We start from the raw sequence: 57,671 nt of genomic DNA on the forward strand, positions 1-57,671 counted from the left end.
TGCATATTCAAAAAAACAAAATGTCTATAATTTAAATGGAACGTCATGGGAATTGGCACAAGTTAGCCGAAAAGGGAAAAATGTTGTAATTCCGAAAGAAGCTAAGATTACAATTAATTTTTTAGAAAATGAAATTAATGGATTTTCAGGGATAAATAATTATTCTGGAGATTATACGGTAAAAAATAATTTCACTTTATCAGCTGATGTAGCTACAACTTTAATGGCAGGGCCAGAAAATTTGATGAATATCGAACAAAATTTTCTTGATATTTTACAATCTTTTCCAAAAATAAGTTATAATACTAGTACTTTGACTCTGAGTAATAAGAAGGAAGTTTGGACTTTTAAAGTTTTGACATTAAATAAAAAGTTGAAAAATACAAGTTGGAAACTTTTGAATATGGATGGAAAAGATATTAGCAAATTGATTTCAAAAAATGACAATAATATTACACTTTCTTTTAATGAAAATGGAATAAATGGTAATTCAGGAATAAATAACTATTTTGGAAAATATGAAATAGTTAATAACAATATTAAGGTTAGTCCTCTTGGTTCAACAGAAATGGCAGGACCAGAAAATTTAATGAAAATTGAAAGAGAATTTTTAAAACTTTTAGAAAATTCTAAAAAAATTAAATTATCTAATCAAAAAACTTTAGTCTTAACAACAGATAAAGGTAAAACTTTGATATTTGAAAAAATTTACCAATAGAAATATAGATGGAGCAATCATATTTTTAAATAGATTTATTAAATATAAATTTTGAATTATAATCAGATAATTATTCTTCAACAAGGGGGTCTTGCCCCCTTTTTATAAATTATGAATTAATTAATGTAATTTTTAAATTCATTTAGTATACTTTTTTAAAATAAAATGATACAATAATACAATAAAAACATTATAAAAATTAATTTTGAAAGGAATAAAAAAAATATATGAAAAAAAATAAATTTTTGACTGCAATATGTATGTTATCAACTTTTGTAGGGACAAATCTTCATGCAAAAACATCAAAAGGGAAAAAAACAGTAAAAGCTAAAACATCTCATAAACCTTTAAATGTAAAAAAAACACATAGTAGTGGTAATAGTGGGATTTATGGAGTTTCTGCAAAAAATAAAAGTGATCTTGTTGAAACAAAAATGTCAGAATTAAGGCAAAGACATAGAAAGGCAATGACTTCAGGAACGGCTCAAGAACGAAAAAGAGCGACTGTAGAAAAAAAACTTTTAACTTCTTACAGCAAATGGCGTGGAACAAGATATGCATTAGGAGGAGATTCTAGAAGGGGTATAGATTGTTCAGCATTAACACGTAGAGTTTATCGTGAAGTTTTCAATAAGGAGCTTCCGAGGGTTTCAACACAGCAAGTAAAACAAGGGACAAGAGTTTCAGCTAAAAATTTACGATCGGGAGATATTGTTTATTTTAAACCAGAAAATAGAACGAGTCATACAGCAGTTTATGTCGGTAACACATTATTTATCAATGCTTCCTCTTCAAAAGGGGTTGTAATGTCATCTTTAAAGAGTCCATACTGGAGAAAATATTTCAGATATGGAGTAAGAGTTCACAATGTTTAATATTTTTGAGCTTTATTGGAAATAAAAAAGGGAGAGCAGGAATTTTTATGAAAATATCAAAAAAATTAATAATAATGTTATTTGGGATATTATTAATAGGGTATGTTTTAAATGGAGCTGTTAAAAGAAAAAATCCTGTTATAAATGATAAACGCAGGGAACTTGTATTTAAAAAATTTAATTGCAATAAAAAAATATATACAGTAAATTATATTACAGATGAAACAGTTCAGCTTTTGGATATGAAAACATATAAAAAATGGCAGCTGGATAGGGTTGTATCTTCAAATGGAGAAAAATATAGCGATGAAAATGTCAAAATTCATATAAAGGGAAATCGTATGATGCTTACACAAAATGGAAGAAATACTTCTTGTCTTTTAGTCAAGTAATGCAGTTTTTTATTCAAAAAATAGCAATAAATCAATTCAGCAGTTTAAATTTATAAATTTAAAATTAATTTTATTATTAACAAGGGGATTCTAATCCCCTTGCCAAAAAATTCAAGACAAATCAATCATTTCAATTTATGTTACTTCAAAAATCAACTAAAATTTAAATAATTAAAAAATGGATAAGCATATTTAAGGCAAGGAATACAAGGATTGATGAATAAATCATAAGAATATGACATTTAAACTAAAATTGTTATAATTGTATTTTTTTTAAAAAATTATATGGTATAATATTAATAAAATAAACAGGGAGGAAGATTTGTATGAAAAAAATGCTATTAATAGCAATACTGCTAATAGGAGCAATAAGTTATGGAGCGGCAGGACTTGATTTAAAATTTAATACAGATGGAAAATTACATGAGGAAAAACTGTTAAATAGAAGCATAGTTTCGGAAGATACAGAGTTAGAAATAAGAAAAACAGGAAATGGAGAGTATGAAATCGTACGTTCTTCTGAGGAGCCTGACAGTGAAGCATCTGTTGAAAAAGCAACAGTGAAAAAAAATTCTATTTGTGATGAAACTATCTGCATTGGATATGATGTGGAATTGAAAAAGGCAGTATTCATAGATCCTGAAGATATGAGAGTTATTTATCCTGAATGGTAAAATTCGTGCATTTAACAAGAAGAGAGAAATAGGCAAAAAAAGAACAAAAAATAATTGTATAGCAATAGATGTTGTTGTTTGTGACTCTCATTTTTCTTTAATAAATTTACGATATAATAATTAATGAAAAATTGAATAATAAAAAAATGGAGAAAAACTTATGAAAAAACTATTTTTTACATTAACAGTACTATTAATGGGAGTTGTCGCATGTTCAAAATCTGGAAAAGATGAAAAAAAGGAAACGAAAGAAACGGAAATAAAGCAAGAAGTTAATAAAACAACGGCAGTTTCTTCAAGCAGCATAAAATCAGAAAGCAGTTATGAAACTCAAATATTGGAAAGAATGGAAGCAGTAAAAAAGGAAATTCAGCCAGCTTTGGATTCTGGAGTGACAGCAGACATGAATAATGCAATTCAAAAATTAGGAGATTCATGGGAAGCAGAAATGAAAAAGGTTTATGAATTGTTATTATCAAAATTATCAGAAAATGAAAAGGCAAAATTGCAAAAAGAGCAGGAAGAATGGATAAAAAAAGTTAAGGAAGATGTTGAAAAAAGCACTGAAGAGTCAGAAGGTGGAACAATATCAGGAACTCTAGGAGGAAATGCCTGGGCAAGTGGAATAGAGAAAAGAACTTTAGAATTGGCAAAAAGATATGATTTATTAAATAATAGATATGTTCGATAACCTAAGTTTTTTTATCTATACAAGGGGTTAAGACCCCTTGCTTCAAGATATTTATTTTATTAAATTCTAAGTTTGTATAATTATCGAACAGGTCTAATAAATAATATTTACAGATTAAAAAAATAATGAAGGAGAAACATTAGTTATGAAAAATAAAGTTTTTAAAATATTTGTAATTATGATTTTATCAGTAAATATAAGTTATGCAGGAAGTAATCCGAAAATAGATAAAGCAACATTTCAGGAAATAGATGCTGTATATGCAAAAGATAAAAATGGAGTTTATGTCTGGGAAAATAGAGGGTGGAAAAAATTAGAAGGAATAGATCCGATTACTTTTCAAATTATAAATATTAGCGGGAGTGCGCGTCGATATCTAAAAGATAAAAATGGAATTTACAATATTGATGGAGATAGTGATAATTTGGTACTGGAAAAATTACCGTATGATCCTCAGACGTATGAAGTGATAAATCAATTGTATTCAAAAGATAAAAACAATATTTATTATTCAAATAGAAAAATAATAGGAGCAGATTTACCTACATTCCAAATAGGAAGTGATGGTTTTTCAAAAGATAAAAATAATATTTATTTTGGGGGTAAGAAAATATTGGGTGTTGATAGAGACACCATTAAGATAATAGAACTTCCTTATATAAAGGATAAAAATAATGTTTACTATGGAAATAAAAAAATAGAAGGAGCAGATAAAAACACATTTGAATTAACATATGATTTTGGATCTGTAGTAAATGGATATTATTCAAAAGATAAAAACAATGTCTATTATGAAAATAAGAAATTAAAAGGTATAGATGTAAAAACATTTAAGAAAATAAGCAGATTAGTTGACAATTTTCTTATAGAAGATAAAAATGGATTTTACATTGTTGAGAAAGACGGAAGTATAGCTCCGATAGATGGTAAGGAAGTGGATATTGAAAATCTTTCACAGTTAGCAATCAAAACTAACTTGTATCACGATAAGGACAGTATGTATTTTGTAAAAAATCATAAACTTGTAAAAATAAAAGCTGCTCCTAAGGTTGATCCATATAATTTGTCGACATATAATGACAAATATATAAATAAGTATGATGTAGTTTATTACTTAGACACAGATGAAGGTGCATTTAAAAAACTTGAAAAAGCAGAAAGCCATCAGTTTAGTGCATATGGCAATACTGAATATGCAAAAGGAAGAAAAAACGTTTATTTTAAAGGTAAAATTTTAGCTGATGCTGATTATGAAAGTTTTGGTATGAAATATAATCATGAAAAGGATGTATATGAAATAAGAGATAAAAATAAAGTTTATGAAACAGTAAAAGCAGACTAGAAAAATAATAAGTAAAATAAAAACTCTCATTTTTCTTTAATAAAATTATGATATATTATTAGTGAAAAAATAAACAAAGAAGAAAAAATAGAAAGCGGAGGGAACGAAAATGAAAAAAATTATTATGGCATTATTGCTATTGATGGGAGTCATTGGGTTTTCAGAAGAAGAATTTAGTTACAAAGGTTATGATTTGCCTTTCACAAGCGATGGAAAACTGCATGAGGAAATATTGCTGAAAAGAGAGATATCAGCAGATGATACTTCAATAGAAATCAAAAAATTGAAAAATGGGAAGTATCAGTTCTGGGATTACGCTTCTGATACTGGAGATGAAAATGAGCCGCCACGAATTACAAATGCAGTTAAGGAAAAAAATGTGCTTTGTGATGAATATATCTGTATTGGATACGATACAAAATTAAAAGATCCAGTAATTTTGAATAGAAAAACGAAAAGAATAATTAGTATTGTACGAGAAAATCATGATAAAATTGATGATCCTGAACATTTGAAAGAGTTCCCTGAAGATAATCCTGAAATGTATAAATTATACCGTGATTATTATAAACTGTATAAATAAGTTGTGATTAAGAAATGATAAATTTAAACAATTATTAAAAAAGTATTGTTTTTAATTATGGCGTTAGCTGTGATACCAGCATTTGCGATAAAGGTTACGACAGATGGAAAATATAATCAGGATATAATTAATATCTGAATTTTATTGAAAATTAAGTTGACTAAAAAAGGGGTTTGTGGTTTAATACAAAATATAAAAAATAATAAAAATAAGGAGTTGATAAAAAATGAGAAAATTATTATTAATAGCAGGATTATTAGTTATAGGAGCTGTTACATTTGCAGGAAATTATGAAAATGAATTGACAGAAAGAATGAAAGTTTCAGAAGAAAAAGCACAAGCTGGATGGGATAGCGGAGTAAGAGCCGATATGGTTAATGCTTCACTGAATTTGGATACTGAATGGGAAAAAGAATTAAACGATGTGTATAATTTGATTTTGAAAAAATTGCCAGCAAAAGAAAAAATAAAATTTAAAGCTGAACAGAATAAATGGATAAAAGATAGAAAAGTTAAAGTTCAGAAAGCGTATGATAAATATACAAAGGAAGAAGGACCTAGAATGGCTGGAGAGCTAGCTGCTAGTGAAAGACTGAGTATAACAAAGGAAAGGGCTTTGGAACTAGCAAAAAGATACGATAAAATGAATGTGAAAAAATAAAAAATATATTTTAATTAAGGAGATTATTATGAAAAAAATATTATTATTAGGAATGCTGCTTGCAGGAGCGATTGTGTTTGCAGGGAAATATGAAGATGGAATGACAGAAAGAATGAAAGTTGCAGAAGAAAAATTTCAGCCAGCCTTGAATTCTGGAGTTACAGCAGATATGAATGATGCAACTCAAAAATTAGGTAAATTATGGGAAACAGAAATGAGAAAAATTTATGATTTACTTTTATCAGAATTGCCAGAAAAGGAAAAAGTAGAATTGCAAGAAGAACAGGAAAAATGGGCAAAAAAAATTAAAGATGAGATTGCAAAAGATGCTGAAGAATCAAAAGGAGGAACAATAGGAACGTTTAATGTTTTGGGAACTGCATTAGGCAATACAGAAAAAAGAGCTTTGGAATTGGCAAAAAGATACGATAAATTAAACAAATAAGAAATCCTAATAAATTTAGGGCTTGAGTAAAATAGTTATAGTTTTTGAGTTCTGTTTTGAATAAGTTTTACTATAAAAGGAAATAGTGTAAAATTTCAGCTATTTCCTTATTTTTTTTGTCAGCTCTTTTAATTCTGCTTCATGTAGTCTTATTTTTTATTATTTTTCTAAATAAAAAAACGCCATCTGTCAAATATTTATAAAAAATAAATTTTTAAAAATACAGATTTCTTGGCGCAATTTTAAATGAATTTATTAGTCTCTAATAGTTGCTAACAATTCTCCTAATACTTCAACTGCTTGTTCAGCATCAGGTCCTTCAGCATGAATTGTAACTTCTGAACCATTTTTAATTCCAATTGATAATAATTTCAATAAAGATTTTCCGTTTACTTTTTTCCCTTCATTTTCAACTTCTACTTTACTTTCAAATTCTTTTGCTTTAGCAACAAATACTCCACCTGGTCTTGTATGTAATCCTGTAGGATTTGTCATAGTAACTGTTTTACTTGCCATTATTAGTCCTCCTTAAATATCATTACTTTAATTTTACAACAGTTTTTGGCATTTGTCAATAAGTATGAAAAACATTTTTTTGATTAAAAGGAAAGATACATAATAATCTAATTTTATAGAACATTTTTTAAAGAGATTTTTCTGGAACATTAATTAATAACGAATGAAAATTAGTATAAGTAACATTTCCAGGCTTACTATTCTTTATTTTTTTGACAAATTTTCTTTCACAGTAATCGACTGTAACTTTATCGCCTTTTTTTGCTTTAGAATATTCACAAGCGAGATTTGCAGCATAAATTAAAACATCTTCAGGAAGTTCTTGATTATTTCGTAAAATAAGAACATGGCTTCCAGGAATATCCTTTATATGCATCCATATATCGTTTGGCTGCCCTTTAGAAAAGGATATTTCCTCATTTTCCTTGTTATTTCTTCCAACAAAGATTTGAAAACCTTTGTAGTCAAATGATAATAATTCACGTTTTTTTGTTTTATTCAATTTAATTTTATTTTTTATTTTATTTCTATTATCTGATAAATTCAGCTCATTTTCAATTTCTTCGATTCCGATAAAATCGTTTTCCTTTTCAATGAACATCTTTATTTCCTCAAAATATTTTATTTCATTCTGAATATCACCAAATCTTAGATTTAAGGCTGAAATAGTACGTTTCCCTTTATTATATTTATTATAATAAAAATTTAAATTATCATTTGGAGATAAAAGCGGATCAAGATTTATAGTAATTTCCTGATTATTATAAAAATCAAAAACTGTAACTTTTTTCATTCCATATTTTATCTGGTGCATATTTGCCGCCAAAATATCTCCGATATTTTTATAATTTTCAAAATTCTCATTTTTTTTCAAGTCAACTTTTATATTTTTTTCTATTTTTTTGAATTTTTTTATTTGCGAATTAACATATTTTAACAAACTTTTCTTTTTTTCACTAATGACATTGGAAGTAATTGTTGTTTTAAAATAAGCATTTAAGCCTTCATTTAAAGTCTCAAAATATTTTCTGTTATTTTTATTTTCTGGATTATTTTCTAAATTAGCATTTTCCTTTTGACTAAATTCTGAAAACTCATTATAAGTCAGTACTTTCTGAATTTTTCCACGATTTAATATTTCATACATTACAGGTCTGTAACTAGACAAATATCTTTTAAAAATATTATAATCTTGTGAGCATTGTAATGCAAAAGCACGCCCAGCACCTTCAATCTTTTCCAAAAAAGTTTCTGTTTCAAATGGAAAATTTTCCTTTTCCAAATAAATCGGCGAAATCTTTTTTTCCTCAAAGGGCAATGTGTACTTTGCTCCAGTCATAATAACACGGTTTCCAACATCAATCGAAGTAAAATAAAGTGCAGACAGAATTTTATCTTTACAAGTCAAGAAAATATTACTTGCCTTTCCCATAATTTCAATAATTAACATATATTTTTCCACATCTCCAAATTGATTTAACTTTTCAAAGTCAAAATATACAATTCTGTCAAAACCTTCCTGCCTAATATTAACTAAAATCGAATTTTGCAAATGTTTTTTTAATGAAAGCAAAAATTTTGACTGAAAATCAGTATTTGGATCTTTTTCATCTTTTAAATAAAAAATTGTTGAATTATCCTTTACTTGAAAAAGAAGGTTATTTTTTCCAAAAAAGAGTGAAAATGACACTCTGTCATATTGAAAAATTTTCGTCAATTTATATCGTAATATTTTTTCCTTTATTTCCTTTACAAGAAATGAAATTCCAATTCCATCTAAATAGAGCATATTTTCCTCCTCTTTGACAAGGGGTCAAAACCTCCTTGTTATTACAGATGCTATTATTTCTTAATTTTGTGTAATTTAATTTTCCAATCGGCTATCATTATTTTTAAAGAGCATTTTTTCTAACCATAATGTTTTCTGCATCTTCAACATTTAATACTTTTTCATCTCCATCAACAACCATAGTTATTAAATATTTGTCAATATTTACAATTTTTATTAGGGATTTTATCATAACACCTTTTTCATTTAAATATTTCCTAATGGCAGTGCTTCCTTTAATTGATGACACTTGAACTAAATCGCCTTTTTCAAAGCTCAAGATTGATTCAGGCTGGATATCTTTTTTAACTTTATCTAGATTTTCCATAATTGTTTCAAAAACTTCAACAAATGTATCTAATTTTTCCTTTGGAATATCATCTGTTATTCTTTCTAGAATAGTTGAATGGAAATTACCGTGATAATTTAAGGCAACCTTTCCTTTTTGAGTCAATTTCACAAAAACTTTACGTCTATCAGTGTTCGACCGGGAACGTTCTAGAAATTGCTTTTCAGTTAATTTATTTACAGCAACAGAAGCTGTTCCCATTGTAATGCCTATTTTATCTGAAAGTTCATTCATTGTAATTTCATTTTCTCCAATTGCTTCAATAATATGCAGTTCTGATGTTGTTAGGCATTTAATTACCTGATTTAAGTTAATTTCTTCAATTTTGTAATATGTTTTATAAAATTTATCTAATAGAGTTTCAATTTTCTCGTACATTTTGATTTTCTCCTTTCTTAATTTTTTCTTTTTTTGTTTATTTTAAAGTTTCGATTTTTTTCTTGTAATTTCCGCTGAAAATATACGAACCTGCAACTAAGATATTTGCTCCAGCTTCCTTCACAAGTTTTGCAGTTTTGTCATTTATTCCACCATCTACTTCAATATCAATATCTTTGTCAATTTCTCGCAAATCTTTTATTTTTTGAATCATTTCAGGAATAAATTTTTGCCCGCCAAAACCAGGATTTACAGTCATAATTAGTACCATATCAAGATTTTTTAATTCGTATCTTAAAACATCTAACGGAGTAGAAGGATTTAGTGCAACTCCTGCTTTTTTTCCAAAAGATTTTATCAGCTGAATTGTTCTGTTCAAGTGTTTTATAGCTTCAACATGAACTGTGATAATATCAGAAAATTGTGCAAAATCCTTTATCAAATAATCAGGCTCATTTACCATTAAATGAACATCAAATACAAGATTGCTATGCTTTCTCAAAGATGAAATAACAGGAGCACCGAAACTAATATTTGGCACAAAATTGCCATCCATAACATCTAAATGTAGATATTCTGCTCCAAATTTTTCAACTTCTGCGATTTCTTCTCTTAATTTACTAAAATCTGCAGCAAGCAGAGAAGGTGATATTATAATCTTTTTATCCATAAAAATCAACTCTTTTCTTCAGTAATATTTATTCATAAATGAAAATTATTTAAGTATATTTTAAAAATTTTATATTTTCCAGCGAATACAGGTAAAAATCATATCGTTCCCTTGAAATATTTCCATTTTCCACATTTTCCTTTATTGCACAATTTGGCTCATTTACGTGAATACAGTCACGAAATTTACAGTTAGGAATAAATTCCAGAAATTCTGGGAATAATTTTTCTAATTCCTTTTTATTTTTCAGTTTTGGAAAATCCAACGTTGAAAATCCAGGCGTATCTATTAGATAAGAATGTGGGGCTGTCATAAAAAATCGGCTTTCTATCGTTGTGTGCCGTCCTTTTCTAGTTTTTCCACTGATATCATTTGTAGTTAATACTTCTTCTCCAATTAAAGTGTTAATAAGCGTAGATTTTCCAGCTCCAGATGGTCCTGAAATTACGACAGATTTTTTATTTATGTATTGTTTTAATTCTGAAAGTCCAGTTCTTGTTTCGGTAGAAATTGGAAAAATAGAAATTACATCTTTAAAAATTTTTTTGAATTTATTTAAAAACTTTTCCAGCTCTTCTTGTGAAACCAAATCAATTTTAGATAAGATTAGCACAACTGGAATATTTTGAGAATTTGCGTTTAAAAGCATTTTCTGAAAATTTGTAAAATCAAAATCTGGACTTTTTATTGAAAATAAAATGCCAATAAAATCAATATTTGCAATAAGTGGACGATATAAAAAATTTTGCCTTTTTTCAATTTTTTCAATAATTTTTTCTTTTTTGTCAAATTCTACAAAATCACCAATTATACAGTTCATTTTATCATTTTTCACTTTTAACATTCCGCGTAATTTACATTCATAAATATTTTCTTCACTTAAATTTTTGGAATTTTCATCTAAAACATAGTAAAATCCCTTTATCTTTCTAATAACTTTTCCTTTTATAAAAATATTTGAGAGAAATTTTAAAATAAATTTGCTTAGTAATCTAAAATTTATATCATAAAAGAATAAATATACAATAACAAGGGGTCAAGCCCCCTTGCTAAATTCAAAATGACATAGCTATAGCTGTCAAGCAAGTTTAACAAAAACTTAAAATAACTCCCGTCTCCTTTCTGTATTTTTCTATATTTAATTTTATAATTAAATAAATCCAATTTTTATAATTTTTAATCATCATCGTCTCCACCGCCAGTATTTGGTTCGCTGGAAGTTCCTCCACTATTTGAATTATTAGGCGGAGAAGCAGGAGTATTTCCATTATTTTGTTGTTTATCATTTTGTTGAGGAGTTTTTGGAGTATTGTTATCTATCTGATTTATTGTATCATCGATAGTTTTTTCAATTTCTCTCTCATTTATGTTATCTCGAGAACGATTGATAATTTCTTCATTTGATCTTGCTCGTTTTTTCACACTTGCTCCACTATTTACTACAACAGATACTTTTTGTCCACGCTGTATTTTTGTTCCAGCTGCAGGATTTGTAGATATAATTGTATTTACTGGCAATGTTGGGTCATTTGTCTGAGATACAGAGCCAATTTCAAGTCCAATTTGTTTTAATGTTTCTCTTGCATCATTTAAATCAAGTCCTGTTATATTTGGCATAACTGATGGATCTATCATTTGTTGTGATGAAACAAGTATTGATATTTTTTGGTTAATTTCCAATTTTGTCCCTGGTTTTGGATAAACTCCCAAAATAGTGTTGTATTTTTGATTAGATGGATAATAATCAATTGTCTCAATTTGAATATTTAACCCTTTAAGTCGTGATCTTGCCTCAAGCAGTTCCAATCCAATAATATTAGGAACTTTTACGTCTTCACCGTTATTTACCCAGATTCTTACGACTCTGTTTACTTTTACTTCTTTTCCAGATCTTGGATCCTGATTATATACCGTATCTAATGGTACTTTTTCCGTTTTGGAATTAATAACTTTGACTTTTAATCCAGCTTCCTTCAAATATTTTATCGCTTCTTTCTTGTCAAGCCCCGTAACATCAGGAATAACAGTAAGTCTAGTGTTAAAAAAATGACGTTCAAAAACATCTTTTCCAAATATTGCTAGTGTAACTAGACAAATCACTACAATAACAGTTTTAAAAGTTTTAGCATAACTAAATTTATATTGTGTGGCCATTTTTCACCTCGTTATTTTTATTTATAATTCTTTATTTTATATAATACCATAAATATTGAAAAAATGATATATATTATTTTTTATAAAAAATCTTAAAATAAAAATAAAATTTCTCATTTACTTTTAATTTTATCGTGTTATACTTAATTTAGAAAATAAAAATTTGGAAAGTAAATAATCAAGTGAAATTATGGAGGGAAAAATGAAAAAAGTAGCAATTGCGCTATTTTCTCTGTTAAGTGTATTTTCATTTGGAGCGAATGAAAATCTTGTGAGAAAAATTAGTGTTACGGGAAATGCAGAAAGGGAAATTATGCCAGATTTAGCAAAAATTAATTTCAAAGTTGAAGTGAAGGGAAAAAACTTAAATCAGGCAACAGATGAGGTAAATAAAAAAGTTGAGAAATTTAAGAATGAATTGAGAGCTAGAAGAATATCTTTGGAAAATTTGGAAACAACTGCATTTTATAATAGAAAAGGGACAGAATATGACAATGATGATATTTTAGACGTAAAGACGGTTCCAAATAAAAATGTAAAAAAATCTGATAAAAAGCCAACATCTTATGATGTGAAAATGTCAATATTAGTAAAAAATACTGATTTTAACAAAATTTCAGCATTAATTGACTTGGAAGATGGAGATAATTTACAAAGTATTCAGAAAAATTTTGATGAAAATACATTTGCATTTAATATAAATGAAAATGGAACAACAGTTGACCAGGCTTTAAATAAAGTGTTTAACAAACTTAATACTTCCAGAAGAAAGCTTATTTCAGCTGGAATCCCTGAAAATGATATTATTTTGAGTGATTATGAAATAAAGGAAAATTATACAGAAAATAAAGGTACAAAAAAAGATGTTTACTATGTTACAGATGAATTTGTGCTTACAACAAAAAATATAAAGGAACTTAATACAATAATTTCAATTGCCGATGACAACGGAATAAACATAAACGGTTCAATTAATTTTGACTTGTCAGATAAAGACAGAATTGAGTCAGAAATGTATAAAGATGCTTATAATCAAACAAAACAGAAAGCAGAAAGCATCTTACGTTCGAGCAAGATGAAACTGGGAGAACCAATTATTGTGAGTGAAGATGTGGAATTTCAGCAAAAGATGATTGACAGAATTGATCAGGATTGGAGTGTGACTTACAATGCAGCACCAGCGGAATTCGAATATACAAATACTATGACTAAGGAAATGACAGCACCTGCACCTATGGCAATGAGAGCTGGTAAATCTAGGGTTGATTATACTCCAAAACCATTAAAATTGACACAGAATATATCGGTTATGTATGAAATGAAATAAAAAAATTATATTTGATTTAAATAGATTAATTTGATGAAAATATATTTAGAAAATAAAGAAATTAATTTTAAAGAAAGGACTTTAGAAATGAAAAGAATATTAGCATTATTTATGATAATTTTTTCAGTTTTATCGTTTTCAGATAGTGAAATTACTGGGAAGAGAATACAGGTTAGGGGAGTTTCTAAGAAGGAAATTATGCCAAATTCGGCAAAAATTGCTCTTATAATTCAAACTGAGAACGAAAGTCTGGATAAGGCAAGTGCGGAAAATTCAAAAATTTTGGAAAGATATAAAAGATTGCTTGCTCAGACTGGTACAAAATATAATAAAATTAATTCAACAGGATATTCCACTTATGAAACGTATAATTGGGACACAGTAATTGAAAATAAAGGTAAGAAGGAATATAGGACAAAACTTTCAGTGGAAGTTGACAGATTTTCTCTTGATACATTGAAAAACTTTATGAATGTGCTTGCAACTGAAAAAATTTATTCCTTGAATAGAAGTAAAAATGGTACATACATTTTTACTATTGAATCTCAAAATGCAACAAATAAGCAGGCATATCAAAATGCAATGTCAAAATTTAACGAAATTCAGCAAAAATTGAGTAAGGAAGGAATCCCTGCCAGTGCAGTAAAAATTGCAGGATATGACAATAAAGAAATAAGTCTTGAAAAAAGAACAAATAACAAAAAAAATATTCAAGTCGTTTCACATCAGATAGAAGTTGAAACAAGAGATTTGAAAAATCTTGGAAACATCATAAATGTAGCAAGTGCATTGGGAATCGGTACAACTGGGCAAATTGAATACGACATTGACAACAAGCAGCAATTAGAAAATGAACTTTACGAAAATGCCTACAAGGAAGCCTTGAAAAAAGCGCAAGTTATCTTAGGAAAAACAGATTTAAACTTAAAAAATCCAGTTACAATAACAGATAAATCGTATGGAATTATTCAACCTTATTATGATTATAGTTATAATTATTACAATGAAGCAAATTATGCAACTAATGTAGTACAACTGAAAAAAAGCGATAGGGAACTTTTAGATGAATCATCAAGAAGAAACATTGTAATTTCTCCAAAAAAACTAAATATTTCAAAAACTGTTTATATTGAATTTGAAATGAACTAAAAATCTAACTCTCTTAAGAACTGCTTTATTTTACAATATTGCAGTTTTTTATTTATTTGAATATTTAAATTTCACTTGTTTATTAAAAAGGTTTACAATATACTCGAAACAATATAATTTCTTGGTAAAAAAACTATAATAAATTCATAGTTTAAATGGTTGTATTGTAAATATAAAATTAATAAATAACAGTTCTTAGATTAAAAAATATTATAATTAAAATAAAGTTATGATTTTTTTAAAGTAATATTGACTTTGTGCAAAAATAAGTTATAATAAATAATGTTGTAAAAAAAGTATTATATTATAATTTATATTTATTCGAGGAGGAATTTTTTATGAGCAAGTATCATAATGATGCCGTTAAGTTATTGGAACTTATCGGTGGAAAAGAAAATGTTGTAGCAGTTACACACTGTGCAACTAGAATGAGATTTTCTCTTGCAGATGAAGGGAAGGCAAGTCCAAAAGAAATTGGGCAGCTTGATTCTGTTAAGGGAACGTTTACAAATGCAGGACAATTTCAAGTAATTGTTGGAAACGATGTTGGTGATTTTTATAAAGAATTTATAAATGTTTCTGGTATTCAAGCAGCTTCAAAAGAAGATGTAAAAAAAGCTGCTATGCAAAAACAGCCATTATTGCAAAGAATGGTTGCACATTTGGCAGAAATTTTTGTGCCATTAATTCCAGCATTGGTAGCTGGAGGGCTTATGCTTGGGATTGGAAACTTTTTACAAGCTAATTTACCATTTTTAGGTGGAAAATCATTTAAAGATGTTTCAGAATTAGCAAGAGTTATTTTATTCTTTACAGACTGGATTGGTGGAGCTGTATTTGGAATGCTGCCAGTATTAGTTTGCTGGTCTACTGTTAGAAAGTTCAAGGGGAACGAAGCTCTTGGTATTGTGCTAGGATTGATGTTAGTAGCAGGAACTATGTTAAATGCTTACGTTTACGGTGATATTTCTTCAAGTAAGGAATTGGCAGGTGCAGGAGTTCACTTAAAAGATATTTTAATTAATGGTTCAGCTAAATATGCTCATTTATTTGGTGGAAAAGATCCATTTAATATTGAAGCAGGTAAACATGTATTAAATTTAGGATTTACACAATTAATGCTAGTTGGATATCAAGCACAAGTGTTGCCAGCAATGTTTGCAGGAATTGCATTGTGCTACATTGAAGGTTTCTTTAACAAGAGAACACCAGAAGTATTAAAATTAGTGTGGGTTCCATTTATTACATTGATAGTTACAGGATTCTTAACAATTTTATTCATTGGACCATTTGCAAGAACATTGGGAGAATGGTTAGTTGCAATATTTGCATTCTTATTTAAGACACCGGGGTTAAAATATGTTGGAGCACTTTTATTTGGTTCAACTTATGCGCCACTAGTTATAACAGGACTACACCATACATTTATAGCAGTTGATTTACAATTGGCAGCAGCTTCAGGTGGAACATTTATCTGGCCATTGATTGCACTATCAAATATGGCACAATCAGGTGCGGTTTTTGCTACTTACTTTATTTATAAACAAGATAAAAAACAAGAATCGGTTTCGTTATCTTCAACAGTATCAGCATGTTTTGGAATTACAGAACCAGCATTATTTGGAGCAAACTTAAAATATATGTATCCATTCTATGCAGCAATAACAGCTTCAGCATTAGCAGCAGTTATTTCTACAGGATTTAATGTATTGGCAAATGGAATCGGAGTTGGAGGAATTGCATTAGCATTCTTGTCAATTAAATTTGAAGGTGCTCATCAATTAGGATTCTGGTTGGCTTCTATAGTTGCTTTTGGATTGGCATTCGTATTAACATTTGTATTCTCAAAGAATCCAAAATTAAACAAAGGAAGTTTAACAAAATAATTAGAAATTATATTTGAAAAATAAAAATTAAGCTTCACAATAATATTATTGTTGTAGAACTTGATGACAAAAATAATAAATTTTAGAGGGAGCTTATGGCTCCTGCTTTTTTTTGAGAGATAAAAAAATAAGGAGAGTGATTGATAATGAAAAAAAATGTAGTAGTGCTATTATTTGTTGCTTTAATTACTGGAGTAATTGGAAATAGTGCAAATAGGAAAAGGATTAGCAGGAAGAAAATTGGTAATACGAAAGTGAGTGAAAAAACTGTGGATTTATCAAATTATGACGGAATAAAGAAAATTAGTATTTTTGTACAAGGGTTTGAAAGCGGACCTGCTGTAAGCAAAATTATTTTGGAAATGACTGATTTTAGAATTACAAATCTGAATAAAAATGATTGGAAAATAAAAACAAATAGGGCAGAACGAAAAGTTAAAGATATTTATGTTTCGGATAAAAAAGGTGAAAAAGCCTTTGATACTGGAGTTGTTACACTTGAACTTGAGAATGTATTTAATCAAAATACTTTAAAGTATGAAGGAACACCATTTACGTATAACAGGAAGAAATTTTTTAATGAATGGACAAAAGAATATATTGTGGAAATTGAAGGGAAAATTACAGTTAATGGAAAAGATTACTTAGTTAATAAAAAAGAAAATGTGATTAATAATAGAGTTTCGACTGATACAGAATTATTCAATTATAGAAGTTCATTTACTGGAAATTATAAAAACCCGATTACTAAAAAAATAGAAAATTTGAAACTGGAAATGGCGGCTTATGAACCTGAAAACTTTAAATTGGGAGCAAAAAAGCTGTTAATTGTCTGGCTTCACGGACAAGGGGAAGGTGGAACTGATCCTGATATTGATATTTTGGGTACAGAAACTTCGGCACTTGCAAAAGAGGAAATTCAGAAATATTTTACTACAGGAGGAACTGATACAAAAGGTGCATTTGTTTTGGCCGTGCAGTCGCCAACTTACTGGATGGATGAAGGAGATGGAACTAATGGAAATGGAAGTGGAAATTCAAGATACACGCAAATTTTGATGGATACAATCAAGGAATATGTAAAACATAATCCGTATGTCGATACAAGCAGAATTTATCTTGCAGGAGATTCAAACGGCGGATATATGACTGTAAATATGATAATTACTTATCCAGATTACTTTGCGGCAGCAGTACCTATTTGCGAGGCGTATGCTTATCACGAATATGCGAGAAACAGCGATGGAACTTATAAGACAAATAATCTTGAAGTTTCGGCAGGCGGTAAAAATAGTGCAGTTTCAAGATTTGTGGAAACTAAAAAACTGTGGGTAACAAATGAAAAAATTCAGAAGATGAAAAAAACGCCAGTATGGTTTATTGCAGCGGCAGATGATGGGATTGTTACGCCACAAAAATTTTCACTTCCAACTTACAGGGATTTGCTGAAAGCTGGAGCTGACAATGCATGGTATTCATATTATGAAAATGTGACTGGGACAGATGAACCAAACTCTAGATTTCCTGGACATTTTTCATGGATATATTTTTTGAATAATCAAGTGGAAGGTGTGCAAAATCGAGATAAAATAAAAAATTCCAAGGATGAGACAACTTTTGGGTTTGAACCTAGCAATACTGGGAAAGGTGGAAATGAGAAGGCTCAGTTGAAAGGGAAAACATTTGAAAATGTGTTTGAGTGGATGAATTCTCAGAAGAAAGTTAAAAGAAAATAATTTGAATTGTATAAAATAAAAAATTATATGAAATAAAAATAGGGAGTGTTTAAAAGTTTGTATAATTATGTGGTTAAATATGCCAATTCAAAGGACTATTACTATGATTATACAAAAAATTTACACTCTCAAATTTTTATTTCAAAGATAATGAAAGTGTATACAGAATTTTGTGTAAATGGATAGATGAATCTAGTAAATTCAGTACTTTTCTATTTTATTTGCGCAAAAATTTTTACACTTTCGAGAATGATAAAGAAATCCCTCTATATTCTTCTAAAAAATTAATTTTTAAGAATATATTCCTTAACTTTTTCAATCAATTCTTCTTTAAAATTTTCGATATTCCCTTCTAAAAGTTCATTCAATAAATATTTTTTTACTTTCTGAATTTCTTTATTATAAATTCCAAGTTCCATTAAGTCGTAACCGTTGATATTTAAAGAATTTATCGTAGGAACTTTCATGTTTTCCACAATATGATAAAAAGTTTTCCACAAATTATCATTTCTGTCATTTTCGTGATCTTTTCCACCATCATCAGAAATTGCTAAATCAATTAATCGTTTAGTATTTAATTCACCATAGTTGCTAATCAATGTTTTTATCGTTTTTTCGCTTTGGCTATTATGTAATTTCATATGATTTTTTACAATTGTGTAAACATCATCTCTTATGTTGTTTGATTGACCAAGTCTAGACATAATTCGTTTTGCAATGGAAGCTCCAATAATTTCATGCTTGTAAAAATGAAAATATCCAGTTTTTTCATCAACAGTTTTTGCTTCAGGTTTTCCAATGTCGTGAAGAAGTGCACTCCAACGTGTTGTTAATTCAGGACTCACGCCATCAAGTACATTCATGCTATGTTCCCAAAGTGTAAATTTGTGATATGGATTATTCTGATCAAAATCATAAATCACTTTTAACTCAGGTAAAACATAATCAAGAACTTTTAATTCTTTCATTTTTTCAAAACTTTTAACAGCATATTTTCCAACAATTAATTTATTTAATTCATTTGTAATTCGTTCTTGAGAAATTTTTTCTAACACATGAATATTTTCTTTTATCGCAATTTCTGTATTTTTTTCGAAATCAAATCCCAACTGACTCATAAATCTAAAAGCTCTCATTAATCGAAGTCCATCTTCTTGCAACCGCTTTTTCGGTTTTCCAACAAATCGAATAATCTTATTTTTAATATCTTCTTGTCCGTTAAAAATATCAATAAGTCCGTCCTTTTCATTAAATGCCATCGCATTAAATGTAAAATCCCTTCGCAATAAATCATCTTCAATATCGTTCACAAACTCAACAGAATCAGGTCTTCTTCCATCGCTCCCAATATCTGTTCTAAATTTTGCAATCTCAAAATTTTCATCTTCATAATGAATTATCAAAATTCCAAAAGCTTTTCCAACTTCCTTTGTCGGATAATCAGAAAATATTTTTTTTATATCATCATATTCCATATTTGTTGCGATGTCAATATCTTTCGGAGTTTTACCTAAAAGAACATCTCGTAAACAGCCTCCAACAAAATATCCTTTATTTCCATTCAAATTTAATTTTCGTAAAATTTTTGTTGCTTTCTCATCAAAAATATAATTTTCTAATTTCATTTTTCACCTCAATTTTTAAAAACTTTTTTATATTATACTATTTTTTGTGAAAAAAATCATAGAATTTTCCAATGATAAAATTGTTTATTTGCAAATAAAAGATGAAATTGAAGAATTTTTTTATTACAATGACAGAGAAAATTGAAAATTAAATATCAATTTATCGAAAAAATCTAATAAAATACGATAATAGATAATTTGTTTGATAATAAGACTGATAAGAAATTTATTAGTTTTGAGATATTTGAAAATGCATTCGAGTGGATGAACTTTCAGAAAAAAAGCAGAAAAAAATAAATTTTTTTTAGAGGATTTGGATTGATAAGAATATGCGATAAAAATTGAATTTATGGTATTTTTTACATATGAAAAATAAAAAATGCAAGTGAAAAAATACTTGCAAATTTATGTGGAATTGTAGTATTATATACAAGTAGAGAAGATCTTCGGCGGGAAAGTTGAAAATCAAACAGACTAGAAAAAAGAGAGGTAGAAAAGATGGCAAAAGAAACATTGAATCCATTTGAAATTGCACAAAAGCAAATTAAATCAGCTTGTGATAAGTTGAATGCAGATCCAGCTGTTTATGAAATTTTGAAAAATCCTATGAGAGTGTTGGAAGTGTCGTTCCCAGTAAAATTAGACAATGGAACAGTTAAGACATTTATAGGATATAGATCGCAACATAACAATGCGGTAGGACCTTTTAAGGGTGGACTTAGATTCCATCCAGGTGTAACAAGAGATGAAGTAAAAGCGTTATCAACTTGGATGACATTTAAATGTTCAGTAGCAGGAATCCCTTATGGTGGTGGAAAAGGTGGAATGGCAATTGACCCTAAAGAATATTCTAAAGATGAATTAGAAAGAATTTCTAAAGGATTTGCAAAAGCAATTTCTCCAATTATCGGAGAAAAAGTTGACATACCAGCTCCAGATGTTAATACAAATGGACAAATTATGTCTTGGATGGTTGATGCTTATGAAGAAGTTGCAGGAAAATCGACAAAAGGTGTATTTACAGGTAAACCTTTAGAATTTGGAGGATCACTTGCAAGAACAGAAGCAACTGGTTATGGAGTTAATTTGACAGCTAAAAAAGCTCTAGCAAAATTAAACATTGATGTAAAAGGAGCAACTTATGCAGTTCAAGGATTTGGAAATGTTGGATTCTATACAGCTTATTATGCATACAAAGATGGTGCAAAAATTGTAGCTTTTTCAAATTCACATGTTGCAATTTATAATGAAAATGGAATTGATATGGAAGCTGTAATCAAAGATTTTGAAGAAAATGGACGTATTACAGAAAACAAAGGATACGGAAAAGATATTACAAATGCTGAATTATTAGAATTAGAAGTTGATGTTTTAGCACCTTGTGCACTAGAAAATCAAATTACTTCTGAAAATGCTGACAGAGTTAAAGCAAAAGTAGTTGCAGAAGGAGCAAACGGACCAACAACTCCTGAAGCTGATGAAATTTTATTCAAAAAAGGAATCGTAGTTGTTCCAGATATTTTAGCAAATTCAGGTGGAGTTGTAGTTTCATACTTTGAATGGGTACAAAACTTGCAAAGCTACTATTGGCCATTTGATGAAGTTCAACAAAAAGAAGATGCATTGTTATCAGGAGCATTTGAAGATGTATGGGCTTTAGCAGATGAATACAAAGTAGATTTAAGAAATGCCGCTTATATGAAGAGTATTGAAAGAATTTCAAAAGCAATGAAATTAAGAGGATGGTATTAATTTTTTAAGTTTTTGATAGTTTAATAGTAAGTTAAATATGAAAATAAAGAACCTGTTTCTATTTTTGTTAATTATAGAGCAGGTTCTTTTTTATTTATTGAATTAATATACTTAGAATAATTTAAATTCTATTCCTGAACTATCTAAATTAATAATTATTTCACTTAGAATCTGTTTATTTATATTAATTCGCTGGATTAAGTTAGATAATTCTAGATAAATACGTAATTCTAAAAATACTTTTTATTATTTATTTAGAATACTTTTCAAATTCTTTATCAAGTAGTGCAGGTGTAAATTCAGTTACCACAGTTTCAATTAGATTATTTTTATAATAAGGGTCTTCCTTTAATATTTCTTCAAGCTCTTCCCTTGTTACGTTATATGCCAAGATAAGTCCTCCTGTTGACGGATTTTGACGTCCTCCTGCAATAAATTTTCCAGCATCAATATTTTTTTGGATAAATGCAAAGTGATCTTGTCTAAATTTTCCCACTTCTTTCAATGGCTTTGTATAAGTTGTAGCTACGATAAAAATTTGTTTCATAATTCTATTTTCCTTTCTAAATTATCTTTTATATTTTACAATATATTTTAGAATAATCAATAAAAATATTTTATTTGTTAGTAAAACTATAATAAATTTATTTAGTATAATTAATTTTGTAAACAAATATTTTTATATACAAAATAATCTAAAATTGAATTTTATCTGTGATTATGATATACTTAATTGAAATGTAAAAAAGGAGGAAAATTATGTTTTTAGAAAGAACAGAAAGATTGGCGTTAGTTGATTTTGAGAATAAACATATTAATTATATTGACTTGATAAATAATATAAAATATTTTTCTGAATATATAGTTGATTTAGGAAGTGAAAAATTTGGGCTGATTGTTATGGAAAATCGTCCAGAATGGATTTACAGTTTTTTTTCCGTATGGGATAAAAGATCTGCTGGAATTGCTATTGATTCCAACAGTAATCCAAATGAAATTTTATACGTGCTGGAAGATTCACATCCAAATGTAATTTTTTGTTCAGATGAAACAGAAAAAAATGTTTTGGAAGCAGTTGAAAAATATAGCTTAAAAGGTAGCATAAAATTAGTAAATGTGGATAAAATTACTATTGAACAGGAAAAAATGGATGTTATAAAAAATATGCAATTTGAGCTGGATAATCCGACTGGAGATGAAACAGCCGCTATGCTTTATACTTCGGGAACAACAGGGAATCCAAAAGGAGTAATGCTGTCGTTTAATAATTTAAATACTGAAATGGAAGGAATTTATGAAAAGGGAATATTTGATTATAGAGATCAGATTTTAGCAATATTGCCATTTCATCATGTTTTGCCTTTAACTGCGAGCGTGCTTTTGATGATGAAATATCAGACATCAATCGTATTTGTAAAAAAAATTGCAAGTAAGGAAATATTTGAGGCACTTGAAAAAAATAGAGTAACTGCTATAATTGGAGTACCTAGAGTATTTAAGTTATTTTATGATGGGATAAAGCAGCAAATCGATGCAAAATTTATTACAAGATTTATTTATAAAATGATGAGTAGTGTAAAATCATTGAAAATAAAAAGAAAAGTTTTTGCGAAAGTTCATAAAAAGTTTGGAGGTCACCTTGATTTTATCGTCGTTGGTGGAGCAAAGATGGACCCTGAAATTTCAAAATTTTATGAAACATTGGGATTTTATGCTTTGGAAGGTTATGGACTTACTGAAACTTCGCCAGTTATTGCTGTAAATTCAAAAAAAGAGCGAAAAATTGGAACTGTTGGGAAAAAGCTGTATAATGTGGATATAAAAATTGTAGATGAAGAATTGTGGGTTAAGGGACCAATTGTTATGAAGGGATATTACAATAAGCCTGAAAAGACAGCAGAAGTAATTACTGAAGATGGATGGTTCAAAACAGGAGATTTAGTGACAATTGATGAAGAGGGATTTGTTACAATTCGTGGAAGAAAAAATACGATGATTGTCTTGTCAAATGGTAAGAATATTGATCCAGAAACGCTTGAAAATAGAGTAATTGCAAAAAGTAATGGCTTAATTAAGGAAATTGGGATTTTTAATTATCAGAATAAACTGACTGCAATAATTGTTCCAGAATTGCTAGAATTTAGAAAACGTGGAATTACAAATACAAAGGCTTATATTAGAAATATTGTAGAAGATTATAATTTGAAGGCACATAATTATGAAAAGGTTCTCGATTATAAGTTATTTGAAGAAGAATTGCCAAAAACTCGGGTTGGGAAAATACGTAGATTTATGTTGCCTGATTTATATGAAAAAAATGAAATTACAAAAAAAGAAAAAACACCTGAGCCAACAGATGAAGCATACAAAATATTAAAGGAATATGTCAAGAAAAATAAAGGAATTGAGCCACAGCCAGAAGAAAATCTGGAACTTGAAATTGGAATGGATTCACTTGATATTGTAGAATTTTTTGCATTTATTGAAAATAGTTTTGGAATTCAGCTAGATGAAGAAAAATTTGCTGAAATGCCAAATTTAAAATTATTATCTGAATATATTGACCAAAAAGCCACAAAATTTGAAGATAACGATGTAGACTGGAAAAAAATTATTAGTGAGACAAAACCGATACAAGATAATAAAAAACGATGGGTAACAAGATTACTAAAAGTATTTCAGCCAATTGTTGACTTATATTTCAGAGTAAGAAAAATTGATAAGAAAAAATTAACTAATGAGCCACAAATTTTTGTATCAAATCATCAAAGTTTTGTAGACCCTTTAATTTTAGGTTCATTATTTCCTAGAAAAATTGTTTTTAATACATTATTTTTAGCAATTGACTGGTATTTTAAAAAAGGTGTGATGAAATTACTTGTCTCAAACGGAAATGTCGTGTTAATTGATATTAATAAAAATATTAGAAAAAGTGTAGAAGAAATTGTAGGATATTTAAAAAGCGGGAAAAGTATTGTAATTTTTCCAGAAGGTGCAAGAACAAAAGATGGAAAAGTTGCTCATTTTAAGAAAGTATTCGCCATTATAGCAAAGGAATTAAATGTGGATATTCAATGTATTGGTATAAAAGGGGCATTTAAAGCATATTCAAGATATATGAAGTTTCCAAAACCGAAAAAAATAGAAGTAGCAGTATTGGAAAAATTTACACCAGAAGGAGCTTACGATGAAATAACTCAAAAGGCAGAGAAAATTATAAAAGAATATGTTGAAAAATAAAAGATAGAAATAAATTATTTGAATAAATTTTTTTTTAAAATAGAAATTTAATATTATTATCAAAGAGCCGTCTCATAATTATGAGATGGTTTTTTTTAGGACTAAACTTTTTTATAAAATTAAAAAAAGACTGTTTTAAAAAATTACTTTATAAGACAGTCCTTTATTATTAAGCATTAAAATATAATATTATTTAATAAAAATATATTTTTTGAAGAAAATGTAAAAAAATAGAAAAAAGTGTTGACAATATAATTTGAATATGATATACTAATTGAGTAGTTATAAATAAAAATAATAAAGTTGCCAATGCCTTGGTGGCGAAATCGGTAGACGCACAGGACTTAAAATCCTGTGGGAATTTATCCCGTGCCGGTTCAAGTCCGGCCCGAGGCACCACGAAAAAATATATTATGCGGGAGTAGCTCAGTTGGTAGAGCGTCAGCCTTCCAAGCTGAATGTCGCGAGTTCGACCCTCGTCTCCCGCTCCAAAATATGAGCCATTAGCTCAGTCGGTAGAGCACTTGACTTTTAATCAAGGTGTCACTGGTTCGATCCCAGTATGGCTCACCATTTAAATAACCATATGTGCCTGTAGCTCAGTTGGATAGAGCAACGGCCTTCTAAGCCGTGGGCCAGGAGTTCGAATCTCTTCAGGCACGCCATATGGATCCATAGCTCAGCTGGTTAGAGCACTCGGCTCATAACCGAGCGGTCGCTGGTTCAAGTCCAGCTGGATCCACCATTTGAATTTATGCGGCCTTCGTCTAGTGGTTAGGACTCCAGGTTTTCATCCTGGCAACAGGGGTTCGATCCCCCTAGGCCGTACCATTTATTCTTTTAGAACCATAATTTAAAATTGTGGTATTTTTTTTAAAAAGTTTATAATATTAATATTTTAATAGAGTTGTGGGTGGATGTCCGAACGGCTAAGGGACCGGTCTTGAAAACCGGCGAAATCGCAAGATGTCTGGGTTCGAATCCCAGTTCACCCGCCATTATGCCCAGATAGCTCAGTCGGTAGAGCAAGGGACTGAAAATCCCTGTGTCCGTGGTTCGATTCCGCGTCTGGGCACCATTAGAATAGCTAAAAATGTGATATATAGTGCAAATCAGTGTTTATGCTGAATTGCACTTTTTTCTTTTATTTATAGTACTTTGCAGTTTTATCCTGTCTTAATCTGTTTCTATTTATTTCAACACATTAAAAATTTATTGGCAACTTACTGGCAACTTATTGGCAACTATTTTAATAGACTAATTTATTTATAACATCTCTTAATTCTTTGATAGTCCAATGAGTGTATACACCATCTGTAATGTCTTTTTCCTTATGTCCAACAATTTTTTTTATTTTTGAAGCTGATTCATTTTTTAAACGTCGCATTTTAGTTATGAATGTATGCCTAATTGAATGTAAATTACCCGAAGTATTGTATTCTGAAAGAATTTTATCAAATTGATACTTTAAAGAATCATATTGTTCTTTAAACAAATACTTGTCATCATTCATAAATTTTTTTATAATAGGAAAAATTAAATGATGAATAGGAATTTGCCTATTCATTCCGGCTTCGGTTTTTGATCCTGTTACAAAGTATCGCTCTTTTAAGTTAATATTTTTATTTTCTATTCTAAGTAGATCTGCACTTCTCATTCCAGAATAGAATAACATCAAAATCATAGCACTATACCTATCTTTAGTATTTTCATATCTTTTCCATAAAAGTCTTACAAAATTATCTTCAAACACTACTCTTTCAACAGTTTTGGTAATTTGTGATGAAGATTCTAAATATAGTGGGATATTTTCTGATACAATTTTATTCTTTATTGCATCTACATATATTGATTTTAAAACTGTAAGAGCTGCTTTTCCTTTATTTTTAGCATACTTATCAAGTCTTGTCTGATAATCTTTATAATCAAGAAATATAAATTTATATTCTAGTATATCTTCAAATATACTTTTGAAATCAGTAGAATATCTGTAAAATGTTTCTTCTGTTTTTATATTTTTAACGTGATTTGATTCAGTCCAGCGATTAAATAAATCAATTAATTTTAAATCGGCATAATCAACATTTAAATTTCTTGAATTAAATTCAAAAAGTATTTTTTTGGCTTCTTTTAAGGTTTCAGCACTTCCTATAATAGGTCTTTTATATTTCCCTTCTTCTGTTAAATAAGCAGCTGCTCGTACAATATATGGCTTTCTTGATTTCCCTTTCTTCTTAAAAATACTTCCTGTTCCGTTAGGATTTCTCATTGTTAAACACCTGCCTTGCTTGAAAGTGTTTTTAATAATAAAGAAATACTTTCAGATTTAAATTTTTTATTTTCAATGATGTTCCACACTTGAAGATGATAAATTAAATTATTTTTGTTTAATTTAAATTCAAAGAAAGTATTTTTTCCGTAACTTTGATTACCATAAATTAGAATATAAAAATTGAGCCATTTCAATTCTTCAAAATTTAAATTTTGATACAGAATAACATAAATTTTTTGATTGTGAAAAATAATTCTAGCTTCTCTTTTTTCATTTGTATTGAAATCATTTATAATTTCAACTTTATCATGCATAACTTTAAACACCTCTTTTCTGCCAGTGTTTTCAGTTACTTTTTTAAAATTTCTTTCCATAAGAAATCCTCCTTGTATAATATATTTATACAGAGTAGAATTTCTTAAAGTTATTCAATATTTTTTATGATAAATTTATAGTATTTTTTTAAAAATTTTTTTATTTCCTCACTATCTATTGACAGGGACTCTAATAATTGTTTATTTACAAGCATTATTGCATTAATATCTTCAATGTTATGTATATTTTCATTATGAGATTTTATATTTTTATCATTATCTAAAAGAAAATAATTGGGATCTTTTTTATAAATTTTAGATAATAGTAGTATTTTGTCTGAAGGAATATTCTTTATCTTTTCTGTTTCATAGTCGTGTAAAGTAATTCTATGTAAACCAGTTAATTCAGATAGTTCATTCAAGGTATATCCCTGTTTTTCTCTTTCGAATTTTAATTTTTCATGTAGTTTCATTTGTCCTCCCGACTAAAAAAATTATAATAGCTTCTCTAATTTTATACGGGCAAGGCGGGATTAAATGGCTCACAGCTTGGGAATTTTACTGGAAATGTTGTTAGTGCAGGAGGCTCAGCCGTAGGAGGGATTACATCTTTATTGGGAAGTGCGGCAGTTGGCGGACTAGGTGCGGCAGTTGGTGCAGTTGTTGGCGGAGTGTCTACTGGAGGAGCAGGAGCAATAGCAGGTATGAAGACAGGAGCGAAAATAGGCTCTAAAATAGGGAAATATCCTGGAAATCTGACTGCTTCGGCTGCTGAAAATGCAGGAAAGGCAATAAAAGTAATGACAATGAACTTTGATCCGATTGCTTCAGGCGGAAAAGTAAAAAATATGGCCAGTGATGGAATTAAAAAATTTATGGGCAATAAAAAAAATGATACGAAAGATACCGAAGAAAATAAATCAGGAAATGCGGATAGAACAGCTGATACAAAAGAGGCTGAAGAAAAAATAAGAAGTGATAATAGCAAGAATGCCTCAAATAAGGATTTTCAAAAACAGACAAACGAAGGAAATAAAGACACGCAAAAACATTCAGAAAATACAAAAACAAAAGACACTAAGAACAGTAATAACGAGACTTTTGCAGAATCTGAAATGAGGAGAGAAAAGGACAGCAAGAAATAAAATATGTAAGGACAATGACAATAGAATATTAATCTAGTCTTAAAAAATTCAGATTGAAAAAACTATTAGATATGATATAATATTATTGTAAAAATAGAAATTTAAAAGATGTGATAAGAATGGCAACTTCAAGTTTTACAACAGAATTAAAATTTGATACAGAGGAAAAAGTTTCATTATTTTTAGAAGCTATTGAAAATGCAAAAAATAATAAACCGCTAGATATAGATGTAGAATATGAATTTATTAAGGGGAATGATATTAAAAAATTTTTTGAAGAAACTTCTGAAAAGAAAGGAGAATAATGAAATTTACTACGTTTTCTTTAACAGGAAATAAAATTTTAAAAATTGCGTATGAGTTATTGTTAGAAATTAGACAGAAAATTAGAGTAAAATTTATTTGGCTTGAATGTCAAAATAATGAAAAAATTTTGAATTTTTATCAAAATTTTGGATTTTCTAAAATAGATAATTTTATTTCTGAAAGTGGCTATAATGTAATGATAATGGAATTAAAATAGTTATCATAAAGAATAGGAGAATAATGAAATTATATGAAAGAATAATACCAAAAACTTCTTCAACAAGTTATATATCTGGATGGGAAGCATTGAATATTCCTGATGAAAATAGAAATACTGCTGACTGGCATCCAAGGACTTATTTATTTTCTTATGATAAAGACAAGGCAATAAATCTGTATAACACGACAAATGTTTTAGGAAATTCTGGAATAAAGAAAAGAATAATAATTATCTAAACAAAAGGGAAGTGTATATTGCTAATTTTCCAAGAGCAATTGCAGATTTGGTATTAACAATGAAAGATTACCAGTTATCTTCGCTTCATAACTGTTGCAATGATTTTTTAAATGAGGATGAAACAGAACATCTTTATCAATATCTTAGAAGTATAAAGGATAATCCAAGAGTGGATGAGTTTCTTAAATATGAATTTACTGTAAGATATTTTAATGATAAAAAATTATAATTGAATATTGTAAAAATAAAAATTTATAAAGAGATGAAATGTCGCAATTAATATTGCAATTTATGATATTTTAGAATGTAACTTATTTAGATTAAATAATTTTTAAGTGTTGCCCTTTTCTTTTTTTTGTTGTATATTATAGTATGTTTTATTGTTTCTTTTTTTTGGATTTAATCGTTTTTTGTTTACTAAGAAAGGAAAAAATTTATGAATAAAAAGGCAGTTCCAGTAGGGGTGGAAAATTTTGAAAGAATAATAAAAGATGGATATTATTATGTGGATAAATCATTATTAATAGAAAAAATACTTGAAAATAGAACTCCTGTAACACTTTTTACAAGACCAAGAAGATTTGGAAAAACGCTTAATATGTCAATGATTAAATATTTTTTTGATGTCAAAAATAAAGATGAGAATAAAACACTTTTTGAAAATTTAAAAATATCTGATAGTAAATATATGAGTGAACAAGGAAAATATCCTGTAATATTTATTTCGTTAAAGGATTTGAAAGCGGATACTTGGGAAATGTGTCGTTTAGAAATAAAAAAAGTAATTTCAAAACTTTATCGTGAATTTCAATATATTACAGAGAAGATGGATGAAGATGATAAAGAGATATATAATTCCATTAAAAATAGAAAAAATGATATTGATCTCAATACTTCACTGGAACTTTTGTCTGATTTTCTTTGTGAATATTATGGGAAAAAAGTAATAGTTTTGATAGATGAATATGATTCTCCAATAATAAATGCTTTTGATAAAGGTTATTACAATGAAACGATAGAATTTTTTCAAGTATTTTATAGTTCTGCATTAAAGACAAATGATTCATTGAAATATGGCATTCTTACGGGAATAACAAGGATTATAAAGGAAGGAATTTTTTCAGGATTAAACAACCTTTATGTGAATACTGTACTTAGCAAAAATTATGCAGAATACTTTGGGCTTTTGGAAAGCGAAGTAATTGAAATGCTTGATTACTTTAATATGAAATATAAAATTGAAGAAGTGAGAAGCTGGTACAACGGCTATCTTTTTGGAAATGAGCAAATATACAATCCATGGTCTATTGTCAATTATTTAAGAGAAAAAGAAATAAAATCATACTGGGCAAATGTTTCTGGAAATACACTTTTAGAAAATATGCTTGAGAATGCTGGAGAAAGTGTTTATGCTGATTTAAAGAAATTTACTGACGGAGAAAGCATTGAAAAATATATTTCGGATGGGACTACAATAAAAAGTCTTTTGAGTAATGATGATGAGATTTGGCAGTTGTTTTTATACAGCGGGTATTTGACAAAAGCTGAAAAACAGGCAGAAAGAACAGAATCCAAAAATACTTATAATTTAAAAATACCGAACAGAGAAATAAGAAGTTATTTTGGAGATTTATTTTTGAATAGATTTTTTGGAACAGAAGTAAAGACAAAGACTTTAATAAAAGCTCTTGAAAATGGAGATATTAGAAAATTTGAGAAAACATTGAGTGAAATAATGATAAACATGTTAAGCCATTTTGATTTAGACAGTGAAATGGAAAAAATTTATCAGGTATTTATGATAGGGCTTGTAGGATTTCTTATGGGAAGATATGAAATTATCTCAAATAATGAGAGCGGATATGGAAGATATGATTTGGCGATGATACCAATAAAAAGCAATGAGAAGGCATATCTTATGGAATTTAAAATTTCAAAGACTGAAAAAGGAATGAGAGCAAAGGCAGAAGAGGCTTTGAAGCAGATAGATAAGAAAAAGTATGATACAAGGTTGAAGGCTAGAGGAATAATGAATATTTTGAAGATTGGGATAGCGTTTTATGGTAAAAGTGTGAAGGTTGTTAGTAAATAAAAGTTAGAAATTAAAATCAAATTTCAAAAATTTGCAATTTAGAACGTAAAAGGACAAGGAGAAGAAATTTTATTAGAAAAGGAAAGCATCTTGGATGTTAAATTTCTTTCAGAATCACCTGATGATTCAAATGCAAGAGCAGCTGATTTAGGAATTATTCTTGAAATCAAAGGAAAAATTTTGGCAGTTGCAAATGGAGATGCTGAAGATGATACAAGAAAGGTTGCTCAATGGTCATTAGTACCTGCTGAATCAAGCGACGCATACAGAACTGTGGCATTAGAAGTAATATCTGCAGGGCAAATGGTAAGAAAAATTGATATGACAAATGCGTTTGTTGTTGATTACGAAGAATCTTATGGAGATCAAGCAGGAACTGGAACATTCTCGTTGAAAATCAAACAGAAAAAAGAGAAAGTTAAGGAAGTTGCAATTGAAGGTGGATATGCTGCTCAGGAAGCATAATGTGACACAAGGAGGTAGACAATCCCGTCTATCTCCTTTTATTTTTATAGGAGGAAAAACATTGATATACATAAAAATTATTAACCTATTAATATTTTTTTCTATATTTGTTAATATAAAACCAAATATTTTTATTATTATAATATTAACAATATTTTTTTCAATAATAAATTCTATGAAAAAATCAGATTTAAAACTTTATATTGATAAAGAATTATTAATATTTCAGATAATAACCTCATTTTTTTTGTATAGGAAAACTAATTTTTTTGAAATAGATATGAAATCTTACATGTTTTATTTTTATAATTATGCAAAACTATTATTTTTAGGTATAAATATAGCAATGATAATTTATTTTTTTAAAAGAAAAACAAAAGATTTTTATTATTACTATTTTTATATAATATTTTTATTTCTTTTAATATTTGAAAATAGATTTGATATATCTTTTCTTTCATTATTGGAATTTTTTATTCATATAATAGATTTGCTATATTCACAGTACTTGTTAGATTTAATAATGTTATTTATAATAATAAAATTTTGTGTAGTAAAAAAAAGTAAGAATAGTTTATATTTATTTCTTTTATTAAATATATATATAAAATTAAAAATATTTATTGTTTAAGGAGGATAATTTTTTGAGTAATAAGAAAGAAGAAACAAATAATTTTGTAAAGAGAAAAGGTACAAAAGATGAAAATAATGATATAAAAATGAGTAAACTAAATATTTCATTGAAAGAAAAGGATGCAAATTTTTTAATTAAAATAATTGTTAATGAAGTGTTAAAAGTAGCATCGCCTGTATCTGTTGCGGCTAAATGTTTAAGATATTATTTGGCATATCCTTTGCGTATATCCAACCAGAAATATAAAGCTGGACAATTATTAGGATTACCAAAAGGGAAATTATACGATATATGTAAAAAAATATATCCTGAACCAAGAGATTATTTGTCCTTAGGTTATAGTTTTTGGAAAAGAGGAGATTTAAATATACATATAGATATTGTAAAAAACTATTTAATTAATAATGTAAGATGGGCTCATAATAATAATAATATTCCAAAAGAGAAAATACTTTCATTTTATAGTTATAGAGAAGTTAAAAGTTTTTTTAGAGATAAGGATAGAACAAATAAAGCTGCAGCAACAGATTTGTATTATGCAATTGGGGATGGAAATCATTTATTTGGAAAAGTTCATACTATTGATATGAAGAGAAGAAGGTTTCAAATACTATTAGTTTTATTTGACGAATATAATTGGGATAACAGTGCTACTTATTTTATGAAGATAAAAAAAATACGAATGATCCATATTTGCTATCAGTAGAAACAAAATGGTTTAAAGAATTAGAAAGGAAACAATTAGCAAAACCTTTTATAACATTTTTCATTGATCCAATAACGGTAAGTTATTAAAAAATATTTAAAACGAAAGGAATTATTTTAAAGGAATGTTTATAAATAAATATCCAGTTTTTAAAAAAGGAAATGTGCTGGAAAAGGAAGATTTAGATTTATTAAGGGATAACCCGCTTGAAGTATTGAGCTTGATGTATTCTGACAAAAGTAATGGAATAATAAAAGGGTTCGACTTGATACCCAATTACAGCGAGAGAATAGTGACAATTACAAAAGGAATGGCAAAATGCAACGGGGAACTTTTTTGGATGAAGGAAGATTATATATTTGATATGCCAAAACAAGAGGAACGATATATATTAAAACTTAAATTAGTGTCAAATATAGAAGAAAGAAAATATTATGTAAGGGAAGGACGTTTTGTGCTGGAGCTTGGTGAAAATGTTAATGAAGATGAAATTGAGATAACAAGGTTTATCACAAGAGAAGGGGCTGAATTGAGGAATGATTATCAAAATTTCAGAGATTTGAGAAGAGATTTTAACTTGATGGAGATTATAAATACAAAATATTCTTCAGCACATAAATGGGGAACTTTTCATCCACATGTATTAAAACTATGGGGAAAGGAAGTTTCGAAAATCTTGATATTTTTGATATAAATTTCTATGTAACCTGTCTACAGCAGGATGTTATAGAACGAGATGTTATAACTTCATATATAAATGCAAAACTTAATTTGACAGATGAAAATTATACAAATGAACAAATGTTCAGACATTTATTGACAATATTAGATAATTTAGGAACAGAAAGAAAAAAAGTTGAGAAAAAACGAATAATACCTAGAAAAATAATAGTAGAATAAAAATTTAAATAAAAGAAATAAACAGGAGGAAAAATTATGAAATTTAGAGTAAGTATAGCTGGAGGAAGTAACAATACATCAAATAATCCATTTGGAGGACTTGGTAATGTTTCGGTTCCAAGTGTGGCAATGAACTTTGTATCAAATGGAGAAAATAAAAATCCAATTTCAAATGCAATGGGAGGACTGACACAGCAAGGCGGAGTAATTCTTTCAAGTGATGAAATACTGGAAGTATCTTACAGCACAAACCCAATATATGGTGAAACGATGAGTGCTTCTCAAAGCCAAGTGACATTAAGAATTGTAGGAAGACTACTTCCCACAGCTTCGGAAAACAATAGTCCTGAAGATGAAGGCGAAGGGATAGTTAGCGGAATAATGGGAACACTTGGTATGGGAACATTATTTAACCAATATAAAAGTGTAAAACACTTATTTGACAAAGATAACGAAGCAGGAGAAGAACTTCCAGAAGCCTCGTTAAGCAGCAACCTTTTATCATCAAGCGGAATTACTGAACCAGTCGCTAAAAAAGCAAAAGAAAGCAGTAAAAGCAAACTTGTTTCTCAAGTTTTAGGAGTAAGCTCAACACTGCCAATGACAAATTCATTTACAAATGGCATAGGAAACAGTCTGAAAGGAATGTTCGGAGGACTTGGAAATTTTGGAGAAAGTAATTTATATGATCAAAATAAGCAGAATGTGAAAGAATTATCATTGTGGGCGATGACTTACGGAGATGAAAAATCAACTAGGGATGTAATGGTGCAGACAGATTTAGGGGGAGGGAAGACGTTTGAACTTTATTTTCCTAAAATGTATGTTTCTGGTTTTGATCAAAGATTTAATACTAGAGCTGGAGAAGGATATTTTGAATTAGAATTAAAACAGACAGCTTTCAATGAAAGTGATATAAATTTAAATTAAAAGGAAGTTATAGCATATGAATAGAAAAGGTAAAATAACAGCAATAGAAATTAATGAAATAAAAAATGCTTTAAAGTATGGTTATATACATTATAGAGAATTAGATAGTTTTTTTAGAAATAATCTTTTAGGCTCAGATCCATTAATGATAAGGACTTATGTTGAAGAAATTACATTTAAAGTAGTAAAAACTATAGAAGATAATATAAACCCAACTAAACTTCCTGATAATGCTACGAGAAATTATTATTATAAACTATACCAATATATTAAAAGATCAGGTACAATTTTTAGAATCATAGATGATGATGATAAATTAAGAGAAGTAAGAAACGGTCGAGAAGTTTATGAACATTTATCTTATTTATTGGCAGAAGGGAAATATAATAAAGAAGTTAGAAAGAGTAATAAAATAACCAAAATTATTCAAAGCATTATAGAAAAAGGTTTACAAGAAATGCAAAAAAAAGTTTCTTCATTTGTTTTTGGGCTTTTAGAAATAAAAGAAGTAGAAAACCAAAGAGATTTATTAATAATTTATGTATTATCTACTTTATCAGTTGATCAAAAAGAGATAGAAAGAATAATAAAAGAACTAGATTCAGAATTAAGAAAAGGAAAAGATGCTAATAACAATAATAAATATTTATTTCAAAGACGGATTCTTATAAAAATATTAGATATATATAAAAATTTTTTGAATTAAGAGGAAATATAATATGAAAAAATGTATAACTATAGTATTAATTTTTTTCTCATTAATTATTGTATTTATAATTAGAGAAAAACAAAATAATATAAAATGTAAAATAAATTCATTAGAAGAAGAAAAAGAATATTACTTTAATTCGTATCAAGAACTTAAAAAGAAAAATATAAAGTTATACAAGTTAGACGATAACCAAAATTTGGTGGAAGTAAAAAGTAGCTGGGATATCATAGTTTCTTTAGGAATGATTCTAAGTTATGGTGAAAGTAAACGAAATTTTTTTGATTCTAAAAAAGTTGTTTTAAGTAAAATGTTGGGGTTAGAAAAAAATGAAAAAAATATTTTAATTTATATTCCAAAAGAAAAAGAAAAAGATATACTTTCTAAAGCTTCGAAATATCAAAAAATGAATGCATGTAGTCTAATGGAAATATTAAAAAACTAAAAGAGGAAATCAACTATGAATAAATTTTTTAAATTAACATTATTGTTTGTTTCCATTATTGTGGTTATCTTACTTTATAAAAATCATTCAAAAAGAGTAAAAGTAAATGTGTCCGATTGCCCAAATAATCGCTATATGGCAAACAGAAAAGAATACTACCAAAAAAATTATAAAATTTTTAAGGAAAGGAACATAAAATTTTATATAGATGATGAAAATGGAAAAATGCGAGAAATTACTAATCAAGATGAGTTTTTTACTTCATTAAGAGAAGCCAAAGATTATGCTTATGAAATAGTTGGGAAAAAATGGTTTTATACAAAAAGAAAGTTATTTGGGATAGCATTTGGAATTGATAAGGAAGCAAAAATAAAATATATTTTAGTACCAGAAGAAGAAAAGAAAAATATATTAAAAAATATAGACAAATATCCTGAAAAGAATATAGAAAATAGATGTGTATTAGTAGAAGTGTTAAAAGGTAATTATTAAGAATATTAGAACTAAAATTAACTTTGGATTTTAAATTAAAAAGTAAAAATGAAATATTAAAACTGAAAAGGGAGAATATATGACAGATTATTATAAAATACTAGGTGTTTCAGAAGATGCTGATGCAGCAGTAAAAGCAAACTTGTTTCTCAAGTATTAGGAGTAAGCTCAACATTGCCAATGACAAATTCGTTTACAAATGGAATAGGAAATAGCCTAAAAGGAATGTTTGGAGGACTTGGAAATTTCGGAGAAAGCAATTTATATGATCAAAATAAGCAGAATGTGAAAGAGCTATCATTGTGGGCAATGACTTACGGAGATGAAAAATCAACTAGAGATGTAATGGTGCAGACAGATTTGGGAGGAGGAAAGACGTTTGAGCTTTATTTTCCTAAAATGTATGTGGATAGTTTTAATCAAAGTTTTAGTGTTAGAGGTGGAGAAGGGTATTTTGTTTTAAATTTAAAACAAACAGGATTTAATGAAGATAATAATACTTTAAAATAAAAATTATAAAAGTAATGGAGATAAGTGATGAAAATTAGAAAAATATTAATAAAAAATATAATTATAATATTATCTATTTTAATTTTTTTTATTAATTGTACTAAAAAAATAAATAATAAGAATTTAGAAAAAAGAAATAGTACAGTAGATTTAAAAGAAAAGTATTTAAATTATGGAATAGATTTAGAAAATGTAAAAGATAATTTAGTGATATTAAAAAAAATAAATAATAATTATTTTATAAATTTTAAAGATCCTATTTTAGTAACTTGTAAATATAATAATAATAATATTGAAAAAATTTTTTTTGAAAATGTTAATTTAAACGAAATTTATAATATTGATTGTATTTCAAATTATGATAAGAATAGAGAATATTTAAAATGGTTTATTAATTTAAAAAGTATAGAAAATTATGAATCCAAAGATTTAAAAAATTTACCTCCTAAACTAAAAAAACAAATAGAAACAATATCAATTGATGAGTTCTATAGAGGAGATACCTTTGATATTAATGAAATTATTGAGTTTAAAAATTTAAAAAATATTGCAGTGGCAGATAAAAAATTAAAAAACTTTAATAAAATGGAAAATTTTTTAGAAATAGAAGAAATTAATTTAGATTCAGTAGAAATAGTAGATAGTGATTTAAGTATTTTTGATAATAAGTTAAATAATTTTACTAAATTGATGAAGTTTAAAATTTTTGATGTGAAAGAATTTAAAAACATAAACATATTAAATAATTCCCCTAATTTAAAAATTTTAAACATTGCTGGAGTTGAAAACATCAAAGATATAGATATTTTAAAAAATTTTAAAAATTTAGAAGAAGTTGATATTTCTAATAATAAAATAAGTGATATTTCTCCATTAAAAAATTCTAAAAATATTAGAATACTATCAATAAGTAATAATTTAGTTAAGGATATTGAGGTAATAAAAAATTTTAAAAATTTAAAAGAAATTTATATTCCTCACAATAAAATAAAAGATTTAACTCCCTTGAAATCTTTAGAATTTTTAGAATACATTCTTTTAGATGATAAAATAAGTATAACAGAAATTAAAAAAAATTTACCTAAAAGATTATATAAAAATGCAAAAATATACACAGATGACGCTGCCTATTTAGGATTAATAGAAGTGTCTTATGAAAAAGGAGAAAATTAAAAATGTATAATATAGTAAAAAATTATCCAAGATATGAGACTATTAATAGTAAAGATTTAGTAAAAAAACTATTTAATTCAAGAAGATTACTAGATTTACCAGCTCCTAATACATGTGCAATAAGAGTATCAGAGGCTTTAAATAAAGCAGGTTTTATAATAGACGGTACTATTTTACCTAAAAATGAATATGAAAAAGGGAAAAATGATAAATGGTATGTATTAACAGCTATGGGAATGAAAAGATATTTAGAAAAAAAATATGGAGGGCTTGCTAGATATTCTGTTAATACTCCTGAATTATATAGAAGATTTCGTCAATATATTGATGTACTAGGATCAGGAATTGTTATATATTACAGTCAAATTCTAAAAGCTTTACAGGACATGCTGATATATGGTTTGAAGAAAAATTTGTTGGAAAGAATTATATACATAATAAATGGGTTAAAGAAGTTTATATTCTTCCAAGCTTTAAACTAAAAAAATAAATTTAATATTGCAAACTATAAATAAAATAAAAAACTAGATGATAGCAGCAATATATTTTAGTTATGAATATTTTTTATTTCATTGTATATTAAATTGTATAGATAGAAGTTTTTAATATTTTAAATAAAAAAAATGAAAAGGAGTGGAGTTTTTATTATGACAGATTATTATAAAAGACTAGGTGTTTCAGAAGATGCTGATGCAAAAGAGATAAATGCAAAATACAGAAAATTAGCCATGAAATATCATCCAGACAGAAATCCTGATGATAAGAAGGCTGAGGAAATGTTTAAGACAATCAGCGAGGCGTATGAGATACTTGGTGATGAGAATAAAAGAAAAGAATACGATGAGAAAAGGAAGAATAAGGGAAATACTGGAAGTCAAAGATTTGGTGAGAAGAAATCAAGCAGGGCAGAGCAGAACAGTGAATCAGCTAAAAGGGGGGCTGAGGCATTTTTCCGTAATTTTTCAGCAAATCCAAATGATATAAAGAATATGTTTGAAAGTGCTAAGGATGGTTTAAAGGAAGGGGTGAAAAATGAAGAAATTTATTTTGATAATCTTTTTTTGTTTGTTAATAGGATGTAGAAATCAAGGAAATGATGTGGTAATAAAAGATATTGATGATGTTTATTTTTATCTGGAAAATAAGAAAAATCCTGAAAAAGCTCAATTAATGGCAAGAATTGTTTTTGAACTGGAAAGGGAAAACTATGAAGAAGCAGAAAAGTATTTTTTAAAACTGGCAAAATACGATAAAACCGCTTATGTTTCGCTTGCAAATATGTATTATGAACATATTGATAAAAAAGAAGGGGAAAAGAGGTATGAAATAGCTTTTGAAAAAGGAAATAAAAGGGCAGGTACAATTTTGGGGATGATTGCTGAAGATAATAATGATTATAAAAAGGCGGAAGAATGGTACAAAAAATCGTTGGATAAAGAGAATATGTTAGGATATAAATTTTTTGCTAAATTTTTATATAAAACAAATAGGAAAAATGAGGCTGAGAAATATTTCATAGAAGCTGGAAATCTCAAAGATGCGGATTCGATGTTATACTTAATAAAAATATATTATATGAAAAAAGATACTGAAAAATTGAAATACTGGCAAGACAAAATATTAAATACAAAGGAAATTTTTAAATTTGACGATGAAACGAATGATTTATTGAAATATAGTTTGTCAAAAGATAAGATAGATAAGGAGTTTTTTGAATTGTATATAAAAGGGGAAGAAAGTGTTTTAAAGAAAGACTATGAAGAAGCAGAAAAATATCTTGTACAAATGGAAAAGCTAAAAAAAGAAGGAATTTTATATACAGCTGATTTTTATTATCGTTTTAAGGATGAAAAAGAAAAGGGAATAGAAAAGTATAAAAGAGCATATGAAAATGGCATAAAGGAAGCAGCAGCTTTTATGGGAATTATTGAGCATAGAAACAGGAATATTGATGAAGCAAAGAAATGGTATAAAATAGCGTCAGAAGCAGGAAATACTAATTCACAAATATATTTGGCACAAATTCTGAAAGAAGAAGGCGATAAAACCGAAGCTCTAAATTTGTATTTAAAAGCGGCTGAACTAAAAGATTATAGAGCGATAAATTATTTATTAAAATATTACTACAGAGAGAAAAATTTGAAAGAAATAAAAAAATGGGTAGATGTAGTTAAAAAATCAAATGGACTAAAAAATTATAGTGAAGTTGACAGTAGAAGAATAAAAGAATATGAAAAATTTTTAAATAAAAATAATTAAAATTTATAGTTAGAAAAGTTATAATTGCAAATCAATTTTAATTTAAAATAAAAAATATAAAAGGTAGGTTAAAAAATGGAGAATAATTTAAATAATCAGAAGCCAGTGGAATTTTTTTCTGCTGAAAGAATAAAGATAGAAATAGATGGACAGCAGATACTTTGGAGAGATATGAATCTTGAAATAGATTCAAAGATAGGGGAACATACAATTGGGAAAATAAAATATACGGCATCACCGAACCAGTTAAGTTTATACGATGCCCTGATAGATAAAAAAGGCGACAAGACAATAGTAGTTACAGGAAGAAGCAACATATCGGATGAAGCGGGAAATGCTACAGATAAAATATTCTTAAATGGAGTTATAAGCAAACTTAGGATAAAGGAAACAAAGGCAGGAGCATTGGCAGTTGAATTATTATGCAGTTCAAAGAGCATACTTCTTGACAGAATACCAAGATACCGTTCATTTCAGGATCCAACACTTACGTATACAGATATAGCACAGGAAGTGAATAAAAATTATAATGATGGGGAAACATTGGTAAATATAGGGGAAGATATGCAGGCAGTCCCAAGAATGACAATCCAGTATAATGAAACAGACTGGGAATACTTAAAGAGAATAGCATCGTATACAGGACAGCCACTAATGGCAAATTCAAATAAAGTTCTGGTAGGATTTTTCAAGAATATGCCAGCACAGACACCAAACTTGACATATTCATATTTTGGAAAGGAAACAGAGGAGGAAAGAACATATTACAGGGTAGAGGGGACAGAAGTGTATTCAGTATCAACCCCAATAAAATTAAAAATTAGAAACAGAGTATCAGGCGAAGAAGTGGAAAATGACTACTATGTAATAGAAAGCAGAATATACAATGAAGGAAACACCTTAAAGTGCGAATACAAGCTAGGAAAGCAGACAGATTATTTTGTAGATCCAATACCGCACGAAAAGATAAGAGGAGCAGTGATAGAAGCGAGAACAGTACATATTGCAAGAACAGATGAGAGCAAGAGTGAGCATGGAAGAACTGATGGAAGTTCGAATAATCTTGAAGGTAGAACTATGGGAATAAAGCCTGTAAATATATATGTTGCTGAGGAGCAGGAAAAAAATAATAACAGAAGTCAGGAAGTGAAAGAAAGCGATATTGCAGTTATGACAGTTGACTTGACAGAAGGGCTAAGAAAACTTGGAGGAGCAGTACAAAGTGAAGCGGATAAATATGCTGGAAAAAGTTATTTCCCATATGTAACTCCATACAGTCAGACAAATACAGGATTTACGCCTGCACCAGAGCCAAATGACAGGATAGCACTTTATTTTCCAAGTGAAAACGAAACGCATGCGTTGGTAATGGGAGCGGTAAATAATAACGGTAATGGAAGGTTTACTAATCCTGATAAAAGGAACTTTACATTAGGACCAAGTCAGGCAGCTAGAGGAGGAACACCTGCGAATGAAGGGAAACCGATGTACAACTTTACTTTGGATAATGAGAAGTTTATTGTTAATGTAGGAAATTTAATTAGTTTGACTTCAAATGGTACGGCACAGATGACAGCAAAAAGTAATATAGATTTAACTTCAACTGATGCTATAGCAACATTGAGAGGTAAAAGTTGTGTAAAAGCAATAGCGATTGAAAATGCAGAACTTATGGCAAAAAATGTCAATGTTGGACTTGGAGAAGGTGGAAAAGCGAATCAAACTAAGATAAAAGAAATAAAAACTGCACTCAAAACTCAAATGAGATAAGAGATGCAGTTTTTTTAGTTTGAGGGTGTGTAAAAATTGTTGTATAAACACAAAATATAATATAAATTTTTATCAATCTTTGTTTTCATTTTTACCAAAATTTTCAATTTTCAAATTTACTGAAAAATCTTTTTATTTTATCTTTAAATGAATGTGCCTTTTTGTAATTTTTCTTATTGTCAAGCGAACCATCAAATTCACGTAAAATTTCCTTTTGCTTGTCAGTAAGATTTGTTGGAGTTTCTACTTTTATTTCTACAATTTCATCTCCTCTATTTTCGCTTCGGCTATATTTTATTCCTTCATTTTTCAATCTAAAGATTTTTCCGTTTTGAGTCCCTTCTGGAATTACAATTTTTTTCTTTCCATTAAGTGTAGGTACTTCTACTTCTCCACCTAAAATAGCCGTTGTCATTTTTAAAGGAACTTCACAACGAATGTCATATTCACTTATTCTATCAAAAATATCATGTTTTGCAACAGTTATATATACTCTTAAATCTCCAAAGATTCCACCATTTGCCCCTGCGTCTCCACATCCTCTTACTATTAATTTTTGTCCAGTTTGAAGACCTGATGGAAATCTTACCTTTTTCGTAAATGTTTCTCTTTCCAAACCTGTTCCATGACAAGTATGACATTCTTTTTCAGGTATTTTTCCAGTTCCATGACACTTATCACATTCCTGTATTCCACTTGCCATTCCAAATAATGTTCTTTGTTGAATTTTTATATGCCCTGAACCATTACATTTGTCACATGTTTTTGTACCGTGTCCAGGTTCAGCACCGCTTCCATGACAAGTGTGACATTGTCCATTTCTTTTATATTTTAATTCTTTTTCTACACCAAAAGCTACTTCTTCAAGAGTTAATGTTAAATTGTATCTTAAATCATCCCCTCTATGTACTCTTGGTCCTTGACTTTGTTGACCTCTTCCACCAAAAAAACTTCCAAAGCTTCCAAAAATATCTCCTAAATCTTCAAAATCAAATCCGCCAGCACCGCCAAAACCTTGTCCTCCGAAGCCTTGTCCACCAAAGCCGCCAGCTCCAGCTCCTCCATTTTCAAATGCTGCATGTCCATACTGATCATAAGCTGCCCTTTTTTGCGGATCACTTAACACTTCATTTGCTTCCTGTACTTCCTTAAATTTGGCTTCAGCTTCAGGATTATCCTTATTTCTATCTGGATGATATTTTTTTGCCATACTCCTGTACGCTTTTTTTATATCCTGTTCTGAAGCGTTTTTGGGTACGCCAAGTACTTCATAATAATCTCTTTTTGCCATTTTCTATCTTTTATCCTTTCCACTTCTGCAAATTTTATTTTATCTGTTTTTATTTTTATAAATTATAATTATTTATTCAAAAACTTTAATTTCATTTCTTATATAATAAATTTAAATACTTCCAATTAAACTTATTAATCCAAATAATATTAACATTTCATTAGTTATATTTTCTACACCCCTAAAGTATAATATAGAACCTGAATTTTTATAAAATATAAATAACACTGTTAAAGCAATTAATAAATATAAAACTCCTGTAATGGGATCCTTTCCTTTCCCAGACTCTCTTATTTTATTAAAAACGGAACTAATTGAAATAAATATGAAAACTCCATATAAAAATGATTTGAAACTTACATCCAATTGAAATATATGAATTAAAACTAATAAAAAAGTTTCAATAATCGCATTTTCAAATCCTGCTTTTAGCGATTTACCAACAAAAAAACAAATGCCTAACACAATTAGAAAATATATAAATATATTTAAATTTGAAAAGTTAATGCCATAATTATAGAATAATCTTCCAAATGAAAATGCACCTACAAAAATTGCAAACTTTTTAAAATTATTTTTTAGTATTTCTAACATTTTCACTTCCTTCTATTATAATTCCAAAAAATATTTTTTAATTTGTCAGGAACTTATAATTTTTTAGTTTTATAGCTGGCATCCAAAAAATTATAATCATCTAATAATTGGCTTTACAGCTAATTGAATATATTATAACCTAATTTGTCAATAAAACCAATAAAAAATTTAAATTTTTGTTTATTTTTTTCCTTCAATAACTAATTTTGCAAAAAATTCCTCTCCAGCTTCCAATTTCAAAATTCCAATTTTTTCTTCTAATTTCCCGCTTGTATTCTCAAAATCAGAAATTCCATACCAAGGCTCTATGCACACAAATGGAGCTTTCGGCTTGCTCCAAAATGCGACATAAGGAAAACCTTTATATTCAACACTTAATTTTTTTGAATTTTTACTATTTTTTATCACAACCTTTTCTGATTTCAAGCCTTCAAAAATTATCGCATCATCATCAAATACATTTTCAGTAATCTGCAATTTATTCTCATTATTCAAGCAATCAGCCTTTTCATCTAAAACAAGCCCTTTTTCATTCAATTTATATTTCTTTGAAGTCTCATTTTTCTCAAATTCCAAATAATAATCACTCAATTTTATATTATCATTTACATCAAGTGCAAATGCAGGATGTGTTCCAAGTGAAAAATACATATCAGAATCATTTTTATTTACAACATTGTACTCAATTTCCAAAGCATTTCCAGCAATTGTATAAGTTATAAACAATTCAAAATCAAACGGATACTTCTCTAAAGTTTCCTTATTTGAAGAAAATCTAAACTTCAAAGAGTTTTCAGTTTTCTCAACCAGTTCAAAATTCTCAGTCCGAGCAAACCCATGCCGTGTAGAAATTTTATACTCTTTTCCGTTGTAACTATAAACCCCATTTTTTATAGTCCCAACAAACGGAAATAGCACAGGCGAACTGGCAGCCCAAAATTCAGGCTTCCTATCCCATATAAACTCTTCTCCATTTACTTTATAACTTTGTAATTCCGCTCCTCTATCCGCAACTATAATTTCAATATTTCCATATTTTAGAATGTTTATTGTACTTTCCATCTTTAGCACATCCTTTTTTAAAGATTTTATTTATTTTGATTTTTCACTTTCATATTTGTACCAAATTTCCTTCACAACCTCATTATCCCAATCTAAATCTATTTTTTCATATTTTCCTTTGTAGTTTAAAAATAATTTTGCAATACTGCTCAATTCTTTTTCTTCTAATTTCTTTACTTTTGATTTTAAATTTTTGCTCATAATAATTTTTATCCTTTTTTATATTATGAAAAGAATAGAGAATAAATCCCTATTCTTCAATTTTTTCATTTTCGTTAATCCAACTATTTAATAGTAATAAAGAAAATAATAAATAAATTCCTGAATGTATTTCGTTAAATCTATTGAATTTTATTTCATGATCATAATAATAAATAATTAAAACTATTGATAAAATTATCCCTATAATTAAAAATGCTATTTTAAATGGATATAATTCAATTGGATCTTTTATTTGAACTTTTTCAATAATTTCCTGCGATTCATTCAAATTAACTTCCATTTTTTTTAAAGTTTTTTTAATGTTATTTTCTGTTTTTACAGATTCTTTTTTAACTTCTTTTTTAACTTCTATAAGTTTTAATTTCAATTCCTTTAAATTTCTTTTCACTTCTTTCATATCTGGTAATTTTTCTAAATTTCCTTCTACACATACACTTTCTTTTAACATAGTTAAATCGTTTAATTTCTCTGATATTTTCATAAGAATTTTATCTATTTTTTTTAATTTTTCTTTTATTTTTTCTATATCTAAATATTTTGATATTTTAGGAAGTAACTCTTCTTCTATTTCCGTTACTCTATCTGAACACTCTATTAAAATTTCTTTTTTTACATTACTTATTTTATTTAATTTTTGCGACCGTCTTTTTTCTAAAATAACATCGTTAAAAAAAGTACTAAGTAAATAAAATAATGAAATTCCTAATAATACATCATTTATTTTTGATAAAATATCGTTTTTTATAAGAGAAGATACAGCTGGAAAAACAAATATCATAATCCCAAATATAACGTACTGTCTGTAATCTTCTTTAAATTTTTTAATAGAACAATATCCTAAAATTATTGATAATATAGTTATTATTATAGCTATTATTATAAATATGTTTATTTTAAATATAAATATATTTTCAACAAAAGAAATTTTTAGATAAAATAAACCTAGAGATAATGCTCCAAAAAAAGATTTATCTATGTCTAAATAATCTGTCAAGTTTTTTACTGAAGCTACATTCATTTTTAATCCACAACTTCCGCATCTTCGACATCATCCGCACCAGAGTTATTATTTTCTCCAGCCGCTTCTCCACCTTGTGCTTGTTGTTGAGCCGCTGCTGCTTCTTGGTACATTCTAGTTGCAAATCCTTGAGATACTTTCGATAATTCTTCGATTCCTTTTCTGATTGCTTCGATGTCGTCTCCATCTTTTACTTTCTTCAATTCTTCGATTGCTTTTTCGATATCTTCCTTTTCAGTTCCTTGCAATTTAGATTCGTTTTCTTTTATAGTTTTTTCAGTTGCGATTACTAATTGGTCAGCTTGGTTTCTAGCTTCTACTAATTCTTTAAATTTAGCATCTTCAGCTTCATTTGCTTCAGCATCTTTTTTCATTTTTTCGATGTCTTCTTTAGACAAATTAGATGAACCAGAAATTGTTACTGTATTTTCTTTACCAGTTCCTAAATCTTTAGCTGATACATGCACGATACCATTTGCATCAATGTCGAATGTTACTTCGATTTGAGGTACTCCTCTTGGTGCAGGTGGGATATCGTTCAAGTTAAATTCTCCTAATTTATGGTTGTCAGCCGCTCTAGCTCTTTCCCCTTGCAATACAACGATTGATACTGCTGGTTGATTATCTGCCGCTGTTGAGAATACTTGTGATTTTTTAACTGGCACAGTAGTATTTCTATCAATAATCTTAGTAAATACTCCACCCATTGTTTCAATTCCTAATGATAATGGAGTTACATCTAATAACAATACGTCTTTAACGTCTCCCATTAATACTCCACCTTGGATAGCTGCTCCTGCTGCTACAACTTCATCAGGATTAATTGATTTATTAGGTTCTTTTCCAAAGAATGATTTAACCCATTCTTGAACTGCTGGGATTCTTGTTGATCCACCAACTAATAAGATTTCATCAATTCCGCTTGGATCTAAGTTTGCATCTTCCAACGCTTGTTTAACAGGCCCTTTAGTTGCTTCAACCAAGTCTTTTGTCAATTCATCAAATGCTGCTCTAGTTAATTTCTTTTCCAAATGTTTTGGTCCACTTGCATCCATTGTGATAAATGGTAATGAAATTTGTGTTTCTAATGTAGTTGACAATTTTTTCTTAGCATCTTCTGCTGCATCTTTCAATCTTTGAATTGCCATTTTATCATTTCTTAAATCAATTCCAGTTTCTTTTTTAAATTCATCAGCTAACCAGTCAATAATTTTTTGGTCAAAGTTATCTCCACCTAAGTGGTTGTTTCCTGAAGTTGAAATAACTTCTACTACTCCATCTCCAATTTCCAATACTGATACGTCAAATGTACCTCCACCTAAGTCAAATACTAATACTTTTTCTTCTTTTTTCTTATCTAATCCATAAGATAATGCCGCTGCTGTTGGTTCATTAATAATTCTTTGGACTTTCAGTCCTGCAATTTCTCCAGCATCTTTAGTTGCTTGTCTTTGAGCATCAGTAAAGTAAGCTGGTACAGTGATTACTGCTTCTGTTACAGTTTCTCCTAAATAGCTTTCAGCATCTTTTTTCAATTTTTTCAAAATCATTGCTGAAATTTCTTGTGGTGTATAATCTTTTCCATGAATATTTACTTTATAATCTGATCCCATTTGTGTTTTAATTGAAATTACTGTTGAATCAGGATTTGTAATTGCTTGTCTTTTAGCAATTTCCCCAACTATAATTTCTCCATTATCTTTAATATTTACTACTGAAGGTGTAGTTCTTCCTCCATCACTATTTGGTATTATCGCAAAGTTTCCACCTTCCATAACTGCCACGCAGCTGTTTGTTGTTCCTAAATCTATTCCTATTATTTTACTCATATATATCATTCTCCTTTATTTTTGTTTGTATTTTCATATATTAACCATTTTCTCCACATGGTGTAATTAATTTATCTATATCTGCTTGTGTTACTTCATCTTCATTCTCTTCTTCTTCGTTGAGAAAGTTTTTTCTTTTATACTTCATTTGAATTCTCCTTTATTTTTTTGTTAAAATGAAACATAGAAAAAAAATGAAATTAAAAATATCAACAATATCGTTATTATTCTTTTTAGAATTTCAGCATTTTTTTTATGCAACTTTCTATGTTGTTCTATTATATCTCTATACATAAATATTAATAATTTCAATAATTTTTTTCTGCTTTGTTTTAAAAATTCATCATTAATTTCTTTTATTTCTAAATTATTGTAGAATTTTATATTTATCATCTGAAACACGCTAAAACATATAAAAATTAACGAAATAATTAATATAATACCTGATAGAATTTTAATTAGTATTCCAAAAGTCAAATTAATATTAAATAAGTTTATTGTATTTTTTAAATTGAATTTTTCAATTACCGAAATAATAATCGCTGAAAGAAAAGCAATAATAAAACCCGCTCTAGTTTCAAAACTATTTTTTTTATTTCTTTCCATTTGATATTCTAATTTTATTGTTTCTAAAATTTCTTTTAATTTTTCATATTCATGAATCTCATCATCTTTTTTTTGTTGTTCTTTCAAAGTAAATCTACCTCTGACTAAATATAATCATTTCTTATTAACCGTAACCATCGCTGGTCTTATAACTTTCCCTTTCAATTTATATCCTTTTTGGAACACTTTCACAATAACATCATTGTCCAAATCTTCAACATTTTCAGTCATCATCGCTTGATGTTCGTAAGGATTAAATTTTACGCCTTCTGCTGCTTCCAATTCTTCAACACCTTCTTCAGTCAAAAGATTTCTCAGATTTCTCAAAATCATATTAACTCCTTCAACCAATGCGTCAAAGTTTTTAGTTTCAGCAGAAGCTTGTTCAGCTCTTTCTAAATTATCAATATTATCTAATAATTTTGTAATAATACCTTCCGAAGCATATTTTTTCATTTCAGCAACTTCATTTTCTTTTCTTTTTGTAAAGTTTTGAAATTCAGCTAATTTTCTTGTATAAGAACTCTTCCATTCTTCCAAGTCCTTTTCAAGTTTTGCGATTACTTCTTCAGGTGTTTCTTCTTTAACTTCTTTTTCAGAATCATCAGCTTTAGCTTCTTTAGTTTCTTTATCTAGCGTTTCTTTTGATTCATTGTCTTTTGCTTCTTTTTCTAAATCTTTTTCAGACATTTAAAAACCCCGCTCTCTTTATTGTTTATTTTTTTGATTTAATAATTGATTTACTTCCTCTGCCACATACTCAACGAGTCCAACCGTCTTTGAATATTCCATCCGCTTTGGTCCAATCACACCGATAATTCCCTTCGCATTATTAAGCGTATAAACCGAAAATACGAATGAGAAATCCTCAAGCCCTGCAATTTTCAAATCTTCTCCAAAAATTACATTTACTTCTCCATCTTGAAATTCCTCCATTTGCAAAAACTGTGAAAATACATTTCGCAAATCATTCGGATTGTTAAACAGTTTTACACGATTTATAATGTTCATTATATCAGATGTATTGTTTTCAATAAGATTCGTTCCGCCTTCAAAAAATAATTTTCCTTCATCTGAAATCCCATTGCCTTGGAAATCGCTTTGTGAGAATAGATTTGTATTTGTAAAAAAATCTTTTAAATCAGATAGTGTAAAATACTGACTATTTGTAATTTTTTCATTTAAAAAATCGTTTATTTTCTCAACTTCATTTTCAGTTACAGGATTTTCCAAAAAAATATTCAAATTTTTTGTAAGAGAAGAATTCATTATAACCACAGCAAGTACGGTCGTGTCATTAATATGCACCAGCTTTACCTTTCTTACACCTTCCTGCGTAAATGCTGGCTCCAAAACAACACCAGCATATTGACTAATCTTTGACAATAACCTGGATGTTTCTTCAAATATCACATCAATTTGATTCATCCGTTTATTGTACGCCTGCATGACTTTCGCCTTTTCCTCTTGGGAAATATCCCTAATTTTCAAAAGCTCATCGACATACAGCTTATATCCTTCACTTGTCGGAATACGTCCAGAAGATGTATGTGTTTTTGCAATCAGACCCTTATCTTCCAAATCTGCCATTGTATTTCTGATAGTGGCTGAAGACACTCCAATATTATATTTCTTCTCAAGTGTCCGTGATCCCACGCTCTCGCCAAATTCCAGATAATGTTTGATAATAGCCTTTAAAATTAATTGCTCTCTATCATTCATCTCGGCACCTTCCTTATTTTTTGTTAGCACTCTCTAACTTAGGTTGCTAACTGCAAATATATAATATTACATTTTTTCAAATTTGTCAACCCTTTTTTTAAAAATTTTTTCATTTTTTTTAAAAAATTTAATTAAAATCAAAAAAGCATTATAAATAGACTATTTGCAATAGGTTTAAATAATCAAATAAATAATTATTTCCAATTGATATACTAAAAAATCATAAAAAAATTTCATAATAAATTTACTAAAAAGTATCAAATAATGTAATTGACAAAATGTTTATATTTTTGATAAAATTAAAAAAAAGATTTAAAAAGTGGGGAATTATTATGAAAAAAAGGAAAAAGAAATTACCGATTGGATTATCTGATTTTAAAGAAATTATAGAATACGATTACTATTATTTTGACAAAACTAAATTTATTGAAAATATTTTAGAAGATCGTTCAAAAGTAAAATTATTCACTCGTCCAAGACGATTTGGGAAAACATTAAATATATCGATGTTGAAATATTTTTTTGATGTTAAAAATAAAGATGAAAATAGAAAATTATTTGAAGGACTTAATATTTCTAAAAGTGAGTATTTTGAAAAGCAAGGGGAGTTTCCTGTAATTTCTGTTTCATTTAAAAATTATAATAAAAATGATTGGGAAAGTGGTTTTAAGTCGATAAAGTCGACGATTTCAGATATTTATGCAAAATTTGAAGATTTAATGGAGCATTTGAATAAGAGAGAATTGAAAAAATTTGAAGATATTTGGCTAGAGAAAGATGAGGGTGACTGGGAGAAATCTTTGTTAAATTTGACAAAATATTTGTATAATTATTATGGGAAAAAAGTGGTTGTGTTGATTGATGAATATGATCAACCAATAATAAATTCGTATATAAAAGGTTATTACAATAAAATTATCGATTTTTTTAAAAATTTTTATGGAGCAGTTTTGAAGGATAATGAATATCTTGAAATGAGTATTATAACAGGAATTCTAAGAGTTGCAAAAGAAAATATTTTTTCTGGGTTGAATAATATAAAAGTTCATAGTATTCTTAATAAACAGTTTACAGAATATTTTGGAATTTTGGAGAATGAAGTTGAAGAGGCACTGATAAAAGATTTTAACTTGGAATATGATTTGCTAGATGTTCAAAAATGGTATAATGGTTATTTATTTGGAGATATAAAAGTATATAATCCTTGGTCGGTAATTAACTTTTTAGATGAAAAAAGGCTTGAAGCTTATTGGGTGAATACGAGTGGAAATGGATTGATTAAATTATATTTACAGAAATTAAAAGATGAAATATTTGATGACTTTTCAAAATTGTTAAATAAAGAAAGTGTTTTAAAAAGAGTTAATGACAGTATGACTTTTGAAAATTTAGAAGCTAATTTTGAGAAAAATATTTGGAATTTATTTTTTCATAGTGGGTATTTGACTCTGGCTGAGAAATATGATGGAAATAGAGAAGAAATTTATTTAAAGATTCCAAATGAAGAAATTTTAAAGATGTTTTCAGAAATGTTTATTGAGGTATATTTTAAAAATTATGAAATTTTTTCGGATATGACATTTGCACTAAAAAATGGAAATATTGAAAAATTTAAATTTGAACTGAATAAAATTTTATTGGAAAATACTGGAATTTTTGATGTAAATGGAAATTATAAAGAGCAATTTTATCACGGACTTATACTTGGATTGATTTTGAAATTAAGAAATGAATATGAAATTACGTCGAATGGCTTTGCTGGAAAAGGTCGATATGATTTGCTTTTGAAACCTAAAAATATTTTAGGAGGAAGAGAAGGAATAATTTTTGAGTTAAAAATTGTGAATTTAGTTGAAAAATTAGAAAAAGATAATTTAGAAAAAAAACTTGAGAAAGAATGTGAGATTGCATTAAGACAAATTGATGAAAAAAAATATTCTTCAGTTTTGAGAAACGCTGGGGTTGAGAAAGTTTTAAAGATTGGGATTGCATTTTTGGGGAAAGAATTTGAAGTGAAGTCTGAAATAGATTATTGTTAAATTTTAATACTATTTCCTATTGGAGTAATAGATTTATTATAAATTCTGTTTAATAAGAGGTTTTAATTCGTTGCCATAAAGAAATAAATAAAATATAATGGGATTTAGTATAAATAAGGTTAGATGTTAGGAAACAAAGGCTGTTTTGGAATTAGCAGCCTTTTTAAAGTGAAAAAAATTTTTGGATTTTAAGAAATATTATTTTATTTTTAAAAATTAAATAATGAGGTATAATATTAGTGAATTAATCTTTATATAAAAAAAGTCTGCCAATTATGACAGCTTTTTTATTATTTAATTAAAATAAATTTTGATTATTTTTCTCTAAAATACTTTTCAATTCCATTTACAATCCCTTTTACCATCACATTTTGAAAGTCAGGAGAAGCCATTTTTCTATCTTCTTCAGGATTTGTCATGAATCCCATTTCTAGTAATGTGTTTGTAACTGTTGACCAGTTTGTTCCTGTCAGGTCATCTCTGTAGGAAACGCCTCGGCTTTTGAATCCTGTTGCTTTTGTGTATTCTGATAGGATTGCTTTTGAGAATTTATCGCTTGATTGTTGTACACTTTTTGTGTACGGATTTTTAGATGATGATGTAAGTACAGTTGCTCCTCTGGTACTGCTTCCTCCTGCATCTGCGTGTAATCTTAAATATACATCACAGCCTTCTTTATTTGTCATTAAGGCTCTTTCTTTGTTGCTTATGTTTACATCATTTTTTTCTCTTACCATAAATACTGAATAGCCTTTAGCTTTTAGAGCATCTCTTAGTTTTAAACCTATTTCAAGGGCTAGCTGGTATTCAGGCTTTTTAGTTGCAACACCTCTTGTTCCATAAGCTACTTTTGTTTTTCTCTTGCTTGAACCAGGGGCTACTTCTTCTGTTTGCATATTTCCCTTTGCTTGGTGTCCTGGATCGATACATACTTTTTCAGCTGCATTTGCAAATCCTGAAACGCTGCTAATTAAAATTGCTAATTTTAATAATAATTTCATAGTTATTATTCCTTTCTTCATAATAAAGTTCAGTATAAATTTCTGTATTTTAATAATTATCGTTTGGTAAAAATAAGAAATTTTTAAAATTATTAAAAGACATTGAAATTTTTTATTTTTAATGTTTCATATATAGATATGTAGCACCTGTGAAATATAAATTTCTGTATCCGTTTCCTTCAAAGTATACTCTATAAACACTTCCATATTGAATATCTTCAAAAACATATTTACTAAAGTTAAATCTTTTCCCTGAATCTAAACTTACGCAAGTATCATCTTCTACTACTTTACAACGTTCCACGTATCTTGAAAAACCAAGAACACCAAATAATAAAAATATTCCTAATATTAACTTTTTCATAATTAATCACTCCTCAATATATTTTTATGGGGTATTATAATTAATATATTTAATAATTTTAAATTCGTGATTAATTTTTACCAAACAATAAAAAGTATTCCTCAAATTTTAAGTATACAAAAATTAAGGCATGTTATATTATATCTTAATTTTATTTGATTGTCATTTTAATTTTATTATATAAAAATTAATAAAAAGAATAATTTTTATTTTACAAAATATCTCATTAAATATCGTTCAATATTATCTCCATATTCATTATCCAAATTACCTACTATTTCAAATCCTAATTTTTCATAAATTCTTTTTGCAATAAAATTATCCATATCAACAGTAAGTTCTATTTTTTTTATTTTCATTTCCTTTAAAGTTTCCATCACAAATTGAAGAAGTATTCTTGCATATCCATGTTTTTGAAATTTTGGCACAGTGGAAACTCCATAAACATAAGCCACTTCCCTGTCAAAGCTGCTTAGAACTTCAATAACCGACATTAATTCATCTTTAGTATTTTCATCATCGCTTAACATTGCAAAAACTTTTCCATATTTAGTAAATGGCTTAATATTCCAGTTTCCAACTGTTGCTTCTCCAAAAACTTCATTTTCATGTTCTACGATTTTAAATAATAAATCTGAATCTTTTTTTGCATCTAGTATTTTTATTTTATAATTTTTTTTCATAAAATCTTTATTTCTCCTTCTTTTTTATAATAATTTTTAATAATTTACTTTATATAAATATAGTCCTTCTGAAGGTGCTAAAATCTTTTTATTATCAGCATTAGGATTTTCTAGCCTTTTTTCAATATAATCTTCTTTTTCTTTGCCAAAATAAATGGCAAGTGCTGAGCCAATCATAATTCTGACCATAGTTTTTAAAAATCCGTTTCCACAAATTTTGATATTTACTTGGTTTTTTCCAAATTTTTCATCATAATAACATTTTATATAAAAGATTTCCCTTATACGATTTCTATAAGCCTTGTCTTTTTTCATAAAACTGCTAAAATTGTGTTTTCCAATAAAAGAATCCATTATTTTCTGAAACTTTTCCACATCTACTTTTTCATAAAGACCAGTCACGTAATTCGCCTCAAATGGCGTAATATCTTCTTCTGCTCTCATAATATACAAATAAGTCCGATTTTTTGCATCAAAACGTGCATTAAAATCTTCACTCACTTCTGTAATCTTTAAAATTTTAATTTCGCCTTTTAAAGATTTGTTAATTTGTCTTTTTATTGCTTTCAAAGGAATGTTGTCATCAATTAAAAAATTGGAAACTTGCTCTATAGCATGAACTCCCTTGTCAGTTCTTCCTGAAGAAATCATATTTATTTTTTGGGAAAATGTTTTTAAAATTACTTTTTCAATTTCTCCTTGAACAGTTTTTACATTACTGTGTTTTTGCCTTTGAAATCCTAAAAATTTACTTCCATCATATTGATAAATGATTTTTACATTTCTTTTTTTCATATTTTTCCTTTTTGTATTTTATCTTTTTTGTTTCTTTTTTATATTGTATCGTTAATTCTGTTTAAAGTAAAGATAAAAATAAAAATTTAGAAGGATTAATGTAAAAAATCCATCTTGTAATTTAAAATAAAAAGTTATATAATAAATTAGAAAAAAGTGTAAGGAGTCGGTTATGTTACAAAGTTTTTATGGCATTATTCAAGTGAAACATTATCAAAATGGACGTTTGCGACTGCAAACAGAAATATTGAAAGATAATGAGGAATTGAAGGAGGAATTTTTGCATAATATTCGGCGAATATCTGGGATAAATTCTACAAAAGTTAATTCTATTACTGGGAGTATCTTGATTTATTTTGATGAAAAAGTTATTGAAGGTTCTTTTTTGTATTTAGTGGTGCTAAAATTACTTCATTTGGATGAAGAAGCCTTGAAGAATAAATCTGGGAAAATAAAAGAGTTATTAAAACAAGTATTTGAATCAACAGATATGGCTATTTATAATAAAAGTAAGGGTTATTTGGATTTGAAGACATTAACTGCAGGAATTTTTATTTTTTATGGAATTAAAAAATTGTGGAAAGTTCCAGGATTGCCTAAAGGGGCTACATTGTTATGGTGGGCTTCCAGACTTTTATCAGATGAGAAAAGAAAATAAAAGACAAAAGATTGAAAGGGAAAAGGATGTTAGAAAATTTTTTTAAAGCAACATATCTGATGCTTAATCAGATAAGGGTAGTGCACAGTATTCCTGGAAGACTTAGGCTTTTTGTTCCAAATTTATCAAAAGTTCCAGAGGAATTGAAAAAATATGATGGTGAGGTTAAGAAACTTATTTTGTCAAAAAAAGGTCTAAAAAGTGTTGAGTATTCGTATATAACGAATAAAATTTTGCTTTATTACAATTCAAATTTGATTTCAGAAAAGGAAATATTGGAATGGATAAATAAAGTTTGGAAAACTGTGATTGAGCATTCTGAATTGTATGAAAATAAATCATTGAAGGAAGTAGAAGATAATTTAGAAATTTTTTATGATTTAATAAAAAAAATTTGAGTTTTAACTGAAAAAGAAAGGAAAGTTTTATGGCTAGTAGAAATTATTTGCTGAGTTGTGAGATTTTACATGAAATTCGTGGAAGAATTAGAATTCGTTCAAGAGCATTAAAACATATTGGCATTTACAAAGAAGAAATAACAAAGCGTTTAATGAAAATTCATTATATAAAAAATGTTGAAATTTCAACTATTACAGGTTCTGCACTTATTTATTTTAATAATTTTTCGCTAACTGGAGAAAATTTTGTGTCTTTGCTTCAAAATATATTGAATGCATATTTGGTGGATATTTATAAAAATGAAAAAAAGGAAACATCGAATAAATATGTGATAGAAAGACGATTGCAGGAAGAATCGCCAAAAGAAATTATGAAAAATATCGGAGCTGCAGTATTGCTGCTTTTACTTCCAGGCCCAAAAACTAAATTGACTGGGATTAGAAGATTATTTAACTACAAAACAATTTCAACTATTTCTTTAGCAATACCTGTTTTAAAAAATGGAATTTTTTCATTAATTAAAAATAAGCGTCCAAATGCAGATACATTGAGTTCTACAGCGATTATAAGCAGTATTGCTTTAGGAAGTGAACGAACAGCGTTGACAATTATGATTTTAGAGAGAATTGCTGAACTTTTGACGGTTTATACGATGAAAAAAACTCGTGGTGTAATTAAGGATATGTTAAGTGTCGGAGAAAGCTATGTTTGGAAAATATTTGAAGATAAAGACCAAGCAGCTAAGAAAGTTCCAATTGAAGAAATAAAAAAAGGAGATTTGATTCTTGTTCAAATTGGAGAAAAAATAAGTGTTGACG

Annotated in this window: 63 protein-coding genes and 8 tRNA genes (2 of these 71 only partly in view); 47 read left to right on the forward strand and 24 right to left on the reverse strand. The window is 27.9% G+C overall.

Annotation, left to right across the window (positions count from 1 at the left end):
• From FVE73_RS01390 to FVE73_RS01430, 9 genes are all read left to right on the forward strand, one after another.
• Positions 1–718 carry the 3' portion of an META domain-containing protein gene (locus FVE73_RS01390; protein WP_018499314.1) on the forward strand. Its footprint begins 65 nt before the window's first position, so 718 of the gene's 783 nt are visible here — the last part of the coding sequence; the start codon falls outside the window, past its left edge; the stop codon is at positions 716–718.
• Between the two features lie 227 nt (positions 719–945).
• Positions 946–1,593: an NlpC/P60 family protein gene (locus FVE73_RS01395; protein ID WP_018499315.1), complete on the forward strand. Its 648-nt coding sequence runs from the start codon at positions 946–948 to the stop codon at positions 1,591–1,593.
• Positions 1,594–1,640: 47 nt separating this feature from the next.
• Entirely contained in the window at positions 1,641–1,985 is a 345-nt protein-coding gene (locus FVE73_RS01400) for an MliC family protein (protein WP_051070823.1), read from the forward strand.
• A 326-nt stretch (positions 1,986–2,311) separates the two neighbouring features.
• Positions 2,312–2,659 carry a hypothetical protein gene (locus tag FVE73_RS01405; RefSeq protein WP_018499317.1) on the forward strand — a complete coding sequence of 116 codons (348 nt, stop codon included), beginning with the start codon at positions 2,312–2,314 and terminating at the stop codon, positions 2,657–2,659.
• 160 nt (positions 2,660–2,819) lie between these two features.
• On the forward strand, positions 2,820–3,350 hold the full coding sequence (locus tag FVE73_RS01410) for a lysozyme inhibitor LprI family protein (protein ID WP_018499318.1): 531 nt from the start codon (positions 2,820–2,822) through the stop codon (positions 3,348–3,350).
• A gap of 145 nt (positions 3,351–3,495) precedes the next feature.
• Positions 3,496–4,692: a DKNYY domain-containing protein gene (locus tag FVE73_RS01415; protein WP_018499319.1), complete on the forward strand. Its 1,197-nt coding sequence runs from the start codon at positions 3,496–3,498 to the stop codon at positions 4,690–4,692.
• 109 nt (positions 4,693–4,801) lie between these two features.
• Positions 4,802–5,275, forward strand: a complete 474-nt coding sequence (locus FVE73_RS01420; protein ID WP_018499320.1) for a hypothetical protein — start codon at positions 4,802–4,804, stop codon at positions 5,273–5,275.
• Positions 5,276–5,501: 226 nt separating this feature from the next.
• Positions 5,502–5,936, forward strand: coding sequence for a lysozyme inhibitor LprI family protein (locus tag FVE73_RS01425; RefSeq protein ID WP_018499321.1), 435 nt, complete (start codon positions 5,502–5,504; stop codon positions 5,934–5,936).
• Positions 5,937–5,964: 28 nt separating this feature from the next.
• On the forward strand, positions 5,965–6,381 hold the full coding sequence (locus FVE73_RS01430; protein WP_018499322.1) for a lysozyme inhibitor LprI family protein: 417 nt from the start codon (positions 5,965–5,967) through the stop codon (positions 6,379–6,381).
• 255 nt (positions 6,382–6,636) lie between these two features.
• Here the strand turns inward: FVE73_RS01430 and FVE73_RS01435 are convergent, their stop codons facing one another.
• From FVE73_RS01435 to FVE73_RS01460, 6 genes are all read right to left on the reverse strand, one after another.
• The gene (locus tag FVE73_RS01435; RefSeq protein ID WP_018499323.1) at positions 6,637–6,897 is read right to left on the reverse strand and encodes an HPr family phosphocarrier protein; all 261 of its coding nucleotides are present in this window, start codon (positions 6,895–6,897) and stop codon (positions 6,637–6,639) included.
• 127 nt (positions 6,898–7,024) lie between these two features.
• Positions 7,025–8,686 (reverse strand): Rqc2 family fibronectin-binding protein, encoded by a 1,662-nt coding sequence (locus FVE73_RS01440; RefSeq protein WP_018499324.1) that lies wholly within the window; start codon positions 8,684–8,686, stop codon positions 7,025–7,027.
• A gap of 103 nt (positions 8,687–8,789) precedes the next feature.
• Positions 8,790–9,452, reverse strand: coding sequence for a MarR family transcriptional regulator (locus FVE73_RS01445; protein WP_018499325.1), 663 nt, complete (start codon positions 9,450–9,452; stop codon positions 8,790–8,792).
• 37 nt (positions 9,453–9,489) lie between these two features.
• Positions 9,490–10,122: a ribulose-phosphate 3-epimerase gene (gene rpe, locus FVE73_RS01450; RefSeq protein ID WP_018499326.1), complete on the reverse strand. Its 633-nt coding sequence runs from the start codon at positions 10,120–10,122 to the stop codon at positions 9,490–9,492.
• Between the two features lie 49 nt (positions 10,123–10,171).
• Positions 10,172–11,149 (reverse strand): ribosome small subunit-dependent GTPase A, encoded by a 978-nt coding sequence (gene rsgA / locus FVE73_RS01455; protein ID WP_231724305.1) that lies wholly within the window; start codon positions 11,147–11,149, stop codon positions 10,172–10,174.
• Positions 11,150–11,298: 149 nt separating this feature from the next.
• Positions 11,299–12,276 carry a PASTA domain-containing protein gene (locus FVE73_RS01460; protein WP_018499329.1) on the reverse strand — a complete coding sequence of 326 codons (978 nt, stop codon included), beginning with the start codon at positions 12,274–12,276 and terminating at the stop codon, positions 11,299–11,301.
• 202 nt (positions 12,277–12,478) lie between these two features.
• On the opposite strand from FVE73_RS01460, the gene FVE73_RS01465 reads away from it, so the two are divergent.
• The 4 genes from FVE73_RS01465 to FVE73_RS01480 all read left to right on the forward strand — a co-directional run bounded on the left by FVE73_RS01465 (position 12,479) and on the right by FVE73_RS01480 (position 18,374).
• Positions 12,479–13,603, forward strand: a complete 1,125-nt coding sequence (locus FVE73_RS01465) for an SIMPL domain-containing protein (protein WP_018499330.1) — start codon at positions 12,479–12,481, stop codon at positions 13,601–13,603.
• Between the two features lie 87 nt (positions 13,604–13,690).
• The gene (locus tag FVE73_RS01470; RefSeq protein ID WP_026239105.1) at positions 13,691–14,752 is read left to right on the forward strand and encodes an SIMPL domain-containing protein; all 1,062 of its coding nucleotides are present in this window, start codon (positions 13,691–13,693) and stop codon (positions 14,750–14,752) included.
• Positions 14,753–15,090: 338 nt separating this feature from the next.
• Positions 15,091–16,638, forward strand: a complete 1,548-nt coding sequence (locus tag FVE73_RS01475; protein ID WP_018499332.1) for a PTS transporter subunit EIIC — start codon at positions 15,091–15,093, stop codon at positions 16,636–16,638.
• 146 nt (positions 16,639–16,784) lie between these two features.
• On the forward strand, positions 16,785–18,374 hold the full coding sequence (locus tag FVE73_RS01480) for a prolyl oligopeptidase family serine peptidase (RefSeq protein WP_018499333.1): 1,590 nt from the start codon (positions 16,785–16,787) through the stop codon (positions 18,372–18,374).
• Positions 18,375–18,658: 284 nt separating this feature from the next.
• Here FVE73_RS01480 and FVE73_RS01485 read toward each other — a convergent pair whose 3' ends face one another.
• Entirely contained in the window at positions 18,659–19,999 is a 1,341-nt protein-coding gene (locus tag FVE73_RS01485; protein ID WP_018499335.1) for a CCA tRNA nucleotidyltransferase, read from the reverse strand.
• Positions 20,000–20,497: 498 nt separating this feature from the next.
• On the opposite strand from FVE73_RS01485, the gene FVE73_RS01490 reads away from it, so the two are divergent.
• The gene (locus FVE73_RS01490) at positions 20,498–21,751 is read left to right on the forward strand and encodes a Glu/Leu/Phe/Val family dehydrogenase (protein ID WP_018499336.1); all 1,254 of its coding nucleotides are present in this window, start codon (positions 20,498–20,500) and stop codon (positions 21,749–21,751) included.
• Positions 21,752–22,001: 250 nt separating this feature from the next.
• Here the strand turns inward: FVE73_RS01490 and FVE73_RS01495 are convergent, their stop codons facing one another.
• Complete coding sequence (locus FVE73_RS01495; protein WP_018499337.1) at positions 22,002–22,298, reverse strand: YciI family protein; 297 nt, start codon at positions 22,296–22,298, stop codon at positions 22,002–22,004.
• A 212-nt stretch (positions 22,299–22,510) separates the two neighbouring features.
• Between FVE73_RS01495 and FVE73_RS01500 the strand changes: the two genes are divergently transcribed.
• The 9 genes from FVE73_RS01500 to FVE73_RS01540 all read left to right on the forward strand — a co-directional run bounded on the left by FVE73_RS01500 (position 22,511) and on the right by FVE73_RS01540 (position 26,069).
• Complete coding sequence (locus FVE73_RS01500; RefSeq protein ID WP_018499338.1) at positions 22,511–24,991, forward strand: AMP-binding protein; 2,481 nt, start codon at positions 22,511–22,513, stop codon at positions 24,989–24,991.
• Positions 24,992–25,302: 311 nt separating this feature from the next.
• A tRNA-Leu gene (locus FVE73_RS01505) sits at positions 25,303–25,390 on the forward strand.
• A 16-nt stretch (positions 25,391–25,406) separates the two neighbouring features.
• A tRNA-Gly gene (locus tag FVE73_RS01510) sits at positions 25,407–25,482 on the forward strand.
• 6 nt (positions 25,483–25,488) lie between these two features.
• A tRNA-Lys gene (locus FVE73_RS01515) sits at positions 25,489–25,564 on the forward strand.
• A 15-nt stretch (positions 25,565–25,579) separates the two neighbouring features.
• Positions 25,580–25,656: transfer RNA gene (locus tag FVE73_RS01520), tRNA-Arg, on the forward strand.
• Between the two features lie 3 nt (positions 25,657–25,659).
• Positions 25,660–25,736, forward strand: a tRNA-Ile gene (locus FVE73_RS01525).
• Positions 25,737–25,747: 11 nt separating this feature from the next.
• A tRNA-Glu gene (locus FVE73_RS01530) sits at positions 25,748–25,822 on the forward strand.
• A gap of 80 nt (positions 25,823–25,902) precedes the next feature.
• Positions 25,903–25,989 (forward strand) — tRNA-Ser (locus FVE73_RS01535).
• A 4-nt stretch (positions 25,990–25,993) separates the two neighbouring features.
• Positions 25,994–26,069, forward strand: a tRNA-Phe gene (locus FVE73_RS01540).
• A 171-nt stretch (positions 26,070–26,240) separates the two neighbouring features.
• On the opposite strand, the gene FVE73_RS01545 is transcribed toward FVE73_RS01540, so the two are convergent.
• From FVE73_RS01545 to FVE73_RS01555, 3 genes are read right to left on the reverse strand one after another with little or no spacing between them, the layout of a single operon-like run.
• On the reverse strand, positions 26,241–27,260 hold the full coding sequence (locus tag FVE73_RS01545; RefSeq protein WP_018499339.1) for a tyrosine-type recombinase/integrase: 1,020 nt from the start codon (positions 27,258–27,260) through the stop codon (positions 26,241–26,243).
• Positions 27,261–27,262: 2 nt separating this feature from the next.
• A complete protein-coding gene (locus FVE73_RS01550) occupies positions 27,263–27,637 on the reverse strand; it encodes a hypothetical protein (RefSeq protein WP_018499340.1) in 375 nt (124 codons plus the stop codon).
• A gap of 50 nt (positions 27,638–27,687) precedes the next feature.
• Positions 27,688–28,050 (reverse strand): helix-turn-helix domain-containing protein, encoded by a 363-nt coding sequence (locus FVE73_RS01555; protein WP_018499341.1) that lies wholly within the window; start codon positions 28,048–28,050, stop codon positions 27,688–27,690.
• A gap of 141 nt (positions 28,051–28,191) precedes the next feature.
• Here FVE73_RS01555 and FVE73_RS01560 point away from each other — a divergent pair, with 141 nt between their 5' ends.
• From FVE73_RS01560 to FVE73_RS01650, 20 genes are all read left to right on the forward strand, one after another.
• Positions 28,192–28,722: a hypothetical protein gene (locus FVE73_RS01560; RefSeq protein ID WP_018499342.1), complete on the forward strand. Its 531-nt coding sequence runs from the start codon at positions 28,192–28,194 to the stop codon at positions 28,720–28,722.
• Positions 28,723–28,841: 119 nt separating this feature from the next.
• Positions 28,842–29,027, forward strand: a complete 186-nt coding sequence (locus FVE73_RS01565) for a hypothetical protein (RefSeq protein WP_018499343.1) — start codon at positions 28,842–28,844, stop codon at positions 29,025–29,027.
• Positions 29,027–29,245, forward strand: a complete 219-nt coding sequence (locus FVE73_RS01570; RefSeq protein ID WP_018499344.1) for an N-acetyltransferase — start codon at positions 29,027–29,029, stop codon at positions 29,243–29,245. The genes FVE73_RS01565 and FVE73_RS01570 overlap by 1 nt, the downstream gene beginning before the upstream one ends.
• Before the next feature lie 23 nt (positions 29,246–29,268).
• On the forward strand, positions 29,269–29,484 hold the full coding sequence (locus tag FVE73_RS01575) for a hypothetical protein (RefSeq protein ID WP_018499345.1): 216 nt from the start codon (positions 29,269–29,271) through the stop codon (positions 29,482–29,484).
• An 11-nt stretch (positions 29,485–29,495) separates the two neighbouring features.
• Positions 29,496–29,714: a hypothetical protein gene (locus tag FVE73_RS01580; RefSeq protein ID WP_018499346.1), complete on the forward strand. Its 219-nt coding sequence runs from the start codon at positions 29,496–29,498 to the stop codon at positions 29,712–29,714.
• A gap of 207 nt (positions 29,715–29,921) precedes the next feature.
• Entirely contained in the window at positions 29,922–31,577 is a 1,656-nt protein-coding gene (locus FVE73_RS01585; protein ID WP_018499347.1) for an AAA family ATPase, read from the forward strand.
• Between the two features lie 90 nt (positions 31,578–31,667).
• On the forward strand, positions 31,668–32,042 hold the full coding sequence (locus tag FVE73_RS01590) for a hypothetical protein (protein ID WP_018499348.1): 375 nt from the start codon (positions 31,668–31,670) through the stop codon (positions 32,040–32,042).
• A gap of 644 nt (positions 32,043–32,686) precedes the next feature.
• Positions 32,687–33,382 carry a hypothetical protein gene (locus tag FVE73_RS01595; protein WP_018499350.1) on the forward strand — a complete coding sequence of 232 codons (696 nt, stop codon included), beginning with the start codon at positions 32,687–32,689 and terminating at the stop codon, positions 33,380–33,382.
• 124 nt (positions 33,383–33,506) lie between these two features.
• Positions 33,507–34,076 (forward strand): hypothetical protein, encoded by a 570-nt coding sequence (locus FVE73_RS01600; protein WP_018499351.1) that lies wholly within the window; start codon positions 33,507–33,509, stop codon positions 34,074–34,076.
• On the forward strand, positions 34,034–34,282 hold the full coding sequence (locus FVE73_RS10795) for a hypothetical protein (protein WP_018499352.1): 249 nt from the start codon (positions 34,034–34,036) through the stop codon (positions 34,280–34,282). The genes FVE73_RS01600 and FVE73_RS10795 overlap by 43 nt, the downstream gene beginning before the upstream one ends.
• A gap of 36 nt (positions 34,283–34,318) precedes the next feature.
• Positions 34,319–35,212, forward strand: a complete 894-nt coding sequence (locus FVE73_RS01605; protein ID WP_018499353.1) for a hypothetical protein — start codon at positions 34,319–34,321, stop codon at positions 35,210–35,212.
• A 16-nt stretch (positions 35,213–35,228) separates the two neighbouring features.
• Entirely contained in the window at positions 35,229–35,918 is a 690-nt protein-coding gene (locus FVE73_RS01610) for a hypothetical protein (protein WP_018499354.1), read from the forward strand.
• A 13-nt stretch (positions 35,919–35,931) separates the two neighbouring features.
• The gene (locus FVE73_RS01615; RefSeq protein ID WP_018499355.1) at positions 35,932–36,366 is read left to right on the forward strand and encodes a hypothetical protein; all 435 of its coding nucleotides are present in this window, start codon (positions 35,932–35,934) and stop codon (positions 36,364–36,366) included.
• A 15-nt stretch (positions 36,367–36,381) separates the two neighbouring features.
• Complete coding sequence (locus FVE73_RS01620) at positions 36,382–36,858, forward strand: hypothetical protein (RefSeq protein ID WP_018499356.1); 477 nt, start codon at positions 36,382–36,384, stop codon at positions 36,856–36,858.
• Positions 36,859–37,032: 174 nt separating this feature from the next.
• Positions 37,033–37,368 carry a hypothetical protein gene (locus tag FVE73_RS01625; protein ID WP_018499357.1) on the forward strand — a complete coding sequence of 112 codons (336 nt, stop codon included), beginning with the start codon at positions 37,033–37,035 and terminating at the stop codon, positions 37,366–37,368.
• Between the two features lie 27 nt (positions 37,369–37,395).
• Positions 37,396–38,541 carry a leucine-rich repeat domain-containing protein gene (locus FVE73_RS01630; RefSeq protein WP_018499358.1) on the forward strand — a complete coding sequence of 382 codons (1,146 nt, stop codon included), beginning with the start codon at positions 37,396–37,398 and terminating at the stop codon, positions 38,539–38,541.
• Positions 38,542–38,543: 2 nt separating this feature from the next.
• A complete protein-coding gene (locus FVE73_RS01635) occupies positions 38,544–39,023 on the forward strand; it encodes a T6SS effector amidase Tae4 family protein (protein WP_018499359.1) in 480 nt (159 codons plus the stop codon).
• A 165-nt stretch (positions 39,024–39,188) separates the two neighbouring features.
• On the forward strand, positions 39,189–39,623 hold the full coding sequence (locus FVE73_RS01640) for a J domain-containing protein (protein WP_018499360.1): 435 nt from the start codon (positions 39,189–39,191) through the stop codon (positions 39,621–39,623).
• Entirely contained in the window at positions 39,574–40,800 is a 1,227-nt protein-coding gene (locus FVE73_RS01645) for a tetratricopeptide repeat protein (protein WP_018499361.1), read from the forward strand. The genes FVE73_RS01640 and FVE73_RS01645 overlap by 50 nt, the downstream gene beginning before the upstream one ends.
• Positions 40,801–40,875: 75 nt before the next feature.
• Positions 40,876–42,570, forward strand: a complete 1,695-nt coding sequence (locus FVE73_RS01650) for a hypothetical protein (protein WP_018499362.1) — start codon at positions 40,876–40,878, stop codon at positions 42,568–42,570.
• Between the two features lie 103 nt (positions 42,571–42,673).
• On the opposite strand, the gene dnaJ is transcribed toward FVE73_RS01650, so the two are convergent.
• The 9 genes from dnaJ to hrcA form a co-directional block, all read right to left on the reverse strand.
• Positions 42,674–43,861 carry a molecular chaperone DnaJ gene (dnaJ, locus tag FVE73_RS01655; protein WP_018499363.1) on the reverse strand — a complete coding sequence of 396 codons (1,188 nt, stop codon included), beginning with the start codon at positions 43,859–43,861 and terminating at the stop codon, positions 42,674–42,676.
• Between the two features lie 111 nt (positions 43,862–43,972).
• Positions 43,973–44,455 (reverse strand): hypothetical protein, encoded by a 483-nt coding sequence (locus FVE73_RS01660; protein ID WP_018499364.1) that lies wholly within the window; start codon positions 44,453–44,455, stop codon positions 43,973–43,975.
• A gap of 180 nt (positions 44,456–44,635) precedes the next feature.
• The gene (locus tag FVE73_RS01665) at positions 44,636–45,517 is read right to left on the reverse strand and encodes an aldose 1-epimerase family protein (RefSeq protein WP_018499365.1); all 882 of its coding nucleotides are present in this window, start codon (positions 45,515–45,517) and stop codon (positions 44,636–44,638) included.
• A 30-nt stretch (positions 45,518–45,547) separates the two neighbouring features.
• Positions 45,548–45,718, reverse strand: coding sequence for a hypothetical protein (locus FVE73_RS01670; RefSeq protein ID WP_018499366.1), 171 nt, complete (start codon positions 45,716–45,718; stop codon positions 45,548–45,550).
• 49 nt (positions 45,719–45,767) lie between these two features.
• The gene (locus FVE73_RS01675; RefSeq protein WP_018499367.1) at positions 45,768–46,757 is read right to left on the reverse strand and encodes a hypothetical protein; all 990 of its coding nucleotides are present in this window, start codon (positions 46,755–46,757) and stop codon (positions 45,768–45,770) included.
• 2 nt (positions 46,758–46,759) lie between these two features.
• Positions 46,760–48,586: a molecular chaperone DnaK gene (gene dnaK / locus FVE73_RS01680; protein ID WP_018499368.1), complete on the reverse strand. Its 1,827-nt coding sequence runs from the start codon at positions 48,584–48,586 to the stop codon at positions 46,760–46,762.
• Positions 48,587–48,757: 171 nt separating this feature from the next.
• Positions 48,758–49,279, reverse strand: coding sequence for a hypothetical protein (locus FVE73_RS01685; RefSeq protein WP_018499370.1), 522 nt, complete (start codon positions 49,277–49,279; stop codon positions 48,758–48,760).
• A 27-nt stretch (positions 49,280–49,306) separates the two neighbouring features.
• The gene (gene grpE, locus FVE73_RS01690) at positions 49,307–49,882 is read right to left on the reverse strand and encodes a nucleotide exchange factor GrpE (protein WP_018499371.1); all 576 of its coding nucleotides are present in this window, start codon (positions 49,880–49,882) and stop codon (positions 49,307–49,309) included.
• 18 nt (positions 49,883–49,900) lie between these two features.
• On the reverse strand, positions 49,901–50,914 hold the full coding sequence (hrcA, locus tag FVE73_RS01695; protein ID WP_018499372.1) for a heat-inducible transcriptional repressor HrcA: 1,014 nt from the start codon (positions 50,912–50,914) through the stop codon (positions 49,901–49,903).
• A 332-nt stretch (positions 50,915–51,246) separates the two neighbouring features.
• Between hrcA and FVE73_RS01700 the strand changes: the two genes are divergently transcribed.
• Positions 51,247–52,953: an AAA family ATPase gene (locus FVE73_RS01700; protein ID WP_018499373.1), complete on the forward strand. Its 1,707-nt coding sequence runs from the start codon at positions 51,247–51,249 to the stop codon at positions 52,951–52,953.
• Positions 52,954–53,267: 314 nt separating this feature from the next.
• Here the strand turns inward: FVE73_RS01700 and FVE73_RS01705 are convergent, their stop codons facing one another.
• The 4 genes from FVE73_RS01705 to truA form a co-directional block, all read right to left on the reverse strand.
• Positions 53,268–53,954, reverse strand: coding sequence for an N-acetylmuramoyl-L-alanine amidase (locus FVE73_RS01705; protein WP_018499374.1), 687 nt, complete (start codon positions 53,952–53,954; stop codon positions 53,268–53,270).
• A gap of 118 nt (positions 53,955–54,072) precedes the next feature.
• Positions 54,073–54,318, reverse strand: a complete 246-nt coding sequence (locus FVE73_RS01710; protein WP_018499375.1) for a hypothetical protein — start codon at positions 54,316–54,318, stop codon at positions 54,073–54,075.
• A gap of 206 nt (positions 54,319–54,524) precedes the next feature.
• Positions 54,525–55,001 (reverse strand): GNAT family N-acetyltransferase, encoded by a 477-nt coding sequence (locus tag FVE73_RS01715; protein ID WP_018499376.1) that lies wholly within the window; start codon positions 54,999–55,001, stop codon positions 54,525–54,527.
• Positions 55,002–55,037: 36 nt separating this feature from the next.
• Positions 55,038–55,796 carry a tRNA pseudouridine(38-40) synthase TruA gene (gene truA, locus FVE73_RS01720; protein ID WP_018499377.1) on the reverse strand — a complete coding sequence of 253 codons (759 nt, stop codon included), beginning with the start codon at positions 55,794–55,796 and terminating at the stop codon, positions 55,038–55,040.
• 172 nt (positions 55,797–55,968) lie between these two features.
• On the opposite strand from truA, the gene FVE73_RS01725 reads away from it, so the two are divergent.
• The 3 genes in view from FVE73_RS01725 to FVE73_RS01735 are tightly spaced (at most 29 nt apart) and all read left to right on the forward strand, a layout consistent with a single transcriptional unit that may run on beyond the window.
• The gene (locus FVE73_RS01725; RefSeq protein ID WP_018499378.1) at positions 55,969–56,454 is read left to right on the forward strand and encodes an HMA2 domain-containing protein; all 486 of its coding nucleotides are present in this window, start codon (positions 55,969–55,971) and stop codon (positions 56,452–56,454) included.
• A 26-nt stretch (positions 56,455–56,480) separates the two neighbouring features.
• On the forward strand, positions 56,481–56,852 hold the full coding sequence (locus tag FVE73_RS01730) for an HMA2 domain-containing protein (RefSeq protein ID WP_018499379.1): 372 nt from the start codon (positions 56,481–56,483) through the stop codon (positions 56,850–56,852).
• 29 nt (positions 56,853–56,881) lie between these two features.
• Positions 56,882–57,671, forward strand: the start of a protein-coding gene (locus tag FVE73_RS01735) for a heavy metal translocating P-type ATPase (RefSeq protein ID WP_018499380.1). Its footprint extends 1,394 nt past the window's final position; the window shows 790 of its 2,184 coding nt (coding positions 1–790); it begins with the start codon at positions 56,882–56,884; its stop codon lies off the right edge, out of view.

The organism is Leptotrichia wadei (assembly GCF_007990545.2).
Taxonomy (GTDB): domain Bacteria; phylum Fusobacteriota; class Fusobacteriia; order Fusobacteriales; family Leptotrichiaceae; genus Leptotrichia; species Leptotrichia wadei.

Coding starts and splice junctions, on each gene's coding strand:
- FVE73_RS01395 (WP_018499315.1), top strand. CDS start 946: ATGAAAAAAAATAAATTTTTGACTGCAATATGTATGTTATCAACTTTT.
- FVE73_RS01400 (WP_051070823.1), top strand. CDS start 1,641: ATGAAAATATCAAAAAAATTAATAATAATGTTATTTGGGATATTATTA.
- FVE73_RS01405 (WP_018499317.1), top strand. CDS start 2,312: ATGAAAAAAATGCTATTAATAGCAATACTGCTAATAGGAGCAATAAGT.
- FVE73_RS01410 (WP_018499318.1), top strand. CDS start 2,820: ATGAAAAAACTATTTTTTACATTAACAGTACTATTAATGGGAGTTGTC.
- FVE73_RS01415 (WP_018499319.1), top strand. CDS start 3,496: ATGAAAAATAAAGTTTTTAAAATATTTGTAATTATGATTTTATCAGTA.
- FVE73_RS01420 (WP_018499320.1), top strand. CDS start 4,802: ATGAAAAAAATTATTATGGCATTATTGCTATTGATGGGAGTCATTGGG.
- FVE73_RS01425 (WP_018499321.1), top strand. CDS start 5,502: ATGAGAAAATTATTATTAATAGCAGGATTATTAGTTATAGGAGCTGTT.
- FVE73_RS01430 (WP_018499322.1), top strand. CDS start 5,965: ATGAAAAAAATATTATTATTAGGAATGCTGCTTGCAGGAGCGATTGTG.
- FVE73_RS01435 (WP_018499323.1), bottom strand. CDS start 6,897: ATGGCAAGTAAAACAGTTACTATGACAAATCCTACAGGATTACATACA.
- FVE73_RS01440 (WP_018499324.1), bottom strand. CDS start 8,686: ATGCTCTATTTAGATGGAATTGGAATTTCATTTCTTGTAAAGGAAATA.
- FVE73_RS01445 (WP_018499325.1), bottom strand. CDS start 9,452: ATGTACGAGAAAATTGAAACTCTATTAGATAAATTTTATAAAACATAT.
- rpe (WP_018499326.1), bottom strand. CDS start 10,122: ATGGATAAAAAGATTATAATATCACCTTCTCTGCTTGCTGCAGATTTT.
- FVE73_RS01460 (WP_018499329.1), bottom strand. CDS start 12,276: ATGGCCACACAATATAAATTTAGTTATGCTAAAACTTTTAAAACTGTT.
- FVE73_RS01465 (WP_018499330.1), top strand. CDS start 12,479: ATGAAAAAAGTAGCAATTGCGCTATTTTCTCTGTTAAGTGTATTTTCA.
- FVE73_RS01470 (WP_026239105.1), top strand. CDS start 13,691: ATGAAAAGAATATTAGCATTATTTATGATAATTTTTTCAGTTTTATCG.
- FVE73_RS01475 (WP_018499332.1), top strand. CDS start 15,091: ATGAGCAAGTATCATAATGATGCCGTTAAGTTATTGGAACTTATCGGT.
- FVE73_RS01480 (WP_018499333.1), top strand. CDS start 16,785: ATGAAAAAAAATGTAGTAGTGCTATTATTTGTTGCTTTAATTACTGGA.
- FVE73_RS01485 (WP_018499335.1), bottom strand. CDS start 19,999: ATGAAATTAGAAAATTATATTTTTGATGAGAAAGCAACAAAAATTTTA.
- FVE73_RS01490 (WP_018499336.1), top strand. CDS start 20,498: ATGGCAAAAGAAACATTGAATCCATTTGAAATTGCACAAAAGCAAATT.
- FVE73_RS01495 (WP_018499337.1), bottom strand. CDS start 22,298: ATGAAACAAATTTTTATCGTAGCTACAACTTATACAAAGCCATTGAAA.
- FVE73_RS01500 (WP_018499338.1), top strand. CDS start 22,511: ATGTTTTTAGAAAGAACAGAAAGATTGGCGTTAGTTGATTTTGAGAAT.
- FVE73_RS01545 (WP_018499339.1), bottom strand. CDS start 27,260: ATGAGAAATCCTAACGGAACAGGAAGTATTTTTAAGAAGAAAGGGAAA.
- FVE73_RS01550 (WP_018499340.1), bottom strand. CDS start 27,637: ATGGAAAGAAATTTTAAAAAAGTAACTGAAAACACTGGCAGAAAAGAG.
- FVE73_RS01555 (WP_018499341.1), bottom strand. CDS start 28,050: ATGAAACTACATGAAAAATTAAAATTCGAAAGAGAAAAACAGGGATAT.
- FVE73_RS01565 (WP_018499343.1), top strand. CDS start 28,842: ATGGCAACTTCAAGTTTTACAACAGAATTAAAATTTGATACAGAGGAA.
- FVE73_RS01570 (WP_018499344.1), top strand. CDS start 29,027: ATGAAATTTACTACGTTTTCTTTAACAGGAAATAAAATTTTAAAAATT.
- FVE73_RS01575 (WP_018499345.1), top strand. CDS start 29,269: ATGAAATTATATGAAAGAATAATACCAAAAACTTCTTCAACAAGTTAT.
- FVE73_RS01585 (WP_018499347.1), top strand. CDS start 29,922: ATGAATAAAAAGGCAGTTCCAGTAGGGGTGGAAAATTTTGAAAGAATA.
- FVE73_RS01600 (WP_018499351.1), top strand. CDS start 33,507: ATGTTTATAAATAAATATCCAGTTTTTAAAAAAGGAAATGTGCTGGAA.
- FVE73_RS10795 (WP_018499352.1), top strand. CDS start 34,034: ATGGGGAAAGGAAGTTTCGAAAATCTTGATATTTTTGATATAAATTTC.
- FVE73_RS01605 (WP_018499353.1), top strand. CDS start 34,319: ATGAAATTTAGAGTAAGTATAGCTGGAGGAAGTAACAATACATCAAAT.
- FVE73_RS01610 (WP_018499354.1), top strand. CDS start 35,229: ATGAATAGAAAAGGTAAAATAACAGCAATAGAAATTAATGAAATAAAA.
- FVE73_RS01615 (WP_018499355.1), top strand. CDS start 35,932: ATGAAAAAATGTATAACTATAGTATTAATTTTTTTCTCATTAATTATT.
- FVE73_RS01620 (WP_018499356.1), top strand. CDS start 36,382: ATGAATAAATTTTTTAAATTAACATTATTGTTTGTTTCCATTATTGTG.
- FVE73_RS01630 (WP_018499358.1), top strand. CDS start 37,396: ATGAAAATTAGAAAAATATTAATAAAAAATATAATTATAATATTATCT.
- FVE73_RS01635 (WP_018499359.1), top strand. CDS start 38,544: ATGTATAATATAGTAAAAAATTATCCAAGATATGAGACTATTAATAGT.
- FVE73_RS01640 (WP_018499360.1), top strand. CDS start 39,189: ATGACAGATTATTATAAAAGACTAGGTGTTTCAGAAGATGCTGATGCA.
- FVE73_RS01645 (WP_018499361.1), top strand. CDS start 39,574: ATGAAGAAATTTATTTTGATAATCTTTTTTTGTTTGTTAATAGGATGT.
- FVE73_RS01650 (WP_018499362.1), top strand. CDS start 40,876: ATGGAGAATAATTTAAATAATCAGAAGCCAGTGGAATTTTTTTCTGCT.
- dnaJ (WP_018499363.1), bottom strand. CDS start 43,861: ATGGCAAAAAGAGATTATTATGAAGTACTTGGCGTACCCAAAAACGCT.
- FVE73_RS01660 (WP_018499364.1), bottom strand. CDS start 44,455: ATGTTAGAAATACTAAAAAATAATTTTAAAAAGTTTGCAATTTTTGTA.
- FVE73_RS01665 (WP_018499365.1), bottom strand. CDS start 45,517: ATGGAAAGTACAATAAACATTCTAAAATATGGAAATATTGAAATTATA.
- FVE73_RS01670 (WP_018499366.1), bottom strand. CDS start 45,718: ATGAGCAAAAATTTAAAATCAAAAGTAAAGAAATTAGAAGAAAAAGAA.
- FVE73_RS01675 (WP_018499367.1), bottom strand. CDS start 46,757: ATGAATGTAGCTTCAGTAAAAAACTTGACAGATTATTTAGACATAGAT.
- dnaK (WP_018499368.1), bottom strand. CDS start 48,586: ATGAGTAAAATAATAGGAATAGATTTAGGAACAACAAACAGCTGCGTG.
- grpE (WP_018499371.1), bottom strand. CDS start 49,882: ATGTCTGAAAAAGATTTAGAAAAAGAAGCAAAAGACAATGAATCAAAA.
- hrcA (WP_018499372.1), bottom strand. CDS start 50,914: ATGAATGATAGAGAGCAATTAATTTTAAAGGCTATTATCAAACATTAT.
- FVE73_RS01700 (WP_018499373.1), top strand. CDS start 51,247: ATGAAAAAAAGGAAAAAGAAATTACCGATTGGATTATCTGATTTTAAA.
- FVE73_RS01705 (WP_018499374.1), bottom strand. CDS start 53,954: ATGAAATTATTATTAAAATTAGCAATTTTAATTAGCAGCGTTTCAGGA.
- FVE73_RS01710 (WP_018499375.1), bottom strand. CDS start 54,318: ATGAAAAAGTTAATATTAGGAATATTTTTATTATTTGGTGTTCTTGGT.
- FVE73_RS01715 (WP_018499376.1), bottom strand. CDS start 55,001: ATGAAAAAAAATTATAAAATAAAAATACTAGATGCAAAAAAAGATTCA.
- truA (WP_018499377.1), bottom strand. CDS start 55,796: ATGAAAAAAAGAAATGTAAAAATCATTTATCAATATGATGGAAGTAAA.
- FVE73_RS01725 (WP_018499378.1), top strand. CDS start 55,969: ATGTTACAAAGTTTTTATGGCATTATTCAAGTGAAACATTATCAAAAT.
- FVE73_RS01730 (WP_018499379.1), top strand. CDS start 56,481: ATGTTAGAAAATTTTTTTAAAGCAACATATCTGATGCTTAATCAGATA.